We start from the raw sequence: 56,032 nt of genomic DNA, 5'->3' as shown, positions 1-56,032 counted from the left end.
CCGCCGATTGCCGTGGCAATGGCAAGCGCGAGCAGTACGCGCTGTGGCATCGTCGTTGCTGGCGAAGCGTGTGTCATGGAAAGCCCTCCACTCGGGTCAAACCGCGACAAGCAGACCCAAAGGCTCCCCCTGACAGTCCGTTGCGATGGCCTGCAGGGCAGGCATCCTGCTGGAATATTTCGCGTGTTCGCTTGATCGCCCTTGGGGATCACCGTTGCTGTTCAACGGAGCGCCGACCGTAGATCCAGCGTTGTAAGTGGCGGTGTGTTTCGCGTTAACACGGTGCTATCGAAGGTGTCGACAGCCAAGGGCCTGCCCCGGAATGCCGGGCCGGAAGCGGGTGTGGCTGGGGCCACGCGCAATGGAAGGCCCCGTTTTATTCCTGATATGCACCGTAGCTGCGCAGGCGCTTGTAGCGCTGCTGCAGCAGGTCGGCGACCGGCATCGCCTCGAGTTCGTCGAGCTGGTTCAGCAGCACGGCCTTCAGGCGGATCGCCATCGAGCGCGGGTTGCGGTGGGCACCGCCGAGCGGCTCGCGCACCAGCTTGTCGACCAGGCCCAGTTCCAGCAGGCGCGGCGCGGTCATGCCGAGCGCCTCGGCGGCGTCCTTCACCTTGTCCGGGCTCTTCCACAGGATCGAGGCGCAGCCTTCCGGCGAGATCACCGAATAGGTCGAGTACTGCAGCATGTTGGTGCGGTCGCCCACGCCGATCGCCAGCGCGCCGCCGGAGCCGCCCTCGCCGATCACGGTGCACACGATCGGCACCTTCAGCTCGGCCATCTCCAGCAGGTTGCGCGCGATCGCCTCGCTCTGACCGCGCTCCTCGGCGCCCACGCCGGGGTAGGCGCCGGGGGTGTCGATCAGGGTCAGCAGCGGCAGGCCGAAGCGCTCGGCCATCTTCATCAGGCGCAGCGCCTTGCGGTAGCCCTCGGGACGCGGCATGCCGAAGTTGCGGCGCACCTTGTCCTTCGTGTTGCGGCCTTTCTGGTGGCCGATGATCACCACCGCCCGGCCGTTGATGCGGCCGAGGCCACCCACGATGGCGGCGTCGTCCGCGTACATGCGGTCGCCGGCCAGCTCGTGGAACTCCTCGCAGATCACGCCGATGTAGTCGAGCGTGTACGGCCGCGCCGGGTGGCGCGAAAGCTGGGTGGTCTGCCACGAGTTGAGGTTGCGGAAGATCTCGGCGGTCTTGACCTTGAGCTTCTCGCGCAGGCGGCCGACTTCCTCGTCGATGTTGAACGCCTGGCCATGGCTGGCGTGGCGAAGCTCTTCGATCTTCGCGTCCAGCTCGGCAATCGGTTGTTCGAAATCGAGGAAGTTGGGGTTCATTCGTTGCTTTTCATGGCACGGAAGCGGCCCAGTATACCGTCCCGCAGGAAAACGCGAGAACGCCGCCGTATGGCTGTGACCGGGTCGGCAGATGCCTGCCGCGGGCCGGATGATTGCGCTATCGTCCGCTCATCCCACGACCGTTTTGCCGGATCCGCGCCATGCCCAGCAAGTCCATCGACAACGCCAGGCTCGACCGCATCGTGGCCGATGCCCGCCGCGCCGCCGAGCAGCGCGAACTGGGCTATCGCGAGCGTGCGCTGAAGATGTACCCATGGGTGTGCGGCCGCTGTGCGCGCGAATTCACCCGCGCGAACCTGCAGGAACTGACCGTGCACCACCGCAACCACAACCATGACGACAATCCGTCCGACGGCAGCAACTGGGAATTGTTGTGCGTGTACTGCCACGACAACGAGCACGCGCGGCACATCGACCACGTGCGTGGCGGGGTGCTGGCGGTGGAGGATGCGCCGCCGGCAACCGGCAATCCGTTCGCTGACCTGAAGGCGATGCTGGAGCGGGGCGGCAAACGGTAGGAGCCCGCTTGCGGGCGATGATCTTCGCAGAGGTTCGGGATCCGGGATTCGGAGGAGCACCGCCCGCAAGAGGCCCCTGCGGCGGTTCAATCCTGCTGCTTGACGATGCGCAGGCGCGCCGCTTTCACGCCGGGCAGGGCGCGCACGGCGCGCAGCAGGTCGGGGATGGCTTCCACGCGCCAGGCTTCGCCGAGTTCGAGGTCGGCCTGGGCGCCCTGGTTGCGGTAGCCGTGCAGGGTCACGCTGGTGCGGCCGCCGCGATAGCCGGCCAGAGCGTGCTGCAGCTGGCCGACGAAGTCGGGGCCGATGCCGTTCAACTTCAGTTGCAGCAGGCGCGCGTGCCGGCGGCAGGCGTCGGCCAGTGAGCAGGCGCTGCGCGCGCGCAGCTGGAAGCCGCCGCCGGAGAAATCGTCGATGCGCAGCCCGCCGTCGACCACCAGCATCTCGTCGCGCGTCAGCAGCGGCGCGATCTGCTGGTACAGCTCGCCGAAGAAGCTCACCTCGATGATGCCGGTGCCGTCCTCCAGCCGCACGAAGGCGTCGCTGTCGCCGCGCTTGCGCACGGCGGTGACCATGCCGGCGACGGTCCACGGCGTGTCGGGACCGCGGCGGAAGCGGTTGTTGTCGCCGTCGTCGTTCTTGCGCGGCTTCGGCGGCTGGTAGCGATCGGCGATCTCGCCAAGCGGGCAGGTCGACAGCTGCGCCAATTCGTCCTTCCACGGATCGGTGGGATGGCCGGACAGGTAATGGCCGAGCGTGTCGCGTTCGCCCTGCAGCTTCTGCTCCAGCGGCCATTCCGGCACGGTCGGCAGATGGATATGAACCACGGGTGTCGCTGCGCCCATGGCGGCGCCGAACATGTCGTTCTGGCCGGACTGCCTGTCGCGCAGGTGCTGCTCGGCGGCCTTGATCGCGTCGGGCAGCTGCAGCATCAGGCTGGCGCGATTCGACCCCAGTGCGTCCAGTGCGCCGGACAGGATCAGCGCTTCCAGCACGCGGCGGTTGAGCCTGGCCGGATCCACGCGGCGGCAGAAGTCGGCCAGGTCGGTGTAGCGGCCGTGTGCGCGCTCGGCCACGATCGCCTCGCACGCGCCCTGGCCAACGCCCTTGATCGCGCCGAGGCCGTACTGGATCGTGCGGGCGCCTTGGCGCGAGTGCACAGACGACGTGTCGGGTTCGACCGCCACGAACATGTATTCGGAAGCGTTGACGTCCGGCGGCTGCACGACGATGCCGATGACCCGCGACTCGTCGAGGAAGGTCACCACCTTGTCGGTGTTGTCCATGTCCGAGGAGATCGTGGCGGCCATGAATTCGGCCGGGTAGTGCGCCTTCAGCCAGGCGGTCTGGTAGGAGACCAGCGCATAGGCGGCGGCGTGCGACTTGTTGAAGCCGTAGCCGGCGAACTTCTCCATCAGGTCGAAGATCGAGTCGGCCTTCTCGCCGGTCAGACCGTCCTTCGCCGCACCCTCGCGGAACTTGGCGCGCTCCTTCGCCATCTCCTCGAGTTTCTTCTTGCCCATCGCGCGGCGCAGCAGGTCGGCGCCGCCGAGCGAGTAGCCGCCCACGATCTGCGCCATCTGCATCACCTGCTCCTGGTAGACCATGATGCCGTAGGTCTCTTTCAGGATCGGCTCGACGCGCGGGTCGGGGTACTCCACGTCCTCGCGGCCGTGCTTGCGCGCCACGAAGCTGGGGATCAGGTCCATCGGGCCGGGGCGATAGAGCGCCACCAGCGCGATGATGTCCTCGAAGCGGTCGGGTTTTGCGTCCTTCAGCATGCGCTGCATGCCGGAGGATTCGAGCTGGAACACGGCGACGGTCTGCGCCTTCTTCAGCAATTCGTACGGTGCCGGGTCGTCCAGCGGCAGCTGCGAGATGTCCAGCGCCGGCTCACCGGCTTTCGCGCGGCGCGCGTTGATCGCCTTCACCGCCCAGTCGATGATGGTCAGCGTGCGCAGGCCGAGGAAGTCGAACTTCACCAGGCCGACCGCCTCGACGTCGTCCTTGTCGTACTGGGTCACCACGCCGCCGCCGCCGGCTTCGCAGTACAGCGGCGCGAAGTCGGTCAGCGGGCTGGGCGCGATCACCACGCCGCCGGCATGCTTGCCGGCGTTGCGGGTGAGGTTTTCCAGCTTCAGCGCCAGGTCGATCAGCGCGCGCGCTTCCTCGTCCTGCTCGTAGGTTTCGCAGAACTCCCGGACGACGCGATCGGGTTCCTTCTTGGACTTCTCCGAGCGTCCGAGCGCGTCGGACAGGGTGAGGTCGAGCGGCCGCGGCGGCACCATCTTGGCCAGCCGGTCGACCTGCCCGTACGGCATGCTGAGCACGCGGCCGGAATCGCGCAGCACCGCCTTGGCTGCCATCGAGCCGTAGGTGATGATCTGGCTGACCTTGTCGCGGCCGTATTTCTGCGCGACGTAGTCGATCACCTCGTCGCGACGATCCATGCAGAAGTCGATGTCGAAGTCGGGCATCGACACGCGTTCGGGGTTGAGGAAACGTTCGAACAGCAGGTTGAACTGCAGCGGGTCCAGGTCGGTGATCTTCAGCGCCCAGGCGACCAGCGAACCGGCGCCGGAACCGCGGCCGGGGCCGACCGGGATGCCGTTCTGCTTGCCCCAGTTGATGAAGTCCGCCACGATCAGGAAGTAGCCGGGGAAGCCCATCTTGACGATGACGTCCAGCTCGCGCTCGAGCCGCATCTGGTAGTCGGCCAGCGTGTGGTCGGCCGCCAGTGGCGCGTTCGCCAGCCGCTCGCGCAGGCCTTGCCGCGACAGTTCGCGGATGTGGCTGTCGAGGTCGTGGCCCGCGGGCACCGGGAAGTCGGGCAGGTAGTAGGTGCCGAACTTCAGCTCCAGGGTGCAGCGCTTCGCCAGCTCGACGGCGTTTTCCAGCGCCTCGGGGATATCCGCGAACAGCGCGGCCATTTCCTCCGGCGTCTTCAGGTATTGCTGGTCGCTGTATTCGCGCGGGCGCTTCGGATCGGCCAGCACGCGGCCCTGGTGGATGCACACGCGCGCCTCGTGCGCGTCGAAATCGTCCTGCCGGAGGAAGCGTACGTCGTTGCTCGCCACTACCGGCAAGCCGAGTTCGGCGGCCAGCGCCAGCGCCGCGGTGTTCCAGTTTTCTTCGCCGTCGCGGCCGCAGCGGGTCAGCTCCAGATAGAGCCGGTTCGGGAACAGCCGGGCCAATGGACGCAGCTTGACCAGCGCGGCCTCGATGCCCTGATTCAGCGCAATGCGGCCGACCTCGCTCTCGCGGCCGAGCAGGGCGATCAGCCCGTTGCAGGCGCCGGCAGCCAGCCAGCCGGCCTCGACCAGCGCGCGGCCGCCGTGCTGGCCTTCCTGCCACGCGCGCGAGACCAGCCGGGACAGGTTGAGATAGCCGTCGCGGTCTTGGCACAGAACGGTGAGTCGCCACGGGCGCGGGTCGTCGGGCGCCGAGATCCACAGGTCGCAGCCGCCGATCGGCTTGATGCCGGCAGCGCTGCACGCCTTGTAGAATTTCACCAGCGCGAACATGTTGCTGTCGTCGGTCAGCGCCACCGCCGGGATGCCGTCGCGCACGCAGGCGGCGACCAGCGCCTTGATGCGGATGGTCGAGTCGACCAGCGAGTATTCGCTGTGCAGGTGCAGGTGGGTATAGCGGACGGTCATGCCGGTGTGCGCGGTGAATCCCCGCAGGCTAACCGGCACCTTGCCCAGCAGCAAGATTGACTTCCGTGCGGTTTGCGCGACGCGCGGCGGTGCCCCGCCGGAAGCTGCCGCTCAGCCCGGCGCGGCGGCCACCGCCGGCGGCGCCGGCTCGGCCAGCAGTGCGTTGATCTCGGCAACCAGGCTGTCCAGCATGTCTTCGCCGTAGCCCACGTGCACGTGGGCCACGGTGCCGTCGCGATGCAGCATCACCATGACCGGGATGCCCTTGTCGGTGCCGTAGGGCTTGCCGAGGGCGCCGTCGTGGTCCCAGGTCATCAGCAGGCCGGGCAGGCGCGGACGCAGGGCACGAACCGTCCGCACGTAGGTCTGCCGGTCTTCCTGATGGTTGATGGTGACCACCTGCAGTGGCAGGCCGCGTTCGGTGGCCAGCGTCTGCAGGCCCGCCAGTATCGGCAATTCCTTCATGCAGTAGCCGCACCAGGTGGCCCAGAAGCTGACCACCACCACCTTGCCGTGCAGCGACGAGACGCTCACCGACTTGCCGTCCTGGGTCGTGCCCAGCGCGTCCGGAGGTGCATCGCCCGGTTGTACGCCGGCATGGGCGACCAGGCAGAACATCAGCCCGAGCAGTGCGATGCCGAAGCGGCGCATGTTTTCCATTCCCCCGTGGAATGCCGCCAGCGTAGCGGCACGCCCGGGGCAAGGGAAGCGGCGCGGTTCGGCTCAGCGGACGTGGAAGCGTTCGCCTTTCTCCTCGACAGGCGGCACGTAGTGTTCGAGGCTGCTCACCGCCAGCGGGTGGAGGTTGTAGTCGGCATGCGGCGGGAGGGCTTCGTCGACGCCGTCGAGTGTGGGATTGGCCGGCTCGGGCACGGGCGTGCTGGCCGGCATCGGTGGAGCGGATGGGCGATGGGACGGAGGCATCATGGCACGACTCCTGCGATCTGCGCGGCGCGTCGAGGCGCCTGTGGCAGCGGGTCGGCGGGTCAGTACTGGCTGGACATCGCCCCTGCTGCGGGTGCGTCCCTGCGCGTTGCATTCCCTGATGCCAATGATGCTCCCGACCGGGAAAAAGTTGCATAGACGAATGGCCTATGCCGGTCGGTCTCACCGGGTGCGTGATCCGTGGCCCGCACGTCGATCAGAACAGCCTTGCCTGGTCCAGCAACAGGCGTACCGGCGCGAAGCTGCGGCGATGCTGGCGGCACGGCCCGAGCCGCTGCAGTGCGGCCAGGTGCGCTGGAGTCGGGTAGCCCTTGTGCACGGCAAAACCGTAGCCCGGGTGCTCGCCATCGAGTGTCACCATCACGCGGTCGCGGCTGACCTTGGCCAGGATCGAGGCGGCGCTGATCGCCGGCTCCAGCGCGTCGCCGCCGACGATCGCGCGACCGGGGCAGGGCAGGTCCTTCGGCAGCTGGTTGCCGTCGATCAGTACCTGGTGGGCGACTGGCACGAGGCCGGCTACGGCACGGCTCATGCCGGTCATGGTGGCCTGGAAGATGTTCAGGCTGTCGATCTCGTCGCGTTCGATCAGCACGATGCAGTACGCCAGCGCGCGTTCGATGATCAGCGGATACAACGCCTCGCGTTTCGCCTCGCTGAGCTTCTTCGAGTCGTCCAGCCCGGGAATCGGGCGGTTCGGGTCGAGGATCACCGCGGCCACCGCCAGCGGGCCGGCCAGCGGGCCACGACCGGCCTCGTCGACGCCGGCCGTGAGCATGCTTTTTGCGTCAGCCTCTGCTCCCCGGAGAGGAGAGCGGTGGCTACTCGCGGGCAGCTTATCCGGCGGCATGTCGTTCATCGATCAGCTCGACGATCGCCGCTGCCGCACGGTCCCCTGCGTGGCCTTCGAGGCCGCCACGCAAGGCCTGGTGCAACTGCTCGAACGCGGCGACGATCGCGCCGCGCCGCTCGCTGTCCCTGAACAGCGCCAGTGTGGCGGCGGCCAGGTTCTCCGCGGTGCAGTCGTCCTGCATCAGTTCGGGTACCAGCAGGCCGTTGCCGACACCGCAGGCGCGGGCCAGGATGTTCGGCAATGCGTAGACGTCGGTCTTCAGCATTTTCAGCGCGCGCGCGATGCGATAGCTCAGCGGCGCGACGCGGTAGCCCACCACCATCGGGCGCTTGGCCAGCATCGCCTCCAGCGTGGCGGTGCCGGAAGCCAGCAGCACCACGTCGGCGGCCAGCATCGCCTCGTGCGCGTGGCCGTCCAGCAGCAGCGGCGTGCCCTCGTCGGGCGGGCTGCCGGCGAGCAGTTCACCGAGTCGGGCGCGCACCTGCGGGTTGGCGGCCGGGATCACCACACGCAGCCCGGGCACCGCGGCGGCCACCCGCTGCGCCGCGTCGATGAAGGGCCGGCCCAGCCGGCCGACCTCGGACAGCCGGCTGCCGGGCAGCACCGCCAGCACCGGCGCCTGCTGCGGCAGCTGCAGGATCTCGCGCGCACCGACGCGGTCGGAGACCAGCGCGAAACGGTCGGCCAGCGGATGGCCGACGAAGCGGGCGTCGACGCCGTGCTTCGCGTAGATCGGCGGCTCCATCGGGAACAGGCACAGCACGCGGCTGGCGCTACGGCCGATCTTCTCCGCGCGCTTCTCGCGCCAGGCCCAGACCGACGGGCTGACGTAATGCACGGTGAGCATGCCGGCCCGCTTCAGGCGCTGTTCCACGCCGAGGTTGAAGTCGGGCGCGTCGATGCCGACCACCACGGCCGGCCGTTCCTTGAGCAGCCGTGCGACCAGCGCCTTGCGCAGCCGCAGCAGGCGGGGCAGGTGGCGGATCACCTCGCTGAAGCCGAACAGCGACAGCTCGCGGATGTCGTACCACGAGTCGAAGCCCTCGCGCTGCATGCGGGCGCCGCCGATGCCGACGAAACGCGCCTGCGGGTAGCGCTGGCGCAGGGCGACGATCAGGTCGGCGCCGAGCTGGTCGCCGGAATCCTCGCCGGCGAGGATGGCGACCAGGGGGGATTCGAGGTGCGGGTGGTCAGTCATGCCGGAAGCATAAGCCAGAGCGCGTGCCTGATTGCCCTATAAGCGAGATGCTTATCGGGCGAGCGCGCGCTCGCTGTGGTCGAGGAACTCCAGCATCGCCCGCACGTCATCGCTCTCGCGCGCCTGCTCGACCAGTTTTTCGCGCGCCTCGGGCAGCGACAGGCCGGCCATGTACAGCGTGCGGTAGGCGCGCTTGATCGCGGCGATGCGCGTGGCGTCGAAGCCGCGACGCTTCAGGCCCTCGCTGTTGATGCCGCGCGGGCGCCCCTGCTGCTCGTTCGCCATCATCACGAACGGCGGCACGTCGTGGCCGACCAGGCAGCCCATGCCGATGAAGGCGTGGGCGCCGACCTTGCAGAACTGGTGCACGCCGGAATAGCCGGACAGGATCGTCCAGTCGCCGATGGTGACGTGCCCGGCCAGCGCGGAATAGTTTGAGAACACCACGTTGTTGCCGATCTGGCAGTCATGCGCCACGTGCACATAGGCAAGCACCCAGTTGTCGTTGCCGAGGCGGGTGACGCCGCCGCCGTCGCCGGTGCCGCGGTTGAGGGTGGTGAATTCGCGGATCAGGTTGCGGTCGCCGATCACCAGCTCGGTGCGCTCGCCCTGCCACTTCTTGTCCTGCGGCGCGCCGCCGAGCGACGCGAACTGGGCGATACGGTTGTCGCGGCCGATCCGGGTGGGGCCCTCGATCACCACGTGCGGACCGACCACCGTGCCGTCGCCGATCTCCACCTCGGCGCCGATCACGCTGTAGGCGCCGACGCTGACGTTGCTGCCGAGGACGGCGGAGGGGTCGATCAGCGCAGTGGGGTGGATCATTTGTCGGACCTCGCGGCGCACATCAATTCGCAGCTGGCCACTTCCTTGCCGTCCACCAGGGTACGGGCGATGAACAGGCCCATGCCGCGCACCAGGCGCTTCTGGGTCACTTCCAGGCGCAACTGGTCGCCCGGCACCACCGGCGCGCTGAAGCGCGCATTGTCGACCTTGACCAGGTAGAACAGGGGGCTGCCGTCGTCGCCCTTGGCACGGCGGCTGAGCTGGGTCAGCAAGCCCGCGGCCTGCGCCATCGCCTCGACGATCAGCACGCCGGGCATCACCGGATGGCCGGGGAAATGGCCCTGGAAGAACGGCTCGTTGATGGTGGCGTTCTTGATGGCGACCACGCTGACGTCGGGCACGATCTCGACCACGCGATCCACCAGCAGGAACGGATAGCGGTGCGGCAGCAGCTCCTGGATCTGCTCCACGTTGATCGGCATGGGCAGCGCGCCTCGGTTCTCACTCATCGTTATTGTCCTTCTCCAGCGCCGACAACCGGCGCGCGTACTCGTCCAGATGCTTGAAGCGCGCCGCGTTCTTCCGCCACTGGCGGTTGTCCTGCAGCGGCACGCCGGATGAATATTCGCCGGGTTCGCGGATCGAGTGCGTGACCAGGCTCTTGGCGGTAATGGTAACCCGGTCGGCCAGTTCGAGATGGCCCAGTACGCCGGCGTTGCCGCCGATCATGCAATAGCGGCCGATCTTCGCGCTGCCGGCCACGGCGGCGCAGCCGGCCATCGCAGTGTGCGCGCCGATGTGAACGTTGTGCGCGATCTGGATCTGGTTGTCCAGCCGCACGTCCTCCTCCAGCACCGTGTCCTCCAGCGCGCCGCGGTCGATCGTGGTGTTGGCGCCGATCTCGCAATCGTCGCCGATGCGCACGCCGCCGAGCTGCGGGATCTTCACCCAATGGTCGCGCTCGAACGCCAGCCCGAAGCCGTCCGAACCGATCACGGCACCGGGGTGCACCAGCACGCGCCGCCCCAGCATGACCCGGGTGACCAGGGTGACCCGGGCCACCAGTCGCGATTGCGCGCCCACCACGCAATCCTCGCCGAGAATGCAATGCGGGCCGAGCACGGCGCCGTCGCCGACCTCCGCACCATCAGCAATCACACAGCCCGGACCGATGCTGGCGCTGGCGCTGACCCGTGCGCCGGCGGCCACCACGGCGCTGGGATGGATGCCCGGGGGGGCGGCCGGCTGGCGTTCGAACAGCGCTGCGATCTTCGCGTAGGCGACGTAGGGATCATCGGCGACCAGCGCGGCGGTCGCGCAGTCGGCGAGGTTTTCCTCGCGCAGCACCACCACGCCGGCGCAGGTCGCCGCCAACTGGCCGGAGTACCTGCTGTTGGAGAGGAAGCTCAACTGGCTGGGGCGGGCGCCCGCCAGCGTAGCGACGCCGTCGATGATGCGCGTGCCGTCGCCGTTGAAACCGAGCCCGAACCGTTCGGCGAGTTCGGCCACCGTATAGTTGATTGCGCTCATGCATACTCCGGAACCTGCCGGCCATTGTAGGGGGTGGCGTCCCGGCCTGCAGTGCGCCCCGCCGGCAAAAGAAAGCGCGGCATGGCCGCGCTTCCCCGTGTTTCCCCGGCCTTCGGTCAGGTCAGAACTGGCTGCCGAAGGTGAACTGGATCCGTTCCTCGTAGTGACGATCCGCGGCCTGCGTCCGCAGCGGCACGGCGAAGCTGATGATCAGCGGGCCGATCGGCGCCTGCCATTGCAGCGACAGGCCGGTGGATGCGCGCAGGTCCGAGGCGTTGAAGCTCTTGTAGTCCTTGTAGGCGTTGCCGACGTCCATGAACCAGGATACGCGGGCGGTGTTGACGTCCTTCAGGAACGGCAGCGGCAGGAACACCTGCGCGGTGCCGAGCACCTTGAAGGCGCCGCCGATCGGTTGCGCGTAGTAGCCGCCGTTGCACAGGCCGCTGGCATTGGGCGTGCTGCCGTCGATGCAGACCCGCGGGCCCAGCGTCTGGTCCTGGTAGCCGCGCACGTCGCGCACGCCGCCGGCGTAGTAGTTCTGCCAGAACGGCAGGTCCTGGCGCATGTCGGTGAGGACGTGATTGGGGTTCTGCGCCAGGCTGGCGGTCTTCAGCGCGTCGAAGGCCTGGTCGCTGATGCCGTTGCTGCCGTAGGTCTTGCCGTAGCCGACCTGGCCGTCGAGGTACAGCACGAAGCCCTTGCCGATCGGCCAGTAGTGGTTCGCCTCGGTGGAGAGCTTCCAGTACTGCACGGTCGAGCCGGGCAGCGCCACGTCGGTCGAGGCCGAGATCAGGCCGCCGCGGGTCGGTGCCCAGTAACCGTTGCGGGTATCGTGGTTCCAGCCCAGCGTGCCGGTCCAGGTATGGATGGTCTTGTTGCCGATCTCGTTCTGGTAGTCGAGCAGCACCTGCGGGCTATAGCCGGAGAACAGGTTGACCTTGTTGCTGCTGATGCCCAGGCCCACGCGCAGGCCGTCCGTCTCGCTGATCGGGATGCCGAGGTAGGTGGAGAAGCTCTTGGCGCTGGTGGCGTAGTTCGCGAAGTCGGTATTGCCGTAGTCGGTCTTCGAGTACGAGGCGCTGTAGCCGATGCCGATGCCGCTGTCGGTCAGGTACGGGTTGTAGTAGCTGAGGCCGATGCGGCTGTAGTAGGTGCTGCGCTCGCCGCTGATCGAGAAGCTGTCGCCAGTGCCGAACAGGTTGTTCTGCGACACCGAGGCGTTGAGGATGATGCCGGAGTACTGCGAGTAGCCGATGCCGAACTGCATGCTGCCGGCGGACTGCTCCTCGACCTTGACGCTGACGTCCACCTGGTCCTGGGTGCCAGGCACCAGCTTCTTGTCGATGTCCACCTTCTTGAAGTAGCCGAGCCGCTGCAGGCGGACCTTCGAGCGGTCGATCGCCGCCTGCGAATACCAGGAACCCTCGAGCTGGCGCATCTCGCGGCGGAGCACGTTGTCCTCGGTACGCGTGTTGCCCTGGAACACCACCCGCCGTACGTACACGCGCTGGCCCGGCTCGACATACATGGTCAGGTCGACGGTGCGCTTTTCCTTGTCCAGCTTCGGGATCGGCGTGACCTTGGCGTAGGCGTAGCCGATGTTGGCGAGCAGGCCCTTGATCGCCTTGGAGCTCGCCTCGATCGCGCCGCGGTTGAAGGTGTCGCCGGTCTTGACGAAGACCAGCTGGCGCATGGTCGCTTCCGGCAGGATCAGGTCGCCGAGCAGCTTGACGTCGGCGACCTTGTAGATCTCGCCTTCCTTGATGCTGGCGTCGATGTACATCGCGCGCTTGTCCGGCGCGATCGCCACCTGGGTGGAGTCGACGCCGAAGTCGGCGTAGCCGCGGTCCATATAGTAGGACTGCAGTTTCTCCAGGTCGCCGGAGAGCTTCTCGCGCGAGTACTGGTCGTCCTTTGAGTACCACGACATCCAGTTGGTGGTGTTCGATTCGAAGCCATCACGGATCTGCTTGTCGGAGAACGCGTGGTTGCCGAGGATGTTCAGTTCCTTGATCTTGGCCGCCTTGCCCTCGCGGACCTCGATCTCGACGGCCACCCGGTTGCGGTCCAGCCGGGTCACGTGCGGGTCGACCGAGACGTTGTACTTGCCGCGGTTGTAGTACTGCCGGATCAGTTCCTGCTGCACGTTGTCCAGTGCCAGCCGGTCGAAGGTCTCGCCCTCGGACAGGCCGATCTCCTTCAGGCCCTTCTTCAGGTCGTCGGTCTTGATGTCCTTGTTGCCGCGCAGGGTCAGCTTGGCGATCGACGGCCGCTCGACCACCTTGATCACCAGGATGCTGCCTTCGCGGTCGAATTCCACGTCGCTGAAGAACTTGGTGCGGTACAACGCGCGGATCGCGCGCTGCGCCCCTTCGTTGGTCAGCTGGTCGCCCTTGTTGACTGGCAGGTAGTTGAAGACGGTACCGGCGGAGATGCGGCTGAGGCCGTCGATGCGGATGTCCGATACCACGAACGGGTCGAACGCGAACGCATTGGCGGAGAGGGAGGCAAGCAGGATCAGCGCGGCGATACGCTTCATCGTCGGTTCCGTTGGGTTATTTCGATGGAGCGGCCAGCGCGGCCGCCCCGATCAACGCATGAGGCAGGGACAGGCCCTGCCTCGAAAGAGAATCCGCACCCCGCCGGGAGAGTGCATCCGGTGACATCCCGCCGCACCGTGCCACGATTGGCGCAGGCAGGCTCGTCGTCGACATGCGGCGGTCGCCGGCCGTCGGCATCACGACAGCAGCATGCGGTGGATATCGTTGTAGAACGCCAGTCCCATCAGGGTGAACAGCAGGGCGAGGCCGATGTACTGGCCCACCACCATCGTCTGTTCGCTGACCGGACTGCCCTTGATCAATTCGACAAGATAATACAGCAGGTGCCCGCCATCCAGGACCGGGATCGGCAGCAGGTTGAGGATCGCCAGGCTCAGCGACACCAGCGCCAGGAACTGCAGGAACCACGGCAGGCCCATGCTGGCCGAGGCGTTCGCCACCTCGGCGATGCCGATCACGCCGGACAGGTTCCGGGTCGAGGCCTCGCCGGTCAGCATCTTGCCGAGCATGCCGAAGGTCTGCGTGGTGTTGTGCCAGGTGGCGCCGAGCGAGGCAGTCATGGCCCTGACCGGGCCATAACTCACGGTGGCCGACTCGATCGCCGGTGCACCGACACCCATCACCCACTTGGGCGGCAGGCCTTCCAGCGACTCCCACTTGGCGGTGACGTTCAGTTGCAGCGACCGCCCGCCGCGTTCGATCGCAATCGCCAGCACCGGCGACTTGACGGCCTCGGCCTGCACCAGCTTGCCGAACGCGGCAAAGTCAGCCACCGCCTGGCCGTTGACGCTGGCGATGCGGTCGCCACCACGCATGCCGGCCAGCGCGGCCGGCTGGCCGGGCATCACGGTGGCGGCGATTGCCGGCGGCGGCGCCAGCTTCAGGCCGAGCTTGCCCAGGTACTGGCCCACGTCCTGGCCCGGCGGCAATTCATCCAGCGGCAGCACCAGTTCGCGCGTGCGTCCGTCGTGGCCACGCACGGTGAGCGGCAGCGGTGCGCGCCCGAGCAGGGCATTGGCCACCACGTCCATCGCGTCGGTCCAGGTGCCGACGCTGCGACCGTCGATGGAGAGGATGCGGTCGCCTGGCTGGACCCCGGCGCTGGCGGCGAGGCTCTGCGGCGCCGCGGTCACCACCGGGGCGACATCCGGGCGCCCCAGCATGAACATCAGCCAGAACGCGACGACCGTGAAGATCAGGTTGAAGCCCGGTCCGGCGGCCACGATGGCGATGCGCTTCCACACCGGCTTGCCGGTGAACTCCTGGCCGCGCAAGGCCGGATCGACCTCACCCTCGCGCGCGTCGAGCATCTTCACGTAGCCGCCCAGCGGGATTGCGGCGATCTGGTACTCGGTGCCGTCGCGGCCGATGTGCTTCCAGATCGCGTTGCCGAAACCGACCGAGAAGCGCAGCACCTTGACCCCACAGCGGCGCGCGACCCAGTAGTGGCCGAACTCATGGAAGGTCACCAGCACGCCCAGCGTGACCAGCAACCAGAACACCGAGCCGAAGAAGGAAGTCATTAAGTACCGTGGCGAAAAATCATCGAGACAAGAATATCAGCAAGCATTGCGCAGCACGCGGCGGGCGGCCTCGCGTGCCGTGCGGTCGCGTTCACACAGGGTTCCCACATCGACCACGGCCTGCGCCGGCAGTTCCGCAAGCACGGCCTCGACCACGTCGGCGATCGCCAAGAACGGCAGCGCGCCGGCCAGGAAGGCTTCCACCGCCACCTCGTTGGCGGCGTTCAGCACCGCGGGGGCGTCGCCACCGGCGCGCAACGCCTGGAACGCCAGCGCCAGGCAGCGGAAGGTGTCGAGGTCCGGTTGCTCGAACTGCAGCGGGGCGCAGGCGGCCAGGTCCAGCGACGACACACCGGATTCGACCCGCTCCGGCCAGGCCAGCGCGTGGGCGATCGCGGTGCGCATGTCCGGGTTGCCGAGCTGGGCCAGCACCGAGCCGTCGACGTATTCGACCATCGAGTGCACCAGGCTCTGCGGGTGCACAACCACCTCGATCGCCGCAGCCGGCGCGCCGAACAGGTGGTGCGCCTCGATCACCTCCAGGCCCTTGTTCATCAGGGTGGCCGAGTCGACCGAGATCTTGCGGCCCATCACCCAGTTCGGATGCTTGCAGGCCTGGTCCGGCGTGATGTCGGCCAGTTGCGCCCGCGTACGACCGCGGAACGGGCCGCCGGAAGCGGTCAGGACCAGCCGGCGCACGCCACTGCGGCGCAGTTCGGGGCGTCCGCCCGGCAGGCACTGGAAGATCGCGTTGTGCTCGGAATCGACCGGGATCAGCGCGCCGCCGCCGGCGGCGACCGCCTGCAGCAGCAGCGGGCCGGCCATCACGATGGATTCCTTGTTGGCCAGCAGCAGGCGCTTGCCGGCGCGTGCCGCCGCCAGCGTGGACTCCAGTCCGGCGGCGCCAACGATCGCGGCCACCACGGTATCGCACGAGCCGCCGGCCGCGGCGGCGGTCAGCGCGGCCGGCCCGCTGGCCACCTCGCAGCGCACGCCGGCGGTGGCCAGGCGGCGCGCCAGCTCGGCTTCCAGCGCAGGATCGGCGATCACCGCCAGCTCCGGCCGGTGCTGCACGCACAGCGCGGCGAGTGCCTCGACCTGGCGATGCGCGGTCAGCACGGTGGCGCGGAAACGCTGCGGATGGCGCGCGATGACATCGAGCGTGTTGCCGCCGATCGAACCGGTGGCGCCGAGAACGGCGACATTGTGCATGGTCAGAGGTCCAGCAAGAGCAGCCCGGCGGCGAATACCGGCAGCGCGGCGAACACGCTGTCCAGTCGGTCCAGCAGGCCGCCATGGCCGGGGAAAATGCTGCCCGAATCCTTCACCTGGGCATGCCGCTTCATCAGGCTCTCGATCAGGTCGCCGACGATCGACACGGCGACCGTGAGCATTGCCAGCAGCGCCAGCGCCACCAGCCGGCCGCCGCGCACGTCGAGCAGCCAGGCGCCAGCCGTCGCCACCAGCACGCCGGCCACCATCGCACCGTACGCGCCGGCCCAGGTCTTGCCCGGGCTGATCTGCGGGGCCAGCTTGCGCCGGCCGAACGTGCGGCCGCTGAAATAGGCGCCGATGTCGGAGGCCCATACGATCACCAGCGCCAGCAAGGTCCACCAGGGGCCGTGTGGCACGCGGGCGTGGATGCAGACGAGTGCCATCCAGGCAGGCAGGATCACGAGGGCACCGGCCAGCAGTTTCAGCGCCAGGTTCTCGCGGGTGGGCGCCGCGCCGAACGCAAAATGGCGCAGCCACAGGCAAGCGAGCAGCCACCAGGCCACGCCGGCACCCAGCAGCAGCGGGGCCAGCGCGGTCGCGCGCGCGCTCCACAGCCACGCGAACACGCATGCCGCCGCAAGCAACAGAACGATGCACCACGCCTGGCTGCGCAGGCCGCTCAATTGGGCCCATTCCCACCCGGCGGCCAGGAAGGCCAGCGAGACGATCACCGCGAACACGGCGTTCGATGACAGCATGATGATCAGGATCACCAGCGGCGCGAGCACCAGGGCGGTGAGGGTGCGCTGAAGCAGCATGGGAATCCTCAGGAAGAGATGGCGACCTGCTCGCCGGTGCGGCCGTAGCGGCGCTCCCGTCGGGCATAGTCTTCGATGGCCCGGCGCAGGCAAGCCTGGTCGAAATCGGGCCACAGGGTGTCGGTAAAGTACAGTTCGGCGTAGGCGACCTGCCACAGCAGGAAGTTGCTGATGCGGCATTCGCCGCCGGTACGGATGAACAGGTCCAGCGGTGGCAGCTCGGCCAGGCTCATCCACTGGCCCAGCCGGGCCTCGTCGATCTGCTCCACGCGCAGCTCGCCGCGCGCCACCGTGGCGGCGGCCTGGCGACTGGCTTGCACGATGTCCCAGCGCCCGCCATAGCTCACCGCAATGTTCACCTGCAGTTTGTCGTTGCCGGCGGTGCGCGTCATCGCGGCGTGCATGCGTTCGCGCAGGGCCTCGTCGAACGCGTCCAGGTCGCCGATGAAGCGCAGCCGCACGCCGTGGCGATGCAGCTCGTCCACTTCCTTGTCCAGTGCGCGCACGAACAGGCCCATCAGGGCGCCTACCTCGTCCTGCGGGCGCTGCCAGTTTTCGCTGGAGAAGGCGAACAGGGTCAGCGCCTGGACGCCTTCGCGCAGGCACGCTTCGATCACTTCGCGCACGGCCTTGCGGCCGGCGTTGTGGCCAAAGCTGCGGGGGCGATGGCGGGCCTTCGCCCAGCGGCCGTTGCCGTCCATCACGATGGCGACATGGCGCGGAACCGTGGGGGCCTTGGCCTGGGTCATGAAACGGGAATGGGCGATGGCGTGGTCAAAGCGCCATCAGCTCCTCTTCCTTCGCCTTGACCACGGCGTCGACATCCTTCACTGCGCGATCGGTGAGCTTCTGGATCTCGTCGTCGGTGCGGCGGTCCTCATCCTCGGTGATGAGTTTTTCCTTGAGCAGGTCCTTCACCTGCTGCAGGGCGTCGCGGCGCACGTTGCGGATCGCGATCTTGGCGTTCTCGCCCTCGTGGCCGACGTGCTTGGCCAGCTCCTTGCGGCGTTCCTCGGTGAGCGCGGGCATGTTGAGGCGGATCACGGTGCCGGCGGTGGTCGGCGTGATGCCCAGGTCGGAGGCCATCAGTGCCTTCTCGATCGGTGCCACCATGGTCTTCTCCCATGGCGTGATGATGATCGTGCGCGCGTCGGAGAGCGTGACCGAGGCGACCTGGGTCAGCGGCATGTCCGAGCCGTAGTAGGACACCTTGATGCCGTCCACCAGCGCGGTGCTGGCGCGACCGGTACGGATGCGGGTGAGGTCGTGCTTGAGTGATTCGATGCTCTTGCCCATGCGGGTCTGGGCATCGTTCTTGATGTCATTGAGCATGTGGCGCTTCCCGGTGAATCTGGCAACGTTCGATTATAGCAGTGGCGGCCGGTGGAGCTTGCTGCGGCGCGGTCAGCCGCCGTCGACCAGGGTGCCGATCGGCTCGCCGCGCATGATCCGCATCAGGCTGCCCGGTACGGTCATGTCGTAGATGCGCAGCGGCATGCCATGGTCGCGGCACAGCGCGATGGCGGCGGTGTCCATCACCTGCAGGTTGCGCTGGATCACGTCGCCGTAGGTGAGCTGCTCGTAGCGGGTGGCGTCGGCGTGGCGGGCCGGGTCGGCGGTGTACACGCCGTCGACCTTGGTCGCCTTCAGCAGCAGGTCGGCGCCGATTTCCACCGCGCGCAGGGCGGCGGCCGAATCGGTGGTGAAGAACGGGTTGCCGGTGCCGGCGGCGAACAGCACGATGCGGCCCTTCTCGATGTGGCGGATCGCGCGGCGGCGGATGTAGTCCTCGGCCACGTCGTGGATCTGGATGGCGCTCATCACGCGCGCGTAGCCGCCGCGCTTCTCGATCGCATCGGCCATCGCCAGCGCGTTCATCACCGTGGCCAGCATGCCCATGTGGTCGCCGGTGACGCGGTCCATGCCGGCGGCAGCGAGGCCGGCGCCGCGGAAGATGTTGCCGCCGCCGATCACCACGCCCACCTGCACGTCGGCCTTGCGTACCTCGATGATTTCGTCGGCGAGCCGGCCGATCACCTTCGGGTCGATGCCGTAATCGGCATCGCCCATCAGCGCTTCACCGGAGAGCTTGAGCAGGATGCGGTGGTACTTGGGCTGGTCGCTCATGGGGTCTCCGGATTGTGTGGGGCAAACTGTCGCATTGTAACGGAGAGCGGGCAGCCAGGACGAGGCGCGAGTGGAGATGAACGGGGATGGGGGCGCGCCGCCGGGTTTCCGGCAACTGCGGAACGCAAAGGGCCGCGGTTTCCCGCGGCCCTTTATTTTGAAACGCCGATTTTTTTACCTCAGACCCGCCTGCTTCATCACTTCGGCGGCGAAATCCTCTTCCACCTTCTCGATGCCTTCGCCAACGGCCAGTCGGGCCACCGAGATGACGTCGGCGCCTTCCTTCTTCAGCGCCTCGGCCACGGTCACGTTGGTGTCCAGCACGTAGGGCTGGCCGAGCAGGGTGACCTCGGAGACGATCTTGTGGACCTTGCCGGAGACGATCTTCTCCAGGATGTCGGCGGGCTTGTTCTTTTCCTTGTCCGACATGGCGGCCAGCGCGATTTCCTTCTCCTTGGCGAGGAAATCGGCCGGCACGTCCTCGGCGCGGACATAGGCCGGGTTCATCGCGGCGACGTGCATCGCGATGCCCCTGGCCAGCTCCTCGGAGCCGCCCTTGAGCGCCACCAGCACGCCGATGCGGCCGCCGTGGATGTAGCTGCCGATGATGCCGTCGGTCGCGACGCGGGCCAGACGGCGCACGTCGATCTTCTCGCCGATGGTGGCGATCAGCGCCTTGGCGGCCTCTTCCACGTTGGTGGCGCCGGGGTAGGCGGCCGCCTTCAGCGCATCGATGTCGGCGGCGCCGGAATTCAGCGCGACGTCGGCGACGGTGTCACTGAACTTCAGGAAGCTGGCGTCCTTGGCGACGAAATCGGTCTCGCAGTTGATCTCGACCAGCACGGCCTTGCCCGGGGCCTGGGCGGCCACGATGCGGCCTTCGGCGGCGACGCGGCTGGCCTTCTTGTCGGCCTTGGCCAGGCCGGACTTGCGCAGCCATTCCATCGCGACTTCGATGTCGCCGTTGTTCTCGACCAGCGCCTTCTTGCATTCCATCATGCCGGCGCCGGACCGCTCGCGCAGCTCCTTGACCAGTTGTGCGGAAATATTGCTCATCGTCAATCCTCTGATGCGTCAGTTGCGCGGCAGCGATGGAACGCCACGGCGCGGTTATCGCGTGCGGATGCGACGGCGGCGCCGGGCCGCCGTCGTCGCGCTTACTTGGCGGCAGGCGCGCCGTCGTTGCGCGGGCCGCGGCCGCCGTCACGGCCGCCATCGCGGCGCGGGGCGCTCTTGCGCGGAGCGGCGTCGCGACGCGGGGCCGGCTTGCGATCGACCTTGGCGACCGGGTTGCCTTCCTCGTCCAGCTCGACGAAGTCGTTCGCGTCGCCCTGGGCGGCGGCCGGCGCGGCGGCCTTGCCTTCGAGGATCGAGTCGGCGGCGGCACGGGCGTACAGCTGGATCGCACGGATCGCGTCGTCATTGCCGGGGATGGCGTAGTCGACCAGCTCCGGGTTGTAGTTGGTGTCGACCACCGCGATCACCGGGATGCCGAGCTTCTTGGCTTCCTGCACGGCGATGTCTTCGTGGCCGATGTCGATCACGAACAGCGCGTCGGGCAGGCGGTTCATGTCCTTGATGCCGCCCAGCGAGGCCTGCAGCTTGTCGCGCTCGCGGCGGCGGGCCAGCACTTCGTGCTTGACCAGCTTCTCGAACGAACCATCGGTCTCGGCCGCTTCCAGCTCCTTCAGGCGCGACACGGACTGCTTCACGGTGCGGAAGTTGGTCAGCATGCCGCCGAGCCAGCGCGAAGTGACGAACGGCATGCCGGCGCGGGCGGCCTCTTCGGCCAGCGGCTCGCGCGCCGAGCGCTTGGTGCCGACGAACAGGATGGTGCCGCGCTTCTGCGCCAGACCCGACAGGAAGTTCATCGCGTCGGTGAACAGCGGCAGGGTTTTTTCGAGGTTGATGATGTGGATCTTGCCGCGGGCGCCGAAGATGTACGGGGCCATCTTCGGGTTCCAGTAACGGGTCTGGTGACCGAAATGGACGCCGGCTTCGAGCATCTGGCGCATGGTGACTTGGGCCATGGGTGTAACTCCGATTGTTGAGCCTGGTGACAGGCTCGGGGGTTGGGACCTCCACGCATCCCCGGCTTCGACCGCGACTGGCCCGATGTTGTCGGTGGGCGAGGCGCGGCACCCCGAAGGCGGTGCCGATGCGTGTGTGGCGTTGGTTTGGGTGTTGTACCGCGCAGGGTTACAATCCCGGTTCGCTTTGCGCTGGCCGGCCGTCAAGATGGGCCTGTCAGGTCTGCAAAACTCCAAGATTGTAGCCGGTACGCCGGCAGTGCGGCAAGTTGCTGGATAACGGCAACTTTTGCCGCCATATGAGTGGAACCCATGGCCATTACCCTCAAATCCCCCGCCGACCTCGAAGGCATGCGCGTCGCCGGCAAGCTGGCCGCCGAAGTGCTGGCGATGCTCAAGGAGTACGTCAAGCCCGGCGTCACCACCGAGGAGCTGGACCGGCGCGCCTACGAGCACATCGTCAACGTGCAGAAGGCGATTCCCGCCAACGTCGGCTACCACGGCTTCCCAAAGACCCTGTGCACCTCGGTCAATCACGTGATCTGTCACGGCATCCCGAACGAGGGCAAGGTGCTCAAGGACGGCGACATCGTCAACCTGGACGTCACCGTGATCAAGGATGGCTGGCACGGCGACACCAGCCGCATGTATATCGCCGGCACCCCCTCGGTGCTGGCCAGGCGGCTGGTCGACACGACTTTCGAGGCGATGATGCGCGGCATCCAGGCGGTGCGCCCGGGCGCCACCCTGGGCGACATCGGCCATGCGATCCAGCAGCATGCCGAGGCGGCCGGCTTCTCGGTGGTGCGCGAGTACTGCGGCCACGGCATCGGCAAGGTCTATCACGACGAGCCGCAGGTGCTGCACTACGGCAAGCCCGGCACCGGCGTCGAGCTGAAGAAGGGCATGACCTTCACCGTCGAGCCGATGATCAACGCGGGCAGGCCGCAGACCCGCCAGCTGCCGGACGGCTGGACCGTGGTCACCAAGGACCACTCGCTGTCGGCGCAATGGGAGCACACCATCGCGGTCACCGACGACGGTTTCGAGATCCTCACGCCCTGGCCGGATCAGGAGTGAGTAAAAAGCAGGGGTGAGATGGCGAGCGGTGCGGCTCGCAGGCCTTTTCTCATTTTCCGCCCCTGTTTCTTGCGCTCGCTTCCGGGGTCACGCCATGCCTTCAACTGCTCCGACCGCCCACGCCCTGCCGCCGCTGCCGCGCCTGCCGGCGGCGGTTCCGCGATCGGGCGTCTCGGCCGACGCGCGGCGGGCGCTGCGGCAGCTGCTCGGCGACGTCGACCGGGCGCTGGCCACGGCGTTCCGCGATGGCGCCGATGCCAGCGTGCTGGCGCGGCGGCGTGGCGAATCGGTCGACCGGGTGGTGGCGCACGTATGGACGGCCTGCCTTGGCGACGTGACAGGGGCGGCGCTGTTCGCGGTTGGCGGCTATGGCCGCGGCCTGCTGTTTCCGTACTCGGACGTGGATCTGCTGGCCCTGGTGCAGGCACCGGAGCCGGCCCGGCGGCGCGCGCTGGAGCAGTTCTTCGCCACGCTGTGGGACATCGGCCTGAAGGTGGGCCATGCGGTGCGCGACCCGATGCAGTGCCGCGCGCTGGCCGCGCAGGATGCCAGTGTGTTCACCAGCCTGCTGGATGCCCGTCGGCTGGCCGGCGATCCGGCGTTCGACGCGCAATTGCACGCCGTGGTCGACGATCCCGCGCTATGGCCAGCGTCGGCGTACCTGGCGGCGCGGCTGGCCGAGCGCGATGCCCGGCACGCCCGCTTCGACGACACCGCCTACAACCTCGAACCGAACATCAAGGATGGCCCCGGCGGCCTGCGCACGCTCGACTCGCTGCGCTGGCTGGGCCGGCGACTGGCGCATGCGGGCGAACTCGCCGACATGGTGGCGGAAGGGTTGCTCGATCCGGCCGAACAGGCGGCACTGGAGCAGTCCGAGGCCACCTTGCGCCGCTACCGTTACGCATTGCACCTGGAGGCGGGCCGGCCCGAGGAACGGCTGCTGTTCGACTACCAGCGCGCGCTGGCCGCGCGGCTGGGCTTCGAGGACGAGCACGAACGGAACCTCGGCGTGGAGCAGTTCATGCAGGGCTATTACCGCGCCGCCAGCCAGGTCGAGCGGCTTGGCATGCAGGTCGCCGAACGCTTTGTGGAAATGCTGGAACCGCCGGGCGAGGCGGTGCCCGTGGGCGCCGACTTCATCCGCTACGGCAAGCGCCTGGCGGCGCACGACCCGCAGTTGTTCATGCAGCGGCCGGCCGCCCTGGTGGAGATTTTCATCGCGCGGCTGGACCAGCCCGGCGTGGTCGGCTTCAGTGCCGACACCATGCGTCGCATCCACCAGGCCACCGCCGTGCATGGTGATGCGCTGGCCGACGACGGCGAAGTGATGGCCGCATTCCTGCAGCTGCTCCGCCGCGGCGCGCCGGCGGTGGAGGCACTGTGGCGGATGAACCGGCACGGCCTGCTGGCGGCGATTCTGCCGGCGTTCGGCAAGGTGTTCGGGCGCATGCAGTACGACCTGTTCCACGTCTACACGGTCGACGAACACACCCTGCGCGTGCTGCGCAACCTGGCGCGCTTCGCCGACCCGGCGGCGCAGCGCGAGTTTCCGCTCGGCCGCGAGATCTGGGCCGCTCTGCCCGCCCCGGAAGTGATGCTTCTGGCGGGGCTGTTCCACGACATCGCCAAAGGGCGCGGCGGCGACCACTCGGTGCTTGGCGCGGAGGATGCGCGGGCGTTCTGCAGCCGGCTCGGGTTGCCGCCGGCCGACGTCGAGCGGGTCGCCTGGCTGGTGCGCTGGCACCTGCTGATGAGCACCACCGCGCAGCGCCAGGACATCACCGACCCGGACGTGGTGCACCGGTTCGCCGACGTCGTCGGCAGCCGCGAGCGGCTCGGCCAGCTGTACCTGCTCACCGTGGCCGACATCATCGGCACCAGCCCGCGGCTGTGGAACGGCTGGAAGGACCGCCTGCTCGCCGACCTGTGCACCAGCACGCGCTACGCGCTGCGCAGTGACGTGGATCTGCCGCGCGACATCGGTGCGCGCGTGAGCGAATGCTCCGAGTACGCGCTGGCGCTGCTGCTGAACGAGGGGTACGCCGAAGCCGACGTGGTGCGGGTCTGGGCCGACTTCCCCCAGCTCAGCTTCCTGCGCCATCGGCCGGAGCAGATCGCCTGGCAGACCGTGGCGATCCTGCGGGCGCGGGGTGGATTGCCGCTGGTGGCCGTGCATCCGCTGTCGGTGCGCGGCAGCACCGAGCTGTTCGTCTACACGCCCGATCGCGACGGCCTGTTCGCCACCATCACGGCGGTGCTGGACCGGTTGCGTTTCTCGGTGGTCGAGGCGCGCATCCTCAGCTCGCCGACCGGGATGGCGCTGGATACCCTCCTGCTGCTCGACGCGGATAGCCAACAACCGGTGAGCGCGGCCCGCGCGGAGGAACTGCAGCAGCGGCTGCAGCGCGCGCTGGCACAGTCGGCCGGCGTGCAACCGAGCAAGCGCGGCATGTCGCGCCACCAGAAGCATTTCCAGATGACGCCGCAGATCAGTTTCCACGCCGCGGGCGGCCGTACCCAGCTGGCCCTGGTCGGTACCGACCGCCCAGGCCTGCTGGCCGCGGTGGCGCAGGTGATGCTGGCCACAGGGGTACGCGTGCACGACGCGCGCATCGCCACCTTCGGCGAGCGCGTGGAGGATTTCTTCCAGCTCACCGACCGCCACGACGCACCGCTCGACGAGGCGCTGCAAGGGCGCCTGCTGCAGGCGCTGCTGGAACGGATCGGCCCGGCGCGGGATTGAACGGCGGCCTCCGCGTTATCATCGCGGCCGCTGCGCGTCGCAGCGGCCAAGCGGTTTCGCCATGACCTACCTGCTGATCAAGTCGTTGCACCTGCTGTTCGTGATCGCCTGGATGGCCACGGTGTTCTACCTGCCGCGGATCCTGGTGAACATGGCCGAGGCCGCCAGCGAGCCGGCGGTGCTGGCGCGGCTGCAGCTGATGGGGCGGCGGCTGTACAAGTTCGGCCACAACATGTTCGGCCTCGCGTTTCTGTTCGGCCTGACCCTGTGGCAGGGCTGGCGCGTGTTTCCGCAGGCCCTGCCGAACGTCGCCGCCGGCACGCACTGGATCGACGCCAAGCTGACCCTGGTCGCCATGCTGCTTGCCTACTTCGTCTGGGCCGGGCGCATGCTCAAGCGCAGCGGGAAGGGTGGCGCGCTGCCGCCTTCGCGCACGCTGCGCTGGCTCAACGAGCTGCCGGTGCTGCTGCTGCTGGCCGTGATCTGGCTGGTGCTGGCCAAGCCATTTTGAAAGCAGGAGCAAGTGGAGAGGAGTGAGAAGTGAGAGAAGAGCCTGGTCGAAGCCACTCTCACTTCTCACTCCTCTCCACTCACTTCTCGAAGTACTCCCGGTACCACTGCACGAAGCGCGCCACCCCATCCTCGATCGACGTGCCGGGCGCGTAGCCCACGTCGCGGCGCAGCGCCGACACGTCGGCCCAGGTGTCGGGCACGTCGCCGGGCTGCATCGGCAGCAGGCGTTTTTCCACGCTGCGGCCAAGGTTCTGTTCCAGCAGTTCGATGAAGCGCAGCAGCTGCACCGGCTGGTCGTTGCCGAGGTTGTAGACGCGGTACGGCGCGTTCGAGGTGCCGGGGTTCGGTCGCTCGGCGTTGTACGCCGGATCCGGTTCGGCCGGGTGGTCGAGCGTGCGGATCACGCCCTCGACGATGTCGTCGATATAGGTGAAGTCGCGGCTGTGGTGGCCGAAGTTGAACACGTCGATCGGTTCGCCGCGGCTGATCCGGTCGGCGAACAGCATCGGCGACATGTCCGGCCGCCCCCACGGCCCGTATACGGTGAAGAAGCGCAGGCCGGTGGTCGGCAGGCCGAACAGGTGGCTGTAGCTGTGCGCCATCAGCTCGTTTGCCTTCTTGCTGGCGGCGTACAGGCTGACCGGGTGGTCGACCGCGTCCTCCACCGCGAACGGCAGCTTGCGGTTGGCGCCGTAGACCGAGCTGGACGAGGCGTAGACCAGGTGCTCCACGCCGCCGTGGCGGCAGGCCTCGAGAATGTTGGCGAAGCCGACCAGGTTGCTCGACACGTAGGCCTGCGGGTTCTGCAACGAATAGCGCACGCCGGCCTGCGCGGCGAGGTTCACCACCCGCTGTGGCCCGAACGCGGCGAACGCATGATTCAGCGCGCCCGCATCGGCCAGGTCGGTGCGCTGGTGGGTGTAGTTCGGATGGTCGGCGAAACGCGCCAGGCGGGCTTCCTTCAACGCCGGGTCGTAATAGTCGTTGTGGTTGTCGATGCCATGCACCACGTCGCCGCGCGCCAGCAGCCGCTGCGTCAGGGCGGCGCCGATGAAGCCGGCGGTGCCGGTGACCAGGATGCGCATGGATTGTCCTCGGGAGATCGCCGGCATTGTATCGCCGCCGACGGCGGGCGAAGCCACGCCGGCTGCGGATTGACAGGCAATCCGGGCTAAACTAGCGTCTCTTCATCCATCATCGGACCAAGGTGGCCCGCGCTGCGCGCCGGCCGAGTGTGCGACATGGCAACTACCCGCTTCCACGACTGACCGCCACCACGCCTCCGTTTCTTCGTCACCAAAGAAAGGGCGTCATGCCCTTTTTTGCTTTTCCAGAGAAGCCTCCATGATTGAAATCACGCTACCCGACGGCAGCAAGAAGCCGTTCGACCACCCCGTCACCGTGCAGGACGTGGCCGCCTCGATCGGCGCCGGTCTGGCCAAGGCGACCCTGGCCGGCAAGGTCGACGGCAAGCTGGTCGACGCGAGCTTCCCGATCGAGCACGACGCCAGCGTGCAGATCGTCACCGAGAAGAGCCCCGAGGCGCTGGAAATCCTGCGCCATTCCACCGCGCACCTGATGGGCCAGGCGGTGCAGCGGCTGTTCCCGGGCGCGCAGGTCACCATCGGCCCGGTGATCGACAACGGTTTCTATTACGACTTCGCCTACGAACGGCCGTTCACCCCGGACGACCTGCCCAGGATCGAGGCGGAGATGCACAAGATCGTCGACGAACAGCTGCCGGTGACCCGCAGCGTGAAGTCGCGCGACGAGGCGGTGGCGTTCTTCCGCGGCATCGGCGAAAACTTCAAGGCGGAGATCATCGAGGGCATCCCGGCCAGCGAGGACCTGTCGCTGTACACGCAGGGCGAGTTCACCGACCTGTGCCGCGGCCCGCACGTGCCGAACACCGGCAAGCTGCATTCGTTCAAGCTGATGAAGGTGGCCGGCGCGTACTGGCGCGGCGATTCGAACAACGCGATGTTGAGCCGCATCTACGGCACCGCGTGGCTCAACGACAAGGATCTCAAGTCCTGGCTGCTCCAGCTGGAGGAGGCCGAGAAGCGCGACCATCGCAAGATCGGCAAGCAGCTCGACCTGTTCCATCAGCAGGAAGAGAGCCCGGGCATGGTGTTCTGGCACCCGAACGGCTGGGCGATCTGGCAGCAGGTCGAACAGTACATGCGCGGCGTGTACCGCAAGAGCGGCTACCAGGAAGTGCGTTGCCCGCAGGTGCTGGACGTGTCGCTGTGGAAGAAATCCGGGCACTGGGACAACTACCAGGAAAACATGTTCTTCACCGAGTCGGAGAAGCGTACCTACGCGCTGAAGCCGATGAACTGCCCGGGCCATGTGCAAGTGTTCAACACCGGCCTGCACAGCTACCGCGAGCTGCCGATCCGCTACGGCGAGTTCGGCGGTTGCCACCGCAACGAGCCGTCCGGCGCGCTGCACGGCATCATGCGCGTGCGCGCTTTCACCCAGGACGACGGGCACATTTTCTGCACCGCCGAACAGATCGAGTCGGAGGTCACCGCGTTCCACCGCCAGGCGATGCAGGTCTACGCGGATTTCGGTTTCAAGGATATCGGCCTGAAGATCGCCCTGCGCCCCGACAAGCGCATCGGCGAGGATGCGGTGTGGGACCGCGCCGAGGCGGCATTGCGCGCGGCGCTCTCCGCCGCCGGCGTGGCCTGGGAGGAGTTGCCGGGCGAGGGCGCGTTCTACGGCCCGAAGATCGAGTACCACATGAAGGATTCGATCGGCCGGGCCTGGCAGGTCGGCACCATGCAGGTGGATTTCATGATGCCCGAGCGGCTGGGCGCTGAGTACGTGGACGAGCATTCACAGAAGCGGCATCCGGTGATGCTGCACCGGGCCATCGTGGGTTCGATGGAGCGTTTCATCGGCATCCTGATCGAGCACCATGCCGGCCTGCTGCCGGCCTGGCTGGCCCCGGTGCAGGCGGTGGTGATCAATATCACCGATGCACAGGCCGATTACGTCCGCGAAGTGACGCAAACCCTTGTCGACAAAGGTTTCCGGGTACAATCGGATTTGCGCAACGAGAAAGTCGGCTATAAAATCCGCGAACATACGCTGCAGAAAGTGCCTTATCTTCTCGTGGTCGGTGACCGCGAGAAGGAGACGGGTGCCGTTTCCGTGCGTACCCGTTCCGGCGAGGACCTGGGCAGCATGCCGCTGGCTGGCTTCGTCGAACGACTGGAGACCGAAATCCGGCGCTGAACGCCGGGCGGTCTGTTTCATCACTTCTTCTGGAGGATCGTGGTATCGCTACCACCGACAACAAGGGCAATCGTCGCAACCTGGAAATCCGCGTGCCGCGCGTTCGCGTGATCGGCCCGGATTCGGAACAGCTCGGCATTCTCTCCCGTGACGAGGCGCTGCGCGCAGCCGAGGAAGCGGGCATGGATCTGGTCGAGATCCAGCCGAACGGCGATCCGCCGGTCTGCCGCATCATGGATTACGGCAAGTTCAAGTTCGAAGCCCAGAAGAAGGCGCAGGCCGCCAAGAAGAAGCAGAAGCAGGTCGAGATCAAGGAAGTGAAGTTCCGTCCGGTCACGGACGTGGGCGACTACCAGATCAAGCTGCGCAACATGCTCCGTTTCCTCGAGGAAGGCGACAAGGTCAAGGTCACCATCCGCTTCCGCGGCCGCGAAATGTCGCACCAGGACCTGGGCCAGAACCTGGCGAAGAAGATCCAGGAAGATGTCGGCGAGAACGGCCTGGTCGAGTCCTTTCCGCGGCTGGAAGGGCGCCAGATGGTCATGATGATCGGCCCCAAGAAGAAATAGGCATCGCGGCGCCCATGGGCGCCGGGTTGCTTCCGGCAGGAGCGCGCCCGTCCGCAGGGGCCTGGCTACTGGTATCCGGAGTTTGAACTCCGTATAATCGCCGATTCGACCCGTCTGGAAGGGTCGTGCACCGATCGTGGCAGGACGGAAAGCGTGGCCAGGTCCCTCCGGGGATGCCGCCACCGCCAGATCAGTCAGAAACCGGGCCGTCCCCAGCGGACGAGTCCCACACAAGGAGCATTACCATGCCCAAGATCAAGACCAACCGGGCGGCGGCGAAGCGTTTTCGCAAGACCGCATCGGGCAAGATCAAGTGCGGCCACGCGTTCAAGTCGCACATCCTGACCAAGAAGTCGACCAAGCTGAAGCGTGGTCTCCGTGCACCGAACCACCTCAAGGCGTGCGACGCCCCGGGCGTGGCTCGCATGCTGCCGTACTTGTGAGGAGATAGACCATGGCTCGTGTAAAGCGTGGCGTCACCGCCCGTCGTCGTCACAAGAAAATCATCGGCCGCGCCAAGGGCTACTACAACGCCCGCCGCAAGGTCTTCCGCGTTGCCAACCAGGCCGTCGTCAAGGCCGGTCAGTACGCCTATATCGGCCGCAAGCAGCGCAAGCGCCAGTTCCGTGCACTGTGGATCGTCCGCATCAACGCTGCCGCGCGCATGTTCGGCCTGTCCTACAGCCGCCTGATCAATGGCCTGAGCAAGGCCGGCATAACCGTTGACCGCAAGGTCCTCGCTGATATCGCCGTGCACGACATCAAGGCGTTTGGTGCGATCGCCGAGAAAGCGAAGGCCAGTCTGGCGGCGTAGTTTGTGCGCTCATCCTTGATCGCTGAGATCAAGAGCGGCCATCCATCGCCGCACTCTTCAAAAGAGCGAACGTTCGCGGGGAGGAGGCCAAAGCCTTCTCCCCGTTTTTGTTTCTGTGCACTTCATACGGAACCGCATCGATGGATGACCTGGACAGCCGCGCCGCGCAGGCGCTTGCCGATATCGAGAAGGCCGATACGCTGGAGGCGCTCGAGGCGCTGCGTGTCGGCCTGCTGGGCAAGAGCGGCATCGTCACCGCTGCGCTGAAGACGCTGGGCGCGCTGGCGCCCGATGAGCGCAAGGCGCGCGGCGCGGAAGTGAACAAGGTCAAGGATCGCCTCGCCGACGCGCTGGCCGCGCGCAAGCGGGTGCTGGAGCAGGCCGAGCTCGACCGCCGCCTCGCTTCCGAGCGGCTCGACATCAGCCTGCCCGGGCGCGACGGCGGGCGCGGCGGCATCCATCCGATCACCCGCGCGCTGGAGCGCATCGCGTCGATCTTCGCGCGGCTCGGCTACCAACGTGCCGACGGCCCGGAGATCGAGGACGACTGGCACAACTTCGAGGCGCTGAACTTCCCGCCGCACCACCCAGCGCGCGCGATGCACGACACCTTCTACATCGCCGATGAAGGCAGCGGCGGCCGCCGCCTGCTGCGCACGCATACCTCGCCGGTGCAGATCCGTGCGATGGCCGGCCGCCAGCCGCCGATCCGCATCATCGCGCCGGGGAAGGTCTACCGCAGCGATTCGGACCAGACCCATTCGCCGATGTTCCATCAGGTCGAAGGCCTGCTGGTCGACGAGACCTCCAGCTTCGCCGATCTGAAAGGCACGCTGGCCGAATTCGTGCGCGCGTTCTTCGAGCGCGACTTCGAGATGCGCTTCCGTCCCAGCTACTTCCCGTTCACCGAGCCCTCGGCCGAGGTGGACATCCGCTGGGAGACCGAGGACGGCCAGAGCCGCTGGCTGGAGGTGCTCGGCTGCGGCATGGTGCATCCGAACGTGCTGAAGAACTGCGGCATCGACCCGGAGCGCTACACCGGCTTCGCCTTCGGCTTGGGCGTGGAGCGCTTCGCGATGCTGCGCTATGGCGTCTCCGACCTGCGCGCGTTCTTCGAGAACGACCTGCGCTTCTTGAAGCAGTTCGCCTGAATCGCGTCTAGGAATCGACAAGCATGAAATTTTCCGAGAACTGGCTGCGCGAGTTGGTCGAGATCAGGGCCGACCGTGCCGCGCTGGCGCATGCGCTGACCATGGCGGGGCTGGAGGTAGAGGAGCTCACGCCGCTGGGCGACGGCTTGGCCGGCGTGGTGGTAGCCGAGATAGTTGGCGCCGAGAAGCATCCGCAAGCTGACCGCCTGCAGGTGTGCAAGGTGAACGCGGGGCAGGGCGAGCCGCTGCAGATCGTCTGTGGTGCGCCGAACGCGCGCGTCGGCATCAAGGTGCCGCTGGCGAAGATCGGGGCGGAGCTGCCTGGGGGCATTTCCATCAAGGCGGCCAAGCTGCGCGGCGTGGAGTCGTCCGGCATGCTGTGTTCGGCAAAGGAGCTGGGCATCGACACCGACGCTTCCGGCCTGCTGGAATTGCCCGCGGATGCGCCGGTGGGCCAGCCGCTGGCCGATTACCTAGGCCTGCCCGATGCCAGCATCGAGCTGAAGCTCACCCCGAACCGGCCGGATTGCCTCGGCCTGTTCGGTCTGGCGCACGATGTGGCCGCGCTGTTCGGCAGTACGGTGAAGCTGCCGGTGCAGGCGACCGTGCCGGTCACCGGCCCGTCGCGTCGCGGCATCCGGCTGGAAGCCGGCAAGGACGCGCCGCGCTATCTCGGCCGGATCGTCGAGGGCATCGATCCGGCCGCGCGCACGCCGCTGTGGCTGGCCGAACGCCTGCGCCGCGCCGGGCTGCGTCCGATCAGCGCCGTGGTCGACGTGACCAACTACGTGATGCTGGAGCTGGGCCAGCCGCTGCACGCGTTCGACAACGACACGCTCGAAGGCGACATCGTGGTGCGCCACGCGCGCGTCGGCGAGCTGCTGAAGCTGCTCGATGGCAGCGAGGCGAAACTGGACGAAGGCTTCGTGCTGATCGCCGACGAGCACAAGGCGCTGGCGGTAGCGGGCGTGATGGGCGGCTACGATTCGCGCGTCACCGACGTCACCCGTAATGTCTTCCTGGAGTCCGCGCATTTCGCGCCCGCCGCGATCATGGGGCGCGCGCGCAAGCTGGGCCTGCATACCGATGCCTCGCACCGCTTCGAGCGTGGCGTCGACCCCGAGCTGCCGTCCCGTGCGCTGGAGCGCGCCACCGAACTGTTGCTGGCGATTGCCGGCGGCCACGCCGGGCCGGTGCTGGTGGCGGAGAGCCCGGCCGACCTGCCGCTGCCGGTGCCGGTCGCCCTGCGTCGCACGCGCCTGAAGCGGGTGCTTGGCGTGGACGTGGCCGATGCCGAAGTGGGGCGCATCTTCACCGCGCTGGGCATGCGGGTGGAGGAGACCGCCGACGGCTGGCGGATTACCGCGCCGAGCAGCCGCTTCGACATCGAACGCGAGGAGGATCTGATCGAGGAGGTCGCGCGCATCTTCGGCTACGACAACATCCCCACGGCGACCCCGGCCGGCGCGCTGACCCTGGCGATCGAGCCGGAGGCGCGTATCGGCGAACTGGCGCTGCGCGAACAACTGGCTGCGCGCGACTACTACGAAGCCGTCAACCTGTCGTTCGTGGCGGCCGATCTGCTGGCGAGCTGGGGCTTCACCGAGCGCTTGGTACATTTGGCCAATCCGTTGTCGGCCGATCTGGCGGTGATGCGGCCGTCGCTGCTGCCGGGGCTGATCGAGGCATTGCGCCACAACCGCGCGCGCCAGCAGGAGCGGGTGCGCCTGTTCGAGCTGGCGCGGGTATTTGGTGCCGGCGATCCCCCGGTCGAAACCCCCAGCCTGGCCATCGTCGCCTGCGGCAGCGCCCTTGCCGAACAGTGGGGCGAGCCGTCGCGGGAGCTGGATTTCCACGATCTCAAGGGCGACCTGGATACCCTGGTCGCCTGGGGCGGCGAGCCGCAGCGCTGGTCGGTGCATGCCGACGGCCTGCCGGGTTGGTTGCATCCGGGCCGTGGCGCGCGGGTGGCCCGCGATGGCGTGACGGTGGGTTACCTGGGGGCATTGCACCCGCAACTGGCCAGGGCGCTGGACCTGGGTGCGGACGTGCACGTGCTGGAGCTGGCCCTGGAGCCGCTGCTGGTACGGCGCCTGCCGCAGGCGCGAGCGGTGCCAAGGTTCCCCGCAGTGCGCCGCGACATCGCGGTGGACCTGCCGGAATCGGTCAGTTGGTCACAGATCGAGCAGACAGTCCGCCGCACGCTCGGCGAGGGGTTGAAGGAATTGCGCCTGTTCGACCGTTACAGCGGCAAGGGAGTCGAAGCAGGCCGAAAAAGCCTCGCTATGGGCTTGATTTTGCAGGACGCTTCACGCACCCTTACCGACGACGACGCGGACCGTTGCGTTCGTGAAGCGATAGCCGCGTTGGAGCAATCATGCAAGGCGAAGCTGCGAGGATGAAATGGCGCTGACCAAGGCGGAAATGGCCGAGCGGCTTTTCCTCGACGTGGGCCTCAACAAGCGCGAGGCGAAGGAATTCGTGGACGCCTACTTCGAGGTGGTCCGCGAAGCCCTGGAAAGCGGCGAGCAGGTGAAGCTGTCCGGTTTCGGCAACTTCGACCTGCGGCTGAAGAACCAGCGGCCCGGGCGCAACCCGAAGACCGGCGAGGAGATCCCGATCTCCGCCCGGCGCGTGGTGACGTTCCGGCCTGGGCAGAAACTCAAGGTAAGAGTCGAGGGCTATGCTGGACCAAGGGAATAACACCGAACTGCCTGCCATCCCGGCCAAGCGCTACTTCACCATCGGTGAGGTCGGCGAGTTGTGCGGTGTGAAGCCTCACGTGCTGCGCTACTGGGAGCAGGAGTTTCCCGCGCTCAATCCGGTCAAGCGCCGCGGCAACCGTCGCTATTACCAGCGCCATGACGTGCTGATGATCCGCCAGATCCGTTCGCTGCTGTACGACGAAGGATTCACCATCACCGGAGCACGCGCGCGGCTGGAAGGTCCGCAGGCACGGATGGAGGCGAGCATCTCGCACCAGATCGTGCGTCAGGTGCGGATGGAGCTGGAGGAAGTGCTGGCGCTGCTGCGCCGCTGACTTCCGGACCACCGTCACAAGCTGCTAGACTAACCAGCTTGCCGTATCGTCGGGGCGTAGCGCAGCCTGGTAGCGCATCTGCCTGGGGGGCAGAGGGTCGTCGGTTCGAATCCGGCCGCCCCGACCAATTCGGCAAGACTCGACAGAAACGGCGCCCTGGCGCCGTTTCCTGTTTTTGGCCGGCGCCGCCTGTGGCCGCGCAAGTGATGCATCCGAGGCGTGCCGTGGGGTAGGCTCCGGCTGGAGATTTCCACCTCCGGGAGATGCCGTCATGCCGTCGAACAGCTGTCATCCCTGCGCCCCGCACGTGAAACTGAAGGCCCCCGACTGGTACGTCTCGGCATTGATGCTGGACCGTGCGCTGGACGCGATCCTGCGGCGGGTGAAGAAGCTCGACCGCGAGCACGACATTCCCTACCTCGCGGGCTACAGCAAGGATGGCAAGACCATCTACATCGACCGCCATCTGCCGGAGAGCTTCACGTTCCGCGGGCGCACCATCGAGGTGGACCGCTTCCTGATCCTGCACGAGGAGGTGGAAAAGACCCTGATCGACCAGCTGGGCCTGCACTACCTGCACGCGCACCAGATCGCGACCCGCGCCGAAGAGGCGGCAGTGAACGCCGAACGGATCACCTGGGCCGCCTACGACCGCTTCATGCAGAAGTACGTGAAGTCGATCGGCGACGAGCGCCTGGTCAAGGTGCCGGCGGATCTCGACCTCAAGCCCTACCGCGATTACCACGATTACGACCTGTTGCAGCGGATGCTGCGGGGCATCGACGAGGGCCGGCTTTCCGGGCCGGACGCCAGTGCGAGGAAGCGGAGCGAGCTGAAGGCCTACATGGACGCGTTCCGCGAGGAGCATCGCCTGCAGCAGCGCCGCGTTTCCGGCAAGACCAGCGGATCGCGCAAGGGATCACCTCCTGCAGGTGCCGATGGCGCCGACGCGGCAAGCAAGGCGCCAGCAGGGGAGGCGGCCGTGGGCAAGCGCGGTGGAAACAGGCAGACACGCATGCCTGCCCAGTCCGGTTGACAGGAAGGCCCCGCCGCGAATTCCTGCGTTTAGTCCGCGGGCAGGCATCTGAACCGCAGGCGCTGGCTCTGCTTGCGACCCACTGGTGGAGTGCCGGATCGGCTCCGTAGGATGCGTCTCGCGGGCGCCGGCAGCACCGGCGGCCGTCATTCCAACCGAGACCGACGGAGACCCATCCATGAAGATCCAGTCCGTGCTGATTGCCACCCTGCTGGTTGCTGTCGCGGGCACGACCGTGTGCGCCGCAAAGGATGTCGATACGAAGTGGCAGAAGCACCACCCGCGTCGCGAACAGGTCAACGACCGCCTGCATCACCAGAACGCGCGGATCCGCGACGAAGTGAAGGAAGGCGACATGAGCAAGGCCGATGCAGCCAAGTTGCATCAGGACGATCACCGGATCCGCCAGGAGGAGCGCGACATGGCCAGCCAGAACCACGGCCACGTCACCCGGCAGGAGCAGAAGACGCTGGACCAGCAGGAAAACCAGGTCAGCAAGGAAATCGGCCACTGAGCAAGGGCCGGCGGTGCTTTTTGCGTTGACACGAGGGGCGCGCTGGCGCCCCTCGTGCTGTCACCCACCGGCCTGCTTCAATACAGGACGCGGCTGCGCAAGGTGCCCGGGATCGCCGCCAGCTTCGCCTTGAGGTCGTTCGCCTGGGCCTCGTCGGCACTCACGTCGATCACCACGTAGCCGACTTCGCTGTCGGTTTGCAGGAACTGCGCGTCGATGTTGATGTTGCCGGCCGAGAACAGTTCGTTGATGCGCGACAGCGTGCCCGGCACGTTGCGGTGGATGTGCAGCAGGCGGCGGCTGTGCGGGTGCTCGGGCAGGGTGACTTCCGGGAAATTCACCGCCGACAGGGTCGAACCGTTGTCGCTATAGCGGATCAGCTTGCTGGCGACCTCGATGCCGATGTTGTCCTGCGCCTCCAGTGTGCTGCCGCCGATGTGCGGCGTCAGGATCACGTTGTCCATGCCGACCAGCGGCGAGACGAAGGGGTCGTCGTTGCCCTTGGGCTCGCTCGGGAACACGTCCACCGCAGCCCCGGCCAGGTGGCCTTCGCGCAGCGCCGCAGCCAGCGCGTCGATGTCCACCACGCTGCCGCGCGAGGCGTTGATCAGCATCGCGCCGGCGCGCATCTTTGCCAGTTGTTCGCGGCGGATCATCATCTGGGTGGCAGGGGTTTCCGGCACGTGCAGGGTGACCACGTCGGCGCGGTCCAGCAGTTCGTCCAGGCTGGAGACTGCACGGGCGTTGCCCAGCGCCAGCTTGGTCTCGATGTCGTGGAAGATCACCCGCATGCCCAGGCTCTCGGCCAGCACGCCGACCTGGGTGCCGATGTGGCCGTAGCCGACGATGCCGAGCACCTTGTCGCGGGTTTCGTAGCTGCCACTGGCCGACTTGGACCAGCCGCCGCGATGGCATTGCGTGTTCTTCTGCGGGATGCCGCGTAGCAGCATGATCGCCTCGGCGATCACCAGCTCCGCCACGCTGCGGGTGTTGGAATAGGGTGCGTTGAACACCGGCACGCCGAGCTTGCGCGCGGCGCCCAGGTCCACCTGGTTGGTGCCGATGCAGAAGCAGCCGACCGCGATCAGCCGCTTGGCCTGGGCCAGCACTTCGGCCGTGAGCTGGGTGCGCGAACGGATGCCGATGATGTGCGCGTCGCTGATGCGCGCCTTCAGTTCGGCGTCCGGCAACGATTTCGCGTGCAGTTCCACCTGGCTGTAGCCGGCACGGTGGAAACTCTCGACCGCGCTGGCGCTGACACCCTCCAGCAGCAATACCTTGATGTCCTGGCGGGGGTAGGAGGTCTGCATCGTCGGTCCTGGCAAGGGGTGGAAACCCTACTATGCCAGAGTCGAAGACGATTTGCGGCACTGCAACACTGGACGCGGTGTCAGGCGGCTGGCAGGCTGTGGACATGACCCCGGAGCCCAGCATGTCCGATCCTCGCCTCACCGAATTGTCCGGCCGCCTGCCCGGGCTGCGCCTGCTCACTGCCGCTGCCGATCTGGAGCATTACGGCCGCGACTGGACCCGTCGCTGGGTACCGGCGCCGCTGGCGGTCGCCCTGCCGGCCAGCACGGAGGAGGTGCTGGCGATCGTGCGCTGGGCGAACGATCAGCGCGTGGCGATCGTGCCGTCCGGCGGCCGCACCGGCCTGTCCGGTGGCGCGGTGGCGGCGAATGGCGAGCTGGTGCTGAGCCTGGAGCGGATGAACCGGGTGCTGGATTTCAACGCGGTCGACCGTACGCTCACCGTGCAGCCGGGGATGATCCTGCAGCACGTGCATGAAGCTGCCCGCGAACATGGCCTGATCTATCCGGTCGACTTCGCGGCGCGCGGCTCGTGCTCGATCGGCGGCAACATCGCCACCAATGCCGGCGGCATCCGGGTGATCCGCTACGGCAACACGCGCGAGTGGATCGCGGGGCTGAAGGTGGTCACCGGCTGCGGCGAATTGCTCGAACTCAACCGCGGCCTGATCAAGAACTCCAGCGGCTACGACTTCCGCCAGCTGATGGTCGGCTCGGAAGGCACCCTGGGCATCGTGGTGGAGGCCACGCTCAGGCTGACCGATCCGCCGTTGCCGTCGCAGGTGATGCTGCTGGCGCTGCCGGACATGGATGCGTTGATGCAGGTGTTCGCGCTGTTCCGCGCGCGGCTGCCGTTGCAGGCGTTCGAGTTTTTCACCGACGTGGCGCTGCGGCACGTGCTGGCCCACGGCGCGCAGCGCGCCATCGCCGGCGATCATCCGTACTACGTGGTGTGCGAGTTCGACGCGGCCGACGAGCGCCAGCAGGAAGCGGCCCTGGCCGCGTTCGAGCAGGCGCTGGAGCAGGGCTGGGTCAGCGACGGCGTGATCGCGCAGAGCGAGGCGCAGGCCGCCGCGTTGTGGCGGCTGCGCGAGGGCATTACCGAGAGCCTGGCGCCGCGGCGGCCGTACAAGAACGACGTATCGGTACGGATCAGCTCGGTGCCGGCGTTCCTGCACGACATGCAGGCACTGCTGGCGCGCGAGTATCCGCAGGCCGAGGTGGTCTGGTTCGGCCATATCGGCGACGGCAACCTGCATATCAACGTGCTGCGCCCGGACGGCCTGGCGGAGGACGCGTTCATCGCCCAGTGTGAGCACGTCACCACGCTGCTGGCGGCGACGCTGCAGCGCCATGGCGGCAGCATCTCGGCAGAGCACGGCATCGGCCTGGTCAAGCGGGCGTATCTGGACAGTACCCGCAGCGCAGCGGAGATCACGCTGATGCGCGGCGTGCGCAAGGTGTTCGATCCCAATGGCATCCTCAACCCCGGCAAGCTGTTCGTGGCCGAGTGAAGGCCCGGAAGCCGCGCCCGTGCTAGGCTTTGCGGCTTGTCCGATGGTTCGAAGGAGCCGCCATGCCGTCGTCGCCGCTGCGTTCGCTGTATCCCGAAATCGAGCCATTCGACAGCGGCTTCCTGCCAGTCTCGGCGTTGCACACGCTGTACTACGAGCAGAGCGGCAACCCGCAAGGCAAGCCGGTGGTGTTCCTGCATGGCGGCCCGGGCGGCGGCACCAACCCGAAGTGCCGGCGCTTCTTCGACCCGGCGGTGTACCGCATCGTGTTGTTCGACCAGCGCGGCTGCGGCAAGTCCACCCCGCACGCGGAGCTGACCGACAACACCACCTGGGACCTGGTGGCCGACATCGAACGCGTGCGCGGGCACCTGGCGATCGATCGCTGGCAGGTATTCGGCGGTTCGTGGGGCTCCACGCTGGCGCTGGCGTATGCGCAGACCCATCCGGACAAGGTCACCGAGCTGGTGCTGCGCGGCATCTTCATGCTGCGCCGCTGGGAACTGGAGTGGTTCTACCAGAAGGGTTGCGACGCGCTGTATCCGGATGCATGGGAAACCTACCTGGCGGCGATTCCCGAGGTCGAGCGCGGCGACCTGATGAGCGCCTACCACCGCCGCCTGACCAGCGCCGACGCGAAGACGCGCACCGCCGCGGCGCGCGCCTGGTCGGTGTGGGAGGGCGCAACCAGCTTCCTGTGGCAGGACAAGTCGCACATCGAATCCAGCGGCGAGGACGAGTTCGCGCTGGCATTCGCGCGGATCGAATGCCATTACTTCGTCAACGGCGGCTTCTTCGGGCACGACGACCAGCTGCTGCGCAACGTCGATCGCATCCGCAACATTCCGGCGGTGATCGTGCAGGGCCGCTACGACGTGGTCTGCCCGCTGCGCAGCGCGTGGGACCTGCATCGCGCGTGGCCCGAGGCCGACCTGCGGATCGTGCAGGACGCCGGCCATTCCGCGTTCGAGCCCGGCAACGTGCACGAGCTGGTGGAGGCAACCACCCGTTTTGGCCGTTGAGGCGAGCATGGCGGGTAGGAGCCCGCTCGCGGGCGATGCTCCTGCTTCGATCGTCTTCGGGATCGGGCAAAAGCAACGTCCGCAAGCGGGTTCCTGCGCTGTCGGTCAGTCGCTCGCCGGCAACTGCTTGGTGCCGAAGATCTTGTCGCCGGCGTCGCCGAGGCCGGGCAGGATGTAGCCGTTCTCGTTGAGGCGTTCGTCGATCGCGGCGGTATATATCTCGATGTCGGGGTGCGCCGCCCCTATGCGCTCGAGGCCCTCCGGCGCGGCCACCAGGAACAGGCCCTTGATGTGCTTGCAGCCGGCGGCCTTCAGCATGTCGACGGTGGCGACCAGGGTGCCGGCGGTGGCCAGCATCGGGTCGACGATCAGCGCGATGCGCTCGTCCATGCGGCCGCTGAGCTTCTCGTAGTAGGCGACCGGTTGCAGGGTGCGTTCGTCGCGTTGCACGCCGACCACGCTGACCTTCGCCGACGGAATCATGTCGAGCACGCCCGGCAGCATGCCCAGGCCGGCACGCAGGATCGGCACGACTGTGATCTTCTTGCCCTTGATCCGGTGCACCAGCAACGGGCCGGCCCAGCCCTGGATCTGCTCTTCGACCGTTTCCAGATCCTTGGTGGCCTCATAGGTGAGTAGCGCGGCAACTTCGGACGCCAGTTCGCGGAAATCCTTGGTGCTCACGCCGGCACGGCGCATCAGGCCGAGCTTGTGCTGGATCAGCGGGTGGCGGACTTCGACGATCTTCATGGGCGGCTGTCTTCCGGGCATCGAGGGCGTGACAGCCGGGGAGCTTAATGAAGCGGCCCCGCCGACGCACGCATGGACATGCGGGCGCCGGCGGGGCCGGAGAAGCGACAGGAGCCGGAGGTATTACGGAGTGGCGGGGGCGCCCTTGAGACAGCTGCTCATGAAGGCTTTGCGATCCGCGCCCTTGAGTGCCTTCGTCTTGGCGTCGGCATTGCAGGACTTCATCTTCTCCTGCTGGGTCTCGTGGGCCGCAGGCGTCGCAGCGGGTGCCGCGGCGGCAGGAGCGGCGGCTGCTGCGGTGCTCTGGCCCTTCAGGCAGGAACTCATGAAGGCCTTGCGCTCGTCGCCTTTCTTGCCGGTCGCCTGCTTGTTGCAGTCGACCATGCGTTGCTGCTGGGCGGTGTGCGGCTTGGCGGCCGGCGGGGTGGTGCTGGCCGGGGTGGCGGCGAAAGCGGCGCCGGCGAAGGCGAGGGTGGCGCTGATGGCGAGCAGACGTAGTGACAACGACATGGTGACTCCTCCCTGGTGACCGGCAGGTGCCGGCCCTGTCAGTCTAGGCAGGGCGGACGCCGTCACGGCAGTCCGTAAAATCTTGCGTGCATGAAGTATTCAGCTGCGGCGACGTGTCGGACATCGCCGCAGCCGATGTGGGACGGGCCGTCGTCAGGCAGCCTCGGCCTTGGCCTTGCGCGGGCCTTCCAGCATCGCCTTGCGCACGTGGGCGACGATCAGGTCGACCTCGGCGCTGGTGACCTTGAAGTGCGGGGTGAAGCGCAGCGAATTGGTGCCGCCGTGGATCACGCCGACGCCGTGCTCGCGCATGTATTCCTCGGTGGAACCGGCGCCGTAGCACTTGTATTCCGGGGCCAGTTCGCAGGAGAACAGCAGGCCGGTGCCCTGCACCTTGGTGATCAGGCCGCCCAGTTCGTTCTTCAGCGCGTTGAGCTTGTCGACGAATTCCCTGCCGCGCTCGCGGATGTTGCTGCGCACCTCGTCGCTGAGCTCGCCCAGCGTGGCCAGCGCCACGTCCAGTGCACGCGGGTTGGCGGTCATGGTGTTGCCGTAGATGCCCTTGCGGTACAGCCCTGCGGCGCGTTGGCTGACGGCCAGCACCGACAGCGGATACTGGCCGGCGTTGAGCGCCTTGGAGAAGGTTTCCATGTCCGGTGGCGGCAGGCCCTCGAAGCCGGGGTAGTCCACGAACGACAGCACGCCGTGCGCGCGCAGGCCGGCCTGGATCGAGTCGACCAGCAGCAGGGTGCCGTGCGATTCGGTCAGTGCGCGGGCAGCCTTGTAGAACTCCGGCGTCACCGCACGGCCAGGGTCGCCTTCGCCCATCACCGGTTCCAGGAACATCGCCTCGATGAACCAGCCGTGCCTGTCGGCGTCGGCGAACGCCGCTTCCAGCTGCGTCACGTCGTAGGGGGCCACGGTGATCAGGGTGTCCTCGTGGCGGTAGCTGGCGAGGTTCTGCTGGTAGGTCTTGCGGCTGGAATCGGAGTACAGCGCCGGCGCCTCGGTGCGGCCGTGGAACGCGCCCTTCACCGCCAGTCGCTTGATCGTGCGGCCGGCATAACGCGCGCCCGTGTCGGTCATCGCCTTGGCGTTCACGTCGGCGATGCGGCAGGCCAACGAGACCGACTCCGAGCCGGAGTTCAGGCACAGATAGCGCGCGTACGGGCTGCCGCCGCGACTCCGGCCCAGCTCCTTGTTCAGCGCCGCGGTGAAGCGCAGCTGCGATACGCTGGGCGACATCACGTTCGCCATCACCTGCGGGCGGGCCAGCGCGGCCAGGATCGCCGGGTCGTTGTGGCCGAAGCCGAGCATGCCGTAGCCGCCGTTGTCGTGCACCACGGCACCCTTCAAGGTAACGATCCACGGGCCGCGCGCGGCCGCAGGGAGGTACGGGTTGATTGCGTCGTCGGGATAGAAGTTGACGAAGCCGGCCTGCACCCGCACGAGCTGTTCGGCTTCATCGAGCTTGAGGAAATCACCCATACCAGCCGCCGCCATCTCGGCACGCAGCTCGCGATGTCGCGTCACCGCCTCGGCGATCGCCTGGCCCAGCAGGGGATCGTTCGCCGCCATGCGCTCGATGCTGGCGTCGTCCAGGCCGATGGTCCGCGGCTTGCCGCCGAATTCGCGCAGTTCGCGCAGCTGGTTGATCACACCCATGGCTATCTCCTCAGATCCGCCGGCGCCTCGCACCCAGCGCGAAGCAGGCCAACGTGTAGTGCGTGGGGGAGCCCGGCTCCCGCGGCGCGCGGCCCGGTTTGGCGGGTGGGCGCGCATCCACGCACGCCGAGGATAACCCGCGGCATGGCCTGCCCGGTACCCCCTGAGCGTGGCTGGCCGATCCATGGTCGCTGCGCTTTGCCTCGTCCGATCAGGCGCTTGGGACGGAATTGGCCGCGCGGATGACGCCTGTCACCCGCGATGGTTGACGGCGGCGACTGGGGCCGATGAGGCGCGCTGCCTAGGCTGTGCGGCAGGAGGAGATACCCGCATGAACGACACCACCGTCGCCCGACTTGCCGCCGCCGTGAAGCGCTACGGCCCGCTCACCGCGCTGGATGGCGTGGACCTTGCGGTGCGGCGCGGCGAACTGCTCGCCTTGCTCGGCCCCAACGGCGCCGGCAAGAGCACCAGCGTCAGCCTGCTGCTGGGATTGATTCGCCCGGACACGGGTCGCGCCGAACTGTTCGGGCTCGACCCGCAGCGCATCGAGGCGCGCCGGCGGATCGGCGTGATGCTGCAGTCGGCCAATCTGCCGCCCACGCTGCGCGTGTGCGAGCTGCTGCGCCTGACCATGAGCTACTACCCGAACCCGCGCGGCTACGACGAGACCGCCGTGCTGGCCGGCATCGCCGACCTGCTGCTGCGGCCCTACGGCAAGCTTTCCGGCGGCCAGCAGCGGCGCGTGCAGTTCGCGCTGGCGCTGTGCGGGCGCCCCGAGCTGCTGTTCCTCGACGAACCCACCGTGGGCATGGACATCGACGCGCGGCAGAAGCTGTGGGCGGCGATGCGCGCGCTGGTCGCCGAAGGCTGCGCCGTGGTGCTCACCACGCATTACCTGGAGGAAGCCGATGCGCTGGCGCAGCGCGTGGTGGTGCTCGGTCAGGGCCGCGTGCTCAGCGAGGGCAGCGTGGACGACTTGCGCAAGCGCGTGGCGCTCACCCGCATCCGCTGCGTGAGCGACCTCGATGCCACCGCGATCGCCGCCTGGCCGAACGTGGCCTCCGCCATGCGCGAGGACGGCTACCTGCGCATCGCCACCGCGCAGGCCGAGGCGGTGGTGCGCCGCTTGCTCGACGCCGACTCCGCCCTCGGCGAGCTGGAAGTGCAGCGCGCCGGCCTGGCCGAGGCGTTCACCGAACTCACCCGCGATGCCGCCGAGGCCGCGGACGCCGACCAGCGCGAGGCTGCCTGACATGCAAACCGCCAGTTCCACCACCGCATCGGCAGCTGCCGTCGGCATGCCGCGCCGCAGGGTGCTCGGCGCCTATCTCGAAGAGGCGCGCAGCGAGTGCCTGCGCTACCTGCGTGCGCCCGGCTTCCTGCTGCCGGTCATGCTGTTCCCCGCGATGTTCTACCTGCTGTTCGGCGTGCTGATGGCGAGGTCGAACGGCGCCGACGCGGCACGCTACCTGCTGGCCAGCTACGGCGTGTTCGGCGTGATGAGTCCGGGCCTGTTCGGTTTCGGCGTGTCGCTGGCGCTGGAGCGCGACGGCGGCCTGCTGACCTTCAAGCGCGCCTTGCCGATGCCGCCCGGCGCCTACCTGCTGGGCAAGATGCTGATGGCGATGGCGGCCGCCGGCGTCGTGATCCTGTTGCTGCTGGCGATGGCGCTGTCGCTGGATCGCGTGACGCTGGCCCCGCTGCAGGCCGGTGCCTTGCTGCTCACCGGCATGCTCGGCGTGCTGCCGTTCTGCGCGCTGGGCATGTTCGTGGGCACCCTGATCAGGGGCCAGGGCGCGCCCGGCATGCTGAACCTGATCTACCTGCCGATGTCGTTCCTGTCCGGCCTGTGGATGCCGCTGCCGCTGCTGCCGGCGTTCCTGCAGCGGATCGCGCCGGTGTGGCCGAGCTACCACCTGGACCGGCTGGCGCTGGCGGCGGTGGGCATGAACCGTGGACCCCTGCTGGTCCACGTGCTGGTGCTGGCCGGTTTTGCCGCGGGGCTCGCGCTGCTGGCCGCCAGGCGCCTGCGCCGGCACGGTTGAAGTAGCATGCCGCAGACCAGGCCCCCAGCGACCGACCACGCCATGATCCCCGCCTTCGCAGCCCGATGGTTCGTGCCGGCACCCGACTCCGCGGTGGCCGACGACCTGCGCCGGGGCAAGTCGCCGTGGGCCGACAACGTGCACCTGCTGTGGTCGTTGTGGATCTTCATCACGCCGCTGTTCGACCACGGCCTGCATGGCTACACCGTGACCTGGCTGCTGTGCACGCTGGGCTCGTATCCGCTGTTCCTGCTGCTGTTCGCCAGGTTGCGACTGGCTTCGCGGCGGACCGCATATCTCTATGCATGGGGCATGGCGGCGCTGTGTTTCGGCCTGTTGCGCTGGTATCCCAGCGGGCTGAGCTACTTCGTGTACGCCTGCGTGATGCTGAGCCATTGCGACCTGCGGCGCTTTCGCAGCTACGTGGTCCAGGTGCTGCTGATCAACGCCATCTATGTGGCGCTGGCCTGGTGGATCGGTTATCCGCCGTCGATGCTGGTGATCATGCCGGTCACGGTGTTCGTCATCTGCACCATTGTCACGGTCGAGCAGATCCACCACGAGAAGGACGCCGCTCTCAGCCTTTCCCACGACGAGGTGCGCCGACTCGCCGCCACCGCGGAGCGCGAACGGATCGGGCGCGACCTGCACGACCTGCTGGGGCATACGCTTTCGCTGATCACGCTGAAGCTGGAGCTGTCGCGCAAGCTGTTCGACCGTGACGTCGAGGCCGCCCGGCAAGAGGTCGAGGAAGCCGAGAAGGTCGCACGCCACGCGCTGGCCGAAGTGCGCAGCGCGGTCACCGGCATCCGCGCCACCGACCTCGCCGCCGAGCTGGCTTCGGCGCGGCTGCTGCTGGAATCCTCGCGGGTGCACCTGGATTACGGCGAACTGCCCGCCGACCTGCCGGGCGACATCGAGCGTGGCCTGTCGCTGGTATTGCGCGAGGCGGTGACCAATATCGCGCGCCACGCCGGCGCCAGCCGGGCCCGGATCGAGATGACGCGCGAACGGGGTAGCGTCTGCCTGCAGATCGGCGACAACGGCCGCGGTGGCATCGAGAGCGACGGCAACGGCCTGAGCGGCATGCGCGAGCGCGTGCGCGCGCTCGGCGGCACGCTCGCGTTCGAGTCGCCGCGTGGCCAGGGATCGCGCCTGCGGGTGGTGATTCCGCTGCCGATCATGCGACTGGTCGAGTCGTCCCGGTCGGCGCCGGAACCGTCGGTGGCCGAGCCGTTGACACAGCCGCTTCCGGACCGGCCCGTCGCGTGAGTCCATTCATGTTGCCACTCCCCATGCCCGCACAGGCCATGACGCCAATCCTTCATTCCCACCGGTGCCGGGGAGCCATCGCATGATCCGGGTGCTGCTGGCCGAGGACCAGGCGATGGTGCGCGGTGCGCTGTCGGCGCTGCTGAACCTGGAGAGCGACATCGAGGTGCTCGGTTCGGCCGCCGACGGCGAGGCCGCATGGCGCGAGCTGCAGCGGCTGAAGCCCGACGTGCTGGTCACCGACATCGAGATGCCCGGCCTGACCGGGCTGGAGCTGGCGCAGCGCATCCAGCGCCATGAACTGCCGATCAGGGTGGTCATCGTCACCACCTTCGCGCGCCCCGGTTTCCTGCGCCGCGCGCTGGACGCCGGCGTGTCCGGCTATCTGCTGAAGGATGCACCCGCCGAAAATCTCGCCGAGGCCCTGCGCACCGTGCATCGCGGCGGCCGCGCGATCGACCCGCAGCTGGCGCTGGAGGCGTGGTCCGAAGCCGATCCGCTCAACGACCGCGAGCGCCAGGTGCTGCGTCTGGCCGGCGAAGGCCAGTCCGCCGGCGATATCGCCGTGCAGTTGAACCTGTCGCACGGCACCGTGCGCAATTACCTGTCCGAGGCGATCGGCAAGCTCGGCGTCGCCAACCGCATCGAGGCCTATCGGCTGGCACGGCAAAAGGGCTGGCTGTAGGCGCTTGCGCCGGCATCGGCGCGCTGCGGGATAATGGCCCGTTTTCCGACGCCGGCCGCACCGCCTTGAAGAAGTCCGATTTCGATTTCGAACTGCCGTCCGAGCTGATCGCGCAGGCGCCATTGCCCGAGCGTTCGGCCAGCCGCCTGCTGCTGCTCGACGTGCCCGCGCAGTCGCGGCAGGACCGCCGGTTCCGCGAACTGCCCGATTTCCTGCGGCCGGGCGACCTGCTGGTGTTCAACGACACCCGCGTGCTGCCGGCGCGACTGTACGGGCGCAAGGACACCGGCGGAGCGGTGGAGATCCTGATCGAGCGGGTTACCGGCGCGCACGAGGCGGTGGTGCAGTTGGGGGTGAGCAAGAAACCGAAGGAGGGCGCGCGGATCGAGCTGGGCGACGGCAGCCATGCGCTGGTGCTGGGCCGCGACGAGAGCTTCTTCCGGTTGCGTTTCGAGGCGCCGGAGCCGCTGGAGAAGCTGCTGCAGAAACTGGGCGAGATGCCGTTGCCGCCGTACATAGAGCGGCACGCCGACGCCAGCGACATGGAGCGCTACCAGACAGTGTTCGCGCGCGAGCCCGGCGCGGTGGCGGCGCCCACCGCCGGACTGCATTTCGACGAGGCGATCCTGGCCAGGCTGCGCGAGCGCGGCGTCGAGTTCGGCTACGTCACCCTGCATGTGGGTGCCGGCACGTTCCAGCCGGTGCGCGTGGATGACCTGCAGGACCACCACATGCACCGCGAGTGGCTCAATGTCGGAGCGCACCTGATCGGGCAGATCCGCCGCACCCGCGCGAATGGCGGCCGGGTGATCGCGGTCGGCACCACCGTGGTGCGCGCGCTGGAAAGCGCCAGCAAGGACGGCGAGCTGCACCCGTTCGCCGGCGAGACGCAGATCTTCATCTTCCCCGGGTATCGCTTCACCAGCATCGACGGCCTGATCACCAACTTCCACCTACCGCAATCGACCCTGCTGATGCTGGTGTCGGCGCTGGCCGGGCGCGAGTTCATGCTTGGCGCATACCGCCACGCGGTCGAGCAGCGCTACCGCTTCTTCTCGTATGGCGACGCCATGCTGATCCTGCCGCACGGCGCCTGAGCGGCGCATTGTTGTCGCAGGAGCCGGCTCGCGGGCTGCTGCAAACACGATGTGGCGATGGGCGTGGCAGGCCAAACCCGCGATAATGGCCGGATGACCTCCCTCCGCTTCGACCTCCACGCCACCGATGGCGCCGCCCGCCGTGGCCGCCTCACGTTTGCCCGCGGCACGGTGGAGACGCCGGCGTTCATGCCGGTGGGCACCTACGGTTCGGTCAAGGCGATGACGCCGCGCGATGTCACCGAGATTGGCGCCGAGATCATCCTGGGCAACACCTTCCACCTGTTCCTTCGCCCGGGGTTGGAGGTCATCGGGAAGTTCGGCGGGCTGCACCGGTTCATCGGCTGGGACAAGCCGATCCTCACCGACTCGGGCGGTTTCCAGGTGTTCTCGCTGGCGCACAAGCGCAGGATCACCGAGGAAGGCGTGACCTTCGCCTCGCCGGTGGACGGCTCGAAGGTGTTCCTGTCGCCGGAAGTGTCGATGCGGATCCAGGCCACGCTGGATTCGGACATCGCGATGATCTTCGACGAATGCACGCCGTACCCGGCCACGGAGAAGGTGGCCGGCGATTCGATGGAGCTGTCGCTGCGCTGGGCCGAACGTTCGCGCCGAGCGTTCGACGAGCTGCAACGTGTCGATGCAAGGCCGCCGAATGCGCTGTTCGGCATCGTGCAGGGCAGCGTGTACGAGAACCTGCGCCGGCGTTCGGCGGCGGGCCTGGTGGACATCGGCTTCGATGGCTATGCGGTCGGCGGCCTCGCCGTGGGCGAGCCGGAGGCCGAGCGCAACCATGCGCTGGACTTCACCGTGCCGCTGCTGCCGGCGGACAAGCCGCGCTACCTGATGGGCGTGGGGCGGCCGGAGGACATCGTCGAGGCGGTGCGCCGCGGCATCGACATGTTCGATTGCGTGATGCCCACCCGCAACGCCCGCAACGGCTTCCTGTTCACCGCCGAGGGCACGCTGCGCATCCGCAACGCGAAGTTCGCCGCCGATACCGGGGTGATCGAGGAAGGCTGCGACTGCTACGCCTGCAGCCACGGCTTCAGCCGCGCCTACCTGCGCCACCTCGACCGCTGCAACGAGATCCTCGGCAGCCAGCTCGCCACCATGCACAACCTGCGCTACTACCAGCGCCTGATGGCCGGCCTGCGCGGGGCGATCGCCAGCCGCAAGCTGGAATCGTTCGTGGCGGAGTTCTACGCCCGCCGCCAGGGTGCCGCGGTCTCGTAGGCACCGGTGGAACCGGGGTCGGAGTGGCCTTGCAACGGGCTGCGGCTGCCCTCATCAGGGACCAGCCGGCGCCACCGTGCATGGCCCGGGGGTGCATGGCATAATCGAGAATCTTTTATCGGGCGTTCAGCCGAAATTCCCGGCAGCGCCATAACTTGCGAGACAAATCCATGAGTTTTCCGATCTCTCCCGTGATCGCCCAGGCCGCGGCTCCGCAACCCGCCGGTGGCGGCATGTCCATGATCATCATGATGGTGGTGCTGTTCGGCCTGATGTATTTCATGATGATCCGCCCGCAGATGAAGCGGCAGAAGGAGCATCGCGCGCTGATCGCCGGGCTGGCCAAGGGCGACGAAGTGGTCACCAACGGCGGTATCGCCGGGCGCGTGGACGAGGTGGGCGAGACCTTCATCACGGTCGAGATCGCGCCCAACGTGAAGGTCAAGGTGCAGAAGGCTGCGGTCCAGCAGGTACTGCCCAAGGGCTCGTTGAAGTCCGCCTGAGCCAACGGCGCCCCGAGGGTGAGGCATTCTCCCATTGAAAGTGCGGCCATGGATGGCCGCGCCTTGACGTTCGCGATCACGGACGATCGCAAAGGACCGGATCATGAGTGATTTTCCCCGCTGGAAGTACGCGCTGGTCGCGTTGGTGATGTTGTTTGGCGTCATCTACGCCTTGCCGAATGCATTTCCCCCGGTACCGGCGGTGCAGGTCACGGCCAACCGCGATGCGCCGCCGATCGACCAGGCGGTGCAGCAGAAGGTGAGCGCAGCGCTGACCGCCAGGAACATCGCGGTCACCAGGGTGTTCGTGGAAGGTGACCACCTGCTGGCCACGTTCGCCAACTCCGACGTGCAGAAGAGCGGCGCCGACACGATCAAGGCCGCGCTGGGCGACGGCTACACGGTGGCGTTCAAGCTGCAGTCCAACGTACCGGGCTGGCTGGGTGCGATCGGTGCCCGCGCGATGCCGCTGGGCCTGGATCTGCAGGGTGGCGTGCACTTCCTGATGCAGGTCGACCAGAAGGACGCGATCGAGAAGCAGGAAAACAGCTACGCGGACGACATCCGCGCGTTGCTGCGCAACAAGAACATCCGCTACGAGTCGGTGACCCGCAATGCGGCGGCTGGCCAGGGCATCGCGGTGATCCTGCGCTCGGCCGACGACCGTTCCACCGCGTCCGACGCGATCGCCAACGAGTACACCGACCTGCTGGTGTCCTCCGGCGCCAGCACCGGCGACCGCTTCGTGCTGAACGTGGCGATCAAGCCGGAGAAACTGCGCGAGCTGTCGCGCAGCGCAATCACCCAGAACCTGGGCACGCTGCGCAACCGCATCAACGCCCTGGGCGTGTCCGAGCCGCTGATCCAGCAGCAGGGCGACAGCCGCATCGTGGTCGAGCTGGCCGGCGTGCAGGACCCGACCGAGGCGAAGAAGCTGATCGGCGCGGTCGCCACGCTGCAATACCGCCCCGGCATCGGCCAGCCAGGCGATCCCCGCGCGGTGGAAGCGGCGCGCACCGGCAACATCCCGCCGGACGCGAACCTTTACTACATGCGCGGAGACAACCGGCCGGTGCTGGTGAGCAAGCAGATCATCGTGACCGGCAACCAGCTGGTGGATGCCTCCTCGGGCATCGACCAGCAGAGCGGTACGCCGAAGGTCGACGTCACCCTGAACGCGGCCGGCGCCAAGAAGATGGGCGACTTCACCAATGCCAACGTCGGCAAGCCGATGGCGGTGCTGTACGTGGAGCAGGTCTACGAGACGAAGGTGGTCGACGGCAAGCCGGTGCGTGTATCGAAGGTCACCGAGACGGTGATCAACGACGCCACCATCCAGAGCCCCTTCAGCAGGCAGTTCCAGACCACCGGACTGGGCAGCCCGAAGGAAGCCTCCGACCTGGCCCTGCTGCTCAAGGGCGGCGCGCTGGCCGCACCGATGGACATCGTCGCCGAGGGCGTGATCGGCGCCAGCCTTGGCCAGGACAACATCGACAAGGGCTTCAAGGCGGTGATGCTTGGCCTGGCGCTGGTGCTGCTGGCGGCGGCGATCTACTACAAGCTGTTCGGCCTGGTCGCGGACATCGCGCTGTTCTTCAACCTGGTGATCCTGGTGGCGGTGATGTCGCTGATCGGCGTCACCCTGACCATGCCGGGCGTGGCCGGCATCGTGCTGACCCTGGGCATGGCGATCGATGCGAACGTGCTGATCTGCGAACGCGTGCGAGAGGAATTGCGCAACGGCTCCAGCCCGCACGCGGCGATCCGCGCCGGCTACGAGAAGGCCTGGTCGACCATTCTGGACGCCAACGTCACCCACCTGATCGCCGCATTGGCGCTGACCACGATGGGCAGCGGCGCGATCAAGGGCTTCGGCGTGACGCTGATGATCGGCATCCTGACTTCGCTGTTCACCTCGGTAACGCTGACCCACGCATTCACCGCGGCGATCCACGGCCACCGCAAGCTCAAGACGCTGTCGGTCTAAGGGTTTATCGAATAGAGCGGCCATGGATGGCCGCCTTCGCCCGGAAATGGACTTCCATAGAGAGAATCTCCCATGGAAATCTTCAATCACGACAGCAACATCCACTTCCTGGGGATGCGCAAGTACACCATTGCGATCGCCATCTTCCTGATGATTGCCTCGATCGGGCTGATCGCGGTCAAGGGCCTCAATTACGGCCTGGACTTCACCGGCGGCGTATCGATGACGGTCGACTACGACCAGTCGGTGGAAATCTCGGACGTCCGTGCGGCGCTGGACAAGGGCGGCATCCACAACGCCATGGTGCAGAGTCTGGGCGGTACGCGCGAGGTGTCCATCCGCATGCAGACCAAGGACGTGTCGGCCGCGGCCGATGCCGCCGGCAAGGTCAATCTGGAACGCGTGGCGACCAACGTCGCCAAGGTCCTGCAGGCCGCGCGGCCGGATGCCAAGCTGAAGAATCCCGAGTTCATCAGTGCCGAAGTCGGTGCCGAACTGCGCAGCGACGGCACGGTGGCCGCGGTGTTCGTGATCCTCGGCATCATGGCCTACCTGTGGATCCGCTTCGAGCGCCGCTTCGCGATCGCCGCGGTGTTTACCGAGGTGCACGACACGCTGGTGACGCTGGGCATCCTGGCGCTGGTGCAGCGTGAGTTCGACATGACCGTGCTGGCCTCGGTGCTGGCGGTGATCGGCTACTCGATCAACGACAAGGTGGTGGTGTTCGACCGCATCCGCGAGCTGTTCCGGCTGGCGCGCAAGGCCGAGCCGGAGGAGATCCTCAACCGCTCGATCAACAACACCCTGTCGCGAACCATCATCACCTCGCTGTTCACCGGCATCACCATGGGCGCGCTGTACTTCTACGGCGGCACCGCGGTGCACGGCTTTGCCGTCACCATGCTGATCGGCATCGTGGTCGGCACGCTGTCCTCGATCTTCGTGGCCAGCCCGATCCTGCTGTGGCTGGGCGTGTCGAAGAAGGACCTGATGCCGGTCACCCGCGACAACCCCGAGCTGGCCCGGCGTCCATGAGTCGCCATCGCCCGCAGAACGGGTGATTCCGACGTTCTCTGCCCTGCTCGCAGGGGAGATGCCCGGAGGGCGGAGGGGTAGTCCACGAAACGAAAACGGCCCGGTCTCCACCGGGCCGTTTTTTTATCCCGATCGTTCACGCGCTATCCGCGCAGCGCGGATTCCAGATCGGCCAGCCGCGCTGGCGTGCCGACGTCGGTCCATGCGCCGCGATGGTGCGAGCCCCCGACCCTTCCGCATGCGATCGCCGTTTCCAGCAGTGGCCGCAGCCTGAAGCGCGGCGGTTTCGCGTCGGCGCCCGGCGCAGCGCCGACCGCCTCGCGCCAGCCATCCAGCAACTCGCGGCGGAACACGCCGATGCCGCTGTAGGTGAGCCGGGGTTCGCCGTCGTCGTGCAGGTAGCCTTCGGCGTCCAGCCGGAAATCGCCACGGGGATGATGCGCGGGATTGTCCGTCAGCAACAGGTGCGCGAGGCCTCGCGGCTCGGCGGGCAGGGCGGCGTAGTCGGCGTCGCACCACACGTCGCCGCTCACCACCAGGAACGGCTCGGAACCCAGCAGCGGCAGCGCGTTGAGCATGCCGCCGCCGGTTTCCAGCGGCGTCGGGCCTTCGTAGGCGTAGCGGATGCGCAGGCCCCAGCGCGAGCCGTCGCCCAGCGCGGCAGGGAACTGCTCGGCCAGGTGCGAGGTATTGATCACCACGTAGTGCACGCCGGCCGCGGCCAGCTTTTCCAGGTGCCACGCGATCAGCGGCTTGCCGCCGACGTGGAGCAGCGGCTTGGGCGTGTGCTCGGTCAGCGGGCGCATGCGTTCGCCCAGGCCGGCGGCGAAGATCAGCGCGTGCCTCATGCGGCCACCTGCGAGAGGTCGCGCCCCTGCGCGTGGCGTTCCAGCAGCGCGGCAAAGTCGGCCAGCTCGGGGTAGCTGCGCGCCACCTCGATCACGTAGCGGTACACCTGCGGCACGTCCTTCAGGTAGCCCGGTTTGCCATCGCGATACCACAGCCGGTAGAACTGGCCCAGCACGCGCACGTGGCGGTGCAGGCCGGTGAGGTCGAACCAGCGCAGGAAGCGCGCCGCGTCGATTTCCACGCCGATCACGCCGGCCTGTCGGAGGCGCAGCCTGTATGACTCCACCCAGCCTTCCACGCGTCCGCGCGGCCAGGCGATGTAGGCGTCGCGCAGCAGCGAGGCAAGGTCGTAGGCGAGCGGGCCGTGCAGTGCGCCCTGGAAGTCGATGATCCCCGGGTTGTTCTCACCGACCGCCAGCAGGTTGCGGCTGTGGTAATCGCGGTGGACGAAGCAGCGCGGCTGCGCCAGCGCATTGCGGATGATCACGTCGAACGCCGCTTCCAGCACGTCCCACTCTTCGCAGCTGGGCGTGTGGCCGAGATGGCGTTCGAGGAACCACGTCGGCATCACTTCCAGCCCGTTCACCAGCACCGTGTGGTCGAACGGCGGCAGGTCCTCGCAGGCCACCTTCGTCTGCATCGTGAGCAGCGCGTCCATCGCGTCGCCGTAAAGCTTGTCCGCATTCGCCTCGTTCAGCTCGGCGAGATATAGCCGCGAACCCAGATCCTCGATCAGCAGGAAGCCCTGTTGCAGATCCTGCGCCGCCACCTTCGGCACGTGCAGGCCGGCGGCGGCCAGCCGCGCACCGATCGCCAGCCACGGTCGCGGGTCCTCCTGTGCCGGCGGCGAGTCCATCACGATCCAGCTGTGGCCGTGGTGGCGGGTGCGCCAGTAGCTGCGGAAACTGGCGTCGGCCGAGGCGGGCTCCAGCGTCAGCGCGTCGTCGTCGAGCGCGCGGCGGGTCCAGGCGAGGCGGGCGGTGGCGCGGTCGGGCGTGGAAATCATGGCAACCATCGATGGCGGAACCGCGCCAGCTTAGCGAGCCGCCGCCACGCTGGCGAGGCAATCGCGCATGACGGCGTTGACCTCGCGGCGATGAATCAGTACCATTTTGGTACCGATTCAAATGCACCAGCCCGAGCCTTCCCCATGCTCCGCGTCAGCCGACTGACCGATTACGCCACCGTGGTGATGACCTGCATCGCTGCGCACCCCAGCGAGGTGCTCAGCGCGGTGCAGATCGCCGACGAGTCGCGGCTGGAACTGCCCACCGTGAGCAAGCTGCTGAAGGCACTCGGCCACGCCGGCCTGGTCGAATCGTTCCGCGGGGTCAACGGCGGCTACCGGCTGGCGCGGCCGGCCAGCGGGATTTCGCTGGCCGAGATCGTCGAGGCGCTGGAAGGCCCGATCGGCATGACCGAGTGCAGCGTGGCCGAGGGCCAGTGCGACCGCGAATCCCAGTGCGGCGTGCGCGGCAGCTGGCAGCTGATCAACAACGTGCTGGAGAACGCGCTGCGCGCGGTCAGTCTGGCCGACATGCTCAAGCCCCAACCGCGGCCGCCGCGGCGGATTGCCGCTGTGGCCGTGAGCGAGATCGCGATGCCGGCGAAGGCCGGACGGATCACCACCGAATGAACGACACCATGATCAACGAAGGCAGCACCGCCACCGCGTTGCGCGACAACGCCGGCGTGGCCGAAGCGCTGGGCCGCAGCTACAGCGCCGGCTTCGTCACCCAGATCGAGATGACCGGCCTGCCGCCGGGCCTGGACGAAGGCACCATCCGCGCGCTGTCCGCGGTCAAGCGCGAGCCGGAGTGGATGACCGAGTGGCGGCTTGAAGCCTATCGCCATTGGCTGACCATGCCGAAACCGGACTGGGCCAAGCTCAACATCGACCCGATCGACTACCAGGCGATCAGCTATTACGCCGCGCCCAAGAAGCAGCCCAAGTCGCTGGACGAGGTCGACCCGGCACTGCTGGAAACCTACGAGAAGCTCGGCGTGCCGCTGCACGAGCGTGCCGCGCTGGCCGGCGTGGCGGTGGATGCGGTGTTCGACTCGGTCTCCGTCGGCACCACCTTCCGCAAGCAGCTGGCCGATGCCGGCGTGCTGTTCTGCTCAATGAGCGAGGCGATCCGCGAATACCCGGAACTGGTGCAGAAATACCTGGGCAGCGTGGTGCCGACCGGCGACAACTTCTTCGCCGCGCTGAACTCGGCGGTGTTTTCCGACGGCAGCTTCGTGTTCATCCCGAAGGGCGTGCGCTGCCCGATGGAGCTTTCCACCTACTTCCGCATCAACGCGCAGAACACCGGCCAGTTCGAGCGCACCCTGATCGTGGCCGAGGAAGGCGCCCACGTCTCCTACCTCGAAGGCTGCACCGCGCCGAAGCGCGACGAGAACCAGCTGCACGCGGCGGTGGTCGAGCTGGTGGCGCTGGAAGGCGCGCAGATCAAGTACTCCACCGTGCAGAACTGGTACCCCGGCGACGAGAACGGCGTGGGCGGCATCTACAACTTCGTCACCAAGCGCGGCGACTGCCGCGGCGACGATTCCAAGATTTCCTGGACCCAGGTGGAAACCGGCTCGGCGATCACCTGGAAATACCCTTCCGTGGTGCTGCGCGGCGACCGCTCGGTGGGCGAATTCTACTCGGTGGCGCTGACCCATCACTTCCAGCAGGCCGACACCGGCACCAAGATGATCCACCTCGGCAAGTTCAC

53 protein-coding genes and 1 tRNA gene (2 of these 54 cut by a window edge) are annotated in these 56,032 nt (G+C 67.5%); 28 read left to right on the top strand and 26 right to left on the bottom strand.

Annotated elements, in window-relative coordinates; translation table 11 throughout:
- Both DEO45_RS05435 and DEO45_RS05430 read right to left on the bottom strand, forming a co-directional pair.
- Positions 1 to 77, bottom strand: partial view of a hypothetical protein gene (locus tag DEO45_RS05435; RefSeq protein WP_147269682.1) — the beginning only. 1,036 nt of this gene lie to the left of the window's left edge; only the first 77 of its 1,113 coding nucleotides appear in the window; it begins with the start codon at positions 75 to 77; the stop codon falls past the left edge of the window.
- Positions 78 to 376: 299 nt separating this feature from the next.
- A complete protein-coding gene (locus tag DEO45_RS05430; RefSeq protein ID WP_114341250.1) occupies positions 377 to 1,333 on the bottom strand; it encodes an acetyl-CoA carboxylase carboxyltransferase subunit alpha in 957 nt (318 codons plus the stop codon).
- 161 nt (positions 1,334 to 1,494) lie between these two features.
- On the opposite strand from DEO45_RS05430, the gene DEO45_RS05425 reads away from it, so the two are divergent.
- Positions 1,495 to 1,872, top strand: coding sequence for a YajD family HNH nuclease (locus tag DEO45_RS05425; protein WP_114341249.1), 378 nt, complete (start codon positions 1,495 to 1,497; stop codon positions 1,870 to 1,872).
- Between the two features lie 86 nt (positions 1,873 to 1,958).
- On the opposite strand, the gene dnaE is transcribed toward DEO45_RS05425, so the two are convergent.
- From dnaE to rpsB, 17 genes are all read right to left on the bottom strand, one after another.
- Positions 1,959 to 5,531 carry a DNA polymerase III subunit alpha gene (gene dnaE, locus DEO45_RS05420; RefSeq protein ID WP_114341248.1) on the bottom strand — a complete coding sequence of 1,191 codons (3,573 nt, stop codon included), beginning with the start codon at positions 5,529 to 5,531 and terminating at the stop codon, positions 1,959 to 1,961.
- A gap of 111 nt (positions 5,532 to 5,642) precedes the next feature.
- Positions 5,643 to 6,182, bottom strand: coding sequence for a TlpA family protein disulfide reductase (locus tag DEO45_RS05415; RefSeq protein ID WP_114341336.1), 540 nt, complete (start codon positions 6,180 to 6,182; stop codon positions 5,643 to 5,645).
- Between the two features lie 72 nt (positions 6,183 to 6,254).
- Complete coding sequence (locus DEO45_RS05410) at positions 6,255 to 6,458, bottom strand: hypothetical protein (RefSeq protein ID WP_114341247.1); 204 nt, start codon at positions 6,456 to 6,458, stop codon at positions 6,255 to 6,257.
- 214 nt (positions 6,459 to 6,672) lie between these two features.
- Positions 6,673 to 7,323 (bottom strand): ribonuclease HII, encoded by a 651-nt coding sequence (rnhB, locus tag DEO45_RS05405; RefSeq protein ID WP_114341335.1) that lies wholly within the window; start codon positions 7,321 to 7,323, stop codon positions 6,673 to 6,675.
- Positions 7,310 to 8,524 (bottom strand): lipid-A-disaccharide synthase, encoded by a 1,215-nt coding sequence (lpxB, locus tag DEO45_RS05400; protein ID WP_114341246.1) that lies wholly within the window; start codon positions 8,522 to 8,524, stop codon positions 7,310 to 7,312. Before lpxB ends, rnhB begins: the two co-directional genes overlap by 14 nt.
- 51 nt (positions 8,525 to 8,575) lie before the next feature.
- A complete protein-coding gene (gene lpxA, locus DEO45_RS05395; RefSeq protein ID WP_114341245.1) occupies positions 8,576 to 9,349 on the bottom strand; it encodes an acyl-ACP--UDP-N-acetylglucosamine O-acyltransferase in 774 nt (257 codons plus the stop codon).
- The gene (gene fabZ, locus DEO45_RS05390) at positions 9,346 to 9,819 is read right to left on the bottom strand and encodes a 3-hydroxyacyl-ACP dehydratase FabZ (RefSeq protein ID WP_114341244.1); all 474 of its coding nucleotides are present in this window, start codon (positions 9,817 to 9,819) and stop codon (positions 9,346 to 9,348) included. Before fabZ ends, lpxA begins: the two co-directional genes overlap by 4 nt.
- A complete protein-coding gene (gene lpxD, locus DEO45_RS05385) occupies positions 9,812 to 10,840 on the bottom strand; it encodes a UDP-3-O-(3-hydroxymyristoyl)glucosamine N-acyltransferase (RefSeq protein ID WP_114341243.1) in 1,029 nt (342 codons plus the stop codon). Before lpxD ends, fabZ begins: the two co-directional genes overlap by 8 nt.
- A 121-nt stretch (positions 10,841 to 10,961) precedes the next feature.
- On the bottom strand, positions 10,962 to 13,379 hold the full coding sequence (gene bamA / locus DEO45_RS05380; protein WP_114341242.1) for an outer membrane protein assembly factor BamA: 2,418 nt from the start codon (positions 13,377 to 13,379) through the stop codon (positions 10,962 to 10,964).
- Positions 13,380 to 13,577: 198 nt separating this feature from the next.
- Positions 13,578 to 14,924 carry an RIP metalloprotease RseP gene (gene rseP, locus DEO45_RS05375; RefSeq protein WP_114341241.1) on the bottom strand — a complete coding sequence of 449 codons (1,347 nt, stop codon included), beginning with the start codon at positions 14,922 to 14,924 and terminating at the stop codon, positions 13,578 to 13,580.
- A 36-nt stretch (positions 14,925 to 14,960) separates the two neighbouring features.
- The gene (locus DEO45_RS05370; protein WP_114341240.1) at positions 14,961 to 16,136 is read right to left on the bottom strand and encodes a 1-deoxy-D-xylulose-5-phosphate reductoisomerase; all 1,176 of its coding nucleotides are present in this window, start codon (positions 16,134 to 16,136) and stop codon (positions 14,961 to 14,963) included.
- A gap of 2 nt (positions 16,137 to 16,138) precedes the next feature.
- Positions 16,139 to 16,957, bottom strand: coding sequence for a phosphatidate cytidylyltransferase (locus tag DEO45_RS05365; RefSeq protein ID WP_114341239.1), 819 nt, complete (start codon positions 16,955 to 16,957; stop codon positions 16,139 to 16,141).
- An 8-nt stretch (positions 16,958 to 16,965) separates the two neighbouring features.
- Positions 16,966 to 17,706, bottom strand: a complete 741-nt coding sequence (gene uppS / locus DEO45_RS05360; RefSeq protein ID WP_114341238.1) for a polyprenyl diphosphate synthase — start codon at positions 17,704 to 17,706, stop codon at positions 16,966 to 16,968.
- Positions 17,707 to 17,731: 25 nt separating this feature from the next.
- On the bottom strand, positions 17,732 to 18,289 hold the full coding sequence (frr, locus tag DEO45_RS05355) for a ribosome recycling factor (protein ID WP_114341237.1): 558 nt from the start codon (positions 18,287 to 18,289) through the stop codon (positions 17,732 to 17,734).
- A gap of 72 nt (positions 18,290 to 18,361) precedes the next feature.
- Complete coding sequence (gene pyrH, locus DEO45_RS05350) at positions 18,362 to 19,084, bottom strand: UMP kinase (RefSeq protein ID WP_114341236.1); 723 nt, start codon at positions 19,082 to 19,084, stop codon at positions 18,362 to 18,364.
- Positions 19,085 to 19,258: 174 nt separating this feature from the next.
- Positions 19,259 to 20,140 (bottom strand): translation elongation factor Ts, encoded by an 882-nt coding sequence (gene tsf / locus DEO45_RS05345; RefSeq protein WP_114341235.1) that lies wholly within the window; start codon positions 20,138 to 20,140, stop codon positions 19,259 to 19,261.
- Positions 20,141 to 20,241: 101 nt separating this feature from the next.
- A complete protein-coding gene (gene rpsB, locus DEO45_RS05340; RefSeq protein WP_114341234.1) occupies positions 20,242 to 21,114 on the bottom strand; it encodes a 30S ribosomal protein S2 in 873 nt (290 codons plus the stop codon).
- A 312-nt stretch (positions 21,115 to 21,426) separates the two neighbouring features.
- On the opposite strand from rpsB, the gene map reads away from it, so the two are divergent.
- The 3 genes from map to DEO45_RS05325 all read left to right on the top strand — a co-directional run bounded on the left by map (position 21,427) and on the right by DEO45_RS05325 (position 25,451).
- A complete protein-coding gene (map, locus tag DEO45_RS05335; protein ID WP_114341233.1) occupies positions 21,427 to 22,194 on the top strand; it encodes a type I methionyl aminopeptidase in 768 nt (255 codons plus the stop codon).
- A gap of 94 nt (positions 22,195 to 22,288) precedes the next feature.
- The gene (gene glnD, locus DEO45_RS05330) at positions 22,289 to 24,940 is read left to right on the top strand and encodes a [protein-PII] uridylyltransferase (RefSeq protein ID WP_114341232.1); all 2,652 of its coding nucleotides are present in this window, start codon (positions 22,289 to 22,291) and stop codon (positions 24,938 to 24,940) included.
- A 61-nt stretch (positions 24,941 to 25,001) separates the two neighbouring features.
- The gene (locus tag DEO45_RS05325) at positions 25,002 to 25,451 is read left to right on the top strand and encodes a CopD family protein (protein WP_114341231.1); all 450 of its coding nucleotides are present in this window, start codon (positions 25,002 to 25,004) and stop codon (positions 25,449 to 25,451) included.
- A gap of 79 nt (positions 25,452 to 25,530) precedes the next feature.
- Here the strand turns inward: DEO45_RS05325 and DEO45_RS05320 are convergent, their stop codons facing one another.
- Positions 25,531 to 26,538, bottom strand: coding sequence for an NAD-dependent epimerase (locus DEO45_RS05320; protein ID WP_114341230.1), 1,008 nt, complete (start codon positions 26,536 to 26,538; stop codon positions 25,531 to 25,533).
- A 259-nt stretch (positions 26,539 to 26,797) separates the two neighbouring features.
- Between DEO45_RS05320 and thrS the strand changes: the two genes are divergently transcribed.
- From thrS to DEO45_RS05265, 11 genes are all read left to right on the top strand, one after another.
- The gene (gene thrS / locus DEO45_RS05315; RefSeq protein WP_114341229.1) at positions 26,798 to 28,699 is read left to right on the top strand and encodes a threonine--tRNA ligase; all 1,902 of its coding nucleotides are present in this window, start codon (positions 26,798 to 26,800) and stop codon (positions 28,697 to 28,699) included.
- A gap of 44 nt (positions 28,700 to 28,743) precedes the next feature.
- Complete coding sequence (gene infC, locus DEO45_RS05310; protein WP_317616006.1) at positions 28,744 to 29,268, top strand: translation initiation factor IF-3; 525 nt, start codon at positions 28,744 to 28,746, stop codon at positions 29,266 to 29,268.
- A 245-nt stretch (positions 29,269 to 29,513) separates the two neighbouring features.
- The gene (gene rpmI / locus DEO45_RS05305; RefSeq protein WP_008213504.1) at positions 29,514 to 29,711 is read left to right on the top strand and encodes a 50S ribosomal protein L35; all 198 of its coding nucleotides are present in this window, start codon (positions 29,514 to 29,516) and stop codon (positions 29,709 to 29,711) included.
- An 11-nt stretch (positions 29,712 to 29,722) separates the two neighbouring features.
- Positions 29,723 to 30,082 (top strand): 50S ribosomal protein L20, encoded by a 360-nt coding sequence (gene rplT, locus DEO45_RS05300; protein WP_027493824.1) that lies wholly within the window; start codon positions 29,723 to 29,725, stop codon positions 30,080 to 30,082.
- A gap of 140 nt (positions 30,083 to 30,222) precedes the next feature.
- A complete protein-coding gene (pheS, locus tag DEO45_RS05295; RefSeq protein ID WP_114341228.1) occupies positions 30,223 to 31,233 on the top strand; it encodes a phenylalanine--tRNA ligase subunit alpha in 1,011 nt (336 codons plus the stop codon).
- Between the two features lie 23 nt (positions 31,234 to 31,256).
- Positions 31,257 to 33,635 carry a phenylalanine--tRNA ligase subunit beta gene (gene pheT / locus DEO45_RS05290; protein WP_114341227.1) on the top strand — a complete coding sequence of 793 codons (2,379 nt, stop codon included), beginning with the start codon at positions 31,257 to 31,259 and terminating at the stop codon, positions 33,633 to 33,635.
- A 1-nt stretch (position 33,636) separates the two neighbouring features.
- Positions 33,637 to 33,936 carry an integration host factor subunit alpha gene (gene ihfA, locus DEO45_RS05285; RefSeq protein ID WP_063089695.1) on the top strand — a complete coding sequence of 100 codons (300 nt, stop codon included), beginning with the start codon at positions 33,637 to 33,639 and terminating at the stop codon, positions 33,934 to 33,936.
- Positions 33,917 to 34,273, top strand: a complete 357-nt coding sequence (locus tag DEO45_RS05280; protein ID WP_114341226.1) for a MerR family transcriptional regulator — start codon at positions 33,917 to 33,919, stop codon at positions 34,271 to 34,273. Before ihfA ends, DEO45_RS05280 begins: the two co-directional genes overlap by 20 nt.
- A 50-nt stretch (positions 34,274 to 34,323) precedes the next feature.
- Positions 34,324 to 34,400: transfer RNA gene (locus tag DEO45_RS05275), tRNA-Pro, on the top strand.
- A 180-nt stretch (positions 34,401 to 34,580) separates the two neighbouring features.
- Positions 34,581 to 35,309: a hypothetical protein gene (locus DEO45_RS05270; protein ID WP_114341225.1), complete on the top strand. Its 729-nt coding sequence runs from the start codon at positions 34,581 to 34,583 to the stop codon at positions 35,307 to 35,309.
- A gap of 178 nt (positions 35,310 to 35,487) precedes the next feature.
- Positions 35,488 to 35,823, top strand: a complete 336-nt coding sequence (locus tag DEO45_RS05265; RefSeq protein WP_114341224.1) for a hypothetical protein — start codon at positions 35,488 to 35,490, stop codon at positions 35,821 to 35,823.
- A 77-nt stretch (positions 35,824 to 35,900) separates the two neighbouring features.
- On the opposite strand, the gene serA is transcribed toward DEO45_RS05265, so the two are convergent.
- A complete protein-coding gene (serA, locus tag DEO45_RS05260) occupies positions 35,901 to 37,133 on the bottom strand; it encodes a phosphoglycerate dehydrogenase (RefSeq protein WP_114341223.1) in 1,233 nt (410 codons plus the stop codon).
- A gap of 122 nt (positions 37,134 to 37,255) precedes the next feature.
- On the opposite strand from serA, the gene DEO45_RS05255 reads away from it, so the two are divergent.
- Entirely contained in the window at positions 37,256 to 38,647 is a 1,392-nt protein-coding gene (locus DEO45_RS05255; protein WP_114341222.1) for an FAD-binding oxidoreductase, read from the top strand.
- Positions 38,648 to 38,709: 62 nt separating this feature from the next.
- Positions 38,710 to 39,669, top strand: coding sequence for a prolyl aminopeptidase (gene pip / locus DEO45_RS05250; protein ID WP_114341221.1), 960 nt, complete (start codon positions 38,710 to 38,712; stop codon positions 39,667 to 39,669).
- Positions 39,670 to 39,774: 105 nt separating this feature from the next.
- Here the strand turns inward: pip and upp are convergent, their stop codons facing one another.
- From upp to DEO45_RS05235, 3 genes are all read right to left on the bottom strand, one after another.
- On the bottom strand, positions 39,775 to 40,419 hold the full coding sequence (upp, locus tag DEO45_RS05245) for a uracil phosphoribosyltransferase (RefSeq protein WP_114341220.1): 645 nt from the start codon (positions 40,417 to 40,419) through the stop codon (positions 39,775 to 39,777).
- Between the two features lie 123 nt (positions 40,420 to 40,542).
- The gene (locus tag DEO45_RS05240) at positions 40,543 to 40,929 is read right to left on the bottom strand and encodes a PsiF family protein (RefSeq protein WP_114341219.1); all 387 of its coding nucleotides are present in this window, start codon (positions 40,927 to 40,929) and stop codon (positions 40,543 to 40,545) included.
- 153 nt (positions 40,930 to 41,082) lie between these two features.
- Positions 41,083 to 42,594 carry an aminotransferase class III-fold pyridoxal phosphate-dependent enzyme gene (locus DEO45_RS05235; protein WP_114341218.1) on the bottom strand — a complete coding sequence of 504 codons (1,512 nt, stop codon included), beginning with the start codon at positions 42,592 to 42,594 and terminating at the stop codon, positions 41,083 to 41,085.
- A 331-nt stretch (positions 42,595 to 42,925) separates the two neighbouring features.
- On the opposite strand from DEO45_RS05235, the gene DEO45_RS05230 reads away from it, so the two are divergent.
- The 9 genes from DEO45_RS05230 to secF all read left to right on the top strand — a co-directional run bounded on the left by DEO45_RS05230 (position 42,926) and on the right by secF (position 52,457).
- Positions 42,926 to 43,849, top strand: a complete 924-nt coding sequence (locus tag DEO45_RS05230; protein ID WP_114341217.1) for an ABC transporter ATP-binding protein — start codon at positions 42,926 to 42,928, stop codon at positions 43,847 to 43,849.
- Between the two features lies 1 nt (position 43,850).
- On the top strand, positions 43,851 to 44,642 hold the full coding sequence (locus DEO45_RS05225) for an ABC transporter permease (protein ID WP_114341334.1): 792 nt from the start codon (positions 43,851 to 43,853) through the stop codon (positions 44,640 to 44,642).
- Positions 44,643 to 44,684: 42 nt separating this feature from the next.
- Complete coding sequence (locus DEO45_RS05220; RefSeq protein WP_114341216.1) at positions 44,685 to 45,914, top strand: sensor histidine kinase; 1,230 nt, start codon at positions 44,685 to 44,687, stop codon at positions 45,912 to 45,914.
- A gap of 82 nt (positions 45,915 to 45,996) precedes the next feature.
- Entirely contained in the window at positions 45,997 to 46,599 is a 603-nt protein-coding gene (locus DEO45_RS05215) for a response regulator transcription factor (protein WP_114341215.1), read from the top strand.
- 65 nt (positions 46,600 to 46,664) lie between these two features.
- Complete coding sequence (gene queA / locus DEO45_RS05210) at positions 46,665 to 47,696, top strand: tRNA preQ1(34) S-adenosylmethionine ribosyltransferase-isomerase QueA (protein WP_114341214.1); 1,032 nt, start codon at positions 46,665 to 46,667, stop codon at positions 47,694 to 47,696.
- A gap of 93 nt (positions 47,697 to 47,789) precedes the next feature.
- A complete protein-coding gene (gene tgt, locus DEO45_RS05205) occupies positions 47,790 to 48,932 on the top strand; it encodes a tRNA guanosine(34) transglycosylase Tgt (protein ID WP_114341213.1) in 1,143 nt (380 codons plus the stop codon).
- Positions 48,933 to 49,102: 170 nt separating this feature from the next.
- Positions 49,103 to 49,435 carry a preprotein translocase subunit YajC gene (gene yajC, locus DEO45_RS05200; RefSeq protein WP_114341212.1) on the top strand — a complete coding sequence of 111 codons (333 nt, stop codon included), beginning with the start codon at positions 49,103 to 49,105 and terminating at the stop codon, positions 49,433 to 49,435.
- Positions 49,436 to 49,538: 103 nt separating this feature from the next.
- Positions 49,539 to 51,422 (top strand): protein translocase subunit SecD, encoded by a 1,884-nt coding sequence (secD, locus tag DEO45_RS05195; protein WP_114341211.1) that lies wholly within the window; start codon positions 49,539 to 49,541, stop codon positions 51,420 to 51,422.
- A 72-nt stretch (positions 51,423 to 51,494) separates the two neighbouring features.
- Positions 51,495 to 52,457 carry a protein translocase subunit SecF gene (gene secF / locus DEO45_RS05190; protein ID WP_114341210.1) on the top strand — a complete coding sequence of 321 codons (963 nt, stop codon included), beginning with the start codon at positions 51,495 to 51,497 and terminating at the stop codon, positions 52,455 to 52,457.
- 143 nt (positions 52,458 to 52,600) lie between these two features.
- On the opposite strand, the gene murU is transcribed toward secF, so the two are convergent.
- Together murU and DEO45_RS05180 are read right to left on the bottom strand one after the other, a co-directional pair.
- Positions 52,601 to 53,305 (bottom strand): N-acetylmuramate alpha-1-phosphate uridylyltransferase MurU, encoded by a 705-nt coding sequence (murU, locus tag DEO45_RS05185; protein ID WP_114341209.1) that lies wholly within the window; start codon positions 53,303 to 53,305, stop codon positions 52,601 to 52,603.
- Positions 53,302 to 54,312 (bottom strand): aminoglycoside phosphotransferase family protein, encoded by a 1,011-nt coding sequence (locus tag DEO45_RS05180; protein ID WP_114341208.1) that lies wholly within the window; start codon positions 54,310 to 54,312, stop codon positions 53,302 to 53,304. Before DEO45_RS05180 ends, murU begins: the two co-directional genes overlap by 4 nt.
- A gap of 144 nt (positions 54,313 to 54,456) precedes the next feature.
- Between DEO45_RS05180 and DEO45_RS05175 the strand changes: the two genes are divergently transcribed.
- Together DEO45_RS05175 and sufB are read left to right on the top strand one after the other, a co-directional pair.
- Complete coding sequence (locus tag DEO45_RS05175) at positions 54,457 to 54,942, top strand: SUF system Fe-S cluster assembly regulator (protein WP_114341207.1); 486 nt, start codon at positions 54,457 to 54,459, stop codon at positions 54,940 to 54,942.
- Positions 54,943 to 54,950: 8 nt separating this feature from the next.
- Positions 54,951 to 56,032 carry the 5' portion of a Fe-S cluster assembly protein SufB gene (sufB, locus tag DEO45_RS05170; RefSeq protein ID WP_189339682.1) on the top strand. 385 nt of this gene lie beyond the right edge of the window, so only the first 1,082 of its 1,467 coding nucleotides appear in the window; the start codon lies at positions 54,951 to 54,953; its stop codon lies beyond the right edge, outside the window.

It is taken from the genome of Rhodanobacter denitrificans (assembly GCF_003335105.1).
Lineage (GTDB): Bacteria > Pseudomonadota > Gammaproteobacteria > Xanthomonadales > Rhodanobacteraceae > Rhodanobacter > Rhodanobacter denitrificans_A.
Note: the sequence above shows the minus strand (reverse complement) of the source record. Positions and strands in the feature narration are given on the sequence as shown.

Coding starts and splice junctions, on each gene's coding strand:
- pip (WP_114341221.1), top strand. CDS start 38,710: ATGCCGTCGTCGCCGCTGCGTTCGCTGTATCCCGAAATCGAGCCATTC.
- pheT (WP_114341227.1), top strand. CDS start 31,257: ATGAAATTTTCCGAGAACTGGCTGCGCGAGTTGGTCGAGATCAGGGCC.
- DEO45_RS05425 (WP_114341249.1), top strand. CDS start 1,495: ATGCCCAGCAAGTCCATCGACAACGCCAGGCTCGACCGCATCGTGGCC.
- dnaE (WP_114341248.1), bottom strand. CDS start 5,531: ATGACCGTCCGCTATACCCACCTGCACCTGCACAGCGAATACTCGCTG.
- DEO45_RS05220 (WP_114341216.1), top strand. CDS start 44,685: ATGATCCCCGCCTTCGCAGCCCGATGGTTCGTGCCGGCACCCGACTCC.
- tgt (WP_114341213.1), top strand. CDS start 47,790: ATGACCTCCCTCCGCTTCGACCTCCACGCCACCGATGGCGCCGCCCGC.
- bamA (WP_114341242.1), bottom strand. CDS start 13,379: ATGAAGCGTATCGCCGCGCTGATCCTGCTTGCCTCCCTCTCCGCCAAT.
- DEO45_RS05325 (WP_114341231.1), top strand. CDS start 25,002: ATGACCTACCTGCTGATCAAGTCGTTGCACCTGCTGTTCGTGATCGCC.
- map (WP_114341233.1), top strand. CDS start 21,427: ATGGCCATTACCCTCAAATCCCCCGCCGACCTCGAAGGCATGCGCGTC.
- DEO45_RS05365 (WP_114341239.1), bottom strand. CDS start 16,957: ATGCTGCTTCAGCGCACCCTCACCGCCCTGGTGCTCGCGCCGCTGGTG.
- secF (WP_114341210.1), top strand. CDS start 51,495: ATGGAAATCTTCAATCACGACAGCAACATCCACTTCCTGGGGATGCGC.
- rpmI (WP_008213504.1), top strand. CDS start 29,514: ATGCCCAAGATCAAGACCAACCGGGCGGCGGCGAAGCGTTTTCGCAAG.
- DEO45_RS05230 (WP_114341217.1), top strand. CDS start 42,926: ATGAACGACACCACCGTCGCCCGACTTGCCGCCGCCGTGAAGCGCTAC.
- DEO45_RS05175 (WP_114341207.1), top strand. CDS start 54,457: ATGCTCCGCGTCAGCCGACTGACCGATTACGCCACCGTGGTGATGACC.
- rseP (WP_114341241.1), bottom strand. CDS start 14,924: ATGACTTCCTTCTTCGGCTCGGTGTTCTGGTTGCTGGTCACGCTGGGC.
- yajC (WP_114341212.1), top strand. CDS start 49,103: ATGAGTTTTCCGATCTCTCCCGTGATCGCCCAGGCCGCGGCTCCGCAA.
- lpxA (WP_114341245.1), bottom strand. CDS start 9,349: ATGATCCACCCCACTGCGCTGATCGACCCCTCCGCCGTCCTCGGCAGC.
- secD (WP_114341211.1), top strand. CDS start 49,539: ATGAGTGATTTTCCCCGCTGGAAGTACGCGCTGGTCGCGTTGGTGATG.
- rnhB (WP_114341335.1), bottom strand. CDS start 7,323: ATGCCGCCGGATAAGCTGCCCGCGAGTAGCCACCGCTCTCCTCTCCGG.
- thrS (WP_114341229.1), top strand. CDS start 26,798: ATGATTGAAATCACGCTACCCGACGGCAGCAAGAAGCCGTTCGACCAC.
- rpsB (WP_114341234.1), bottom strand. CDS start 21,114: ATGGCCCAAGTCACCATGCGCCAGATGCTCGAAGCCGGCGTCCATTTC.
- DEO45_RS05180 (WP_114341208.1), bottom strand. CDS start 54,312: ATGATTTCCACGCCCGACCGCGCCACCGCCCGCCTCGCCTGGACCCGC.
- DEO45_RS05265 (WP_114341224.1), top strand. CDS start 35,488: ATGAAGATCCAGTCCGTGCTGATTGCCACCCTGCTGGTTGCTGTCGCG.
- murU (WP_114341209.1), bottom strand. CDS start 53,305: ATGAGGCACGCGCTGATCTTCGCCGCCGGCCTGGGCGAACGCATGCGC.
- upp (WP_114341220.1), bottom strand. CDS start 40,419: ATGAAGATCGTCGAAGTCCGCCACCCGCTGATCCAGCACAAGCTCGGC.
- uppS (WP_114341238.1), bottom strand. CDS start 17,706: ATGACCCAGGCCAAGGCCCCCACGGTTCCGCGCCATGTCGCCATCGTG.
- DEO45_RS05215 (WP_114341215.1), top strand. CDS start 45,997: ATGATCCGGGTGCTGCTGGCCGAGGACCAGGCGATGGTGCGCGGTGCG.
- serA (WP_114341223.1), bottom strand. CDS start 37,133: ATGCAGACCTCCTACCCCCGCCAGGACATCAAGGTATTGCTGCTGGAG.
- ihfA (WP_063089695.1), top strand. CDS start 33,637: ATGGCGCTGACCAAGGCGGAAATGGCCGAGCGGCTTTTCCTCGACGTG.
- lpxD (WP_114341243.1), bottom strand. CDS start 10,840: ATGAGCGCAATCAACTATACGGTGGCCGAACTCGCCGAACGGTTCGGG.
- DEO45_RS05225 (WP_114341334.1), top strand. CDS start 43,851: ATGCAAACCGCCAGTTCCACCACCGCATCGGCAGCTGCCGTCGGCATG.
- DEO45_RS05410 (WP_114341247.1), bottom strand. CDS start 6,458: ATGATGCCTCCGTCCCATCGCCCATCCGCTCCACCGATGCCGGCCAGC.
- DEO45_RS05370 (WP_114341240.1), bottom strand. CDS start 16,136: ATGCACAATGTCGCCGTTCTCGGCGCCACCGGTTCGATCGGCGGCAAC.
- DEO45_RS05415 (WP_114341336.1), bottom strand. CDS start 6,182: ATGCGCCGCTTCGGCATCGCACTGCTCGGGCTGATGTTCTGCCTGGTC.
- fabZ (WP_114341244.1), bottom strand. CDS start 9,819: ATGAGTGAGAACCGAGGCGCGCTGCCCATGCCGATCAACGTGGAGCAG.
- DEO45_RS05240 (WP_114341219.1), bottom strand. CDS start 40,929: ATGTCGTTGTCACTACGTCTGCTCGCCATCAGCGCCACCCTCGCCTTC.
- frr (WP_114341237.1), bottom strand. CDS start 18,289: ATGCTCAATGACATCAAGAACGATGCCCAGACCCGCATGGGCAAGAGC.
- glnD (WP_114341232.1), top strand. CDS start 22,289: ATGCCTTCAACTGCTCCGACCGCCCACGCCCTGCCGCCGCTGCCGCGC.
- DEO45_RS05320 (WP_114341230.1), bottom strand. CDS start 26,538: ATGCGCATCCTGGTCACCGGCACCGCCGGCTTCATCGGCGCCGCCCTG.
- pheS (WP_114341228.1), top strand. CDS start 30,223: ATGGATGACCTGGACAGCCGCGCCGCGCAGGCGCTTGCCGATATCGAG.
- DEO45_RS05235 (WP_114341218.1), bottom strand. CDS start 42,594: ATGGGTGTGATCAACCAGCTGCGCGAACTGCGCGAATTCGGCGGCAAG.
- DEO45_RS05255 (WP_114341222.1), top strand. CDS start 37,256: ATGTCCGATCCTCGCCTCACCGAATTGTCCGGCCGCCTGCCCGGGCTG.
- DEO45_RS05430 (WP_114341250.1), bottom strand. CDS start 1,333: ATGAACCCCAACTTCCTCGATTTCGAACAACCGATTGCCGAGCTGGAC.
- lpxB (WP_114341246.1), bottom strand. CDS start 8,524: ATGACTGACCACCCGCACCTCGAATCCCCCCTGGTCGCCATCCTCGCC.
- pyrH (WP_114341236.1), bottom strand. CDS start 19,084: ATGAGCGACCAGCCCAAGTACCACCGCATCCTGCTCAAGCTCTCCGGT.
- DEO45_RS05280 (WP_114341226.1), top strand. CDS start 33,917: ATGCTGGACCAAGGGAATAACACCGAACTGCCTGCCATCCCGGCCAAG.
- rplT (WP_027493824.1), top strand. CDS start 29,723: ATGGCTCGTGTAAAGCGTGGCGTCACCGCCCGTCGTCGTCACAAGAAA.
- tsf (WP_114341235.1), bottom strand. CDS start 20,140: ATGAGCAATATTTCCGCACAACTGGTCAAGGAGCTGCGCGAGCGGTCC.